Origin of the sequence: Halorubrum ejinorense, from assembly GCF_039522565.1 — an archaeon.
GTDB lineage: Archaea > Halobacteriota > Halobacteria > Halobacteriales > Haloferacaceae > Halorubrum > Halorubrum ejinorense.
Window position 1 is genome coordinate 55862 of record NZ_BAAADQ010000015.1, and the last position, 55328, is coordinate 111189.

54 protein-coding genes, 2 tRNA genes and 1 pseudogene (2 of these 57 running past the window's edge) are annotated in these 55328 nt (G+C 65.2%); 30 read left to right on the forward strand and 27 right to left on the reverse strand.

What is annotated here, in order from left to right; genetic code table 11:
• Positions 1–363: the 5' portion of a DUF5812 family protein gene (locus ABDZ89_RS13500; RefSeq protein WP_343779975.1), read on the reverse strand. It extends 108 nt beyond the left edge of the window; only the first 363 of its 471 coding nucleotides appear in the window; the start codon lies at positions 361–363; the stop codon falls past the left edge of the window.
• Positions 364–426: 63 nt separating this feature from the next.
• On the reverse strand, positions 427–951 hold the full coding sequence (locus tag ABDZ89_RS13505) for a DUF8056 family protein (protein ID WP_343779978.1): 525 nt from the start codon (positions 949–951) through the stop codon (positions 427–429).
• 79 nt (positions 952–1030) lie between these two features.
• Here ABDZ89_RS13505 and ABDZ89_RS13510 point away from each other — a divergent pair, with 79 nt between their 5' ends.
• Positions 1031–1687, forward strand: a complete 657-nt coding sequence (locus ABDZ89_RS13510) for an undecaprenyl diphosphate synthase family protein (RefSeq protein ID WP_343779980.1) — start codon at positions 1031–1033, stop codon at positions 1685–1687.
• Positions 1688–1713: 26 nt separating this feature from the next.
• On the opposite strand, the gene ABDZ89_RS13515 is transcribed toward ABDZ89_RS13510, so the two are convergent.
• From ABDZ89_RS13515 to ABDZ89_RS13525, 3 genes are all read right to left on the reverse strand, one after another.
• A complete protein-coding gene (locus tag ABDZ89_RS13515) occupies positions 1714–2877 on the reverse strand; it encodes an inorganic phosphate transporter (RefSeq protein ID WP_343779981.1) in 1164 nt (387 codons plus the stop codon).
• Between the two features lie 379 nt (positions 2878–3256).
• Positions 3257–3327: transfer RNA gene (locus tag ABDZ89_RS13520), tRNA-Gly, on the reverse strand.
• A gap of 92 nt (positions 3328–3419) precedes the next feature.
• Positions 3420–4157 (reverse strand): enoyl-CoA hydratase/isomerase family protein, encoded by a 738-nt coding sequence (locus ABDZ89_RS13525; RefSeq protein ID WP_343779983.1) that lies wholly within the window; start codon positions 4155–4157, stop codon positions 3420–3422.
• Positions 4158–4216: 59 nt separating this feature from the next.
• On the opposite strand from ABDZ89_RS13525, the gene ABDZ89_RS13530 reads away from it, so the two are divergent.
• From ABDZ89_RS13530 to ABDZ89_RS13540, 3 genes and pseudogenes are all read left to right on the forward strand, one after another.
• Positions 4217–4879, forward strand: coding sequence for a DUF7114 family protein (locus ABDZ89_RS13530; RefSeq protein WP_343779984.1), 663 nt, complete (start codon positions 4217–4219; stop codon positions 4877–4879).
• 95 nt (positions 4880–4974) lie between these two features.
• Positions 4975–5046 (forward strand) — tRNA-Thr (locus ABDZ89_RS13535).
• Between the two features lie 57 nt (positions 5047–5103).
• Positions 5104–5279: pseudogene (locus ABDZ89_RS13540) on the forward strand (type II toxin-antitoxin system RelE family toxin); the annotation flags it as partial.
• 22 nt (positions 5280–5301) lie between these two features.
• Here the strand turns inward: ABDZ89_RS13540 and ABDZ89_RS13545 are convergent.
• From ABDZ89_RS13545 to ABDZ89_RS13555, 3 genes are all read right to left on the reverse strand, one after another.
• Positions 5302–5739: a toxin-antitoxin system TumE family protein gene (locus ABDZ89_RS13545; protein ID WP_343779987.1), complete on the reverse strand. Its 438-nt coding sequence runs from the start codon at positions 5737–5739 to the stop codon at positions 5302–5304.
• Complete coding sequence (locus ABDZ89_RS13550; RefSeq protein WP_343779989.1) at positions 5732–6307, reverse strand: DUF7342 family protein; 576 nt, start codon at positions 6305–6307, stop codon at positions 5732–5734. Before ABDZ89_RS13550 ends, ABDZ89_RS13545 begins: the two co-directional genes overlap by 8 nt.
• A gap of 126 nt (positions 6308–6433) precedes the next feature.
• Positions 6434–6850, reverse strand: a complete 417-nt coding sequence (locus ABDZ89_RS13555; RefSeq protein ID WP_343779990.1) for a dual specificity protein phosphatase family protein — start codon at positions 6848–6850, stop codon at positions 6434–6436.
• Between the two features lie 133 nt (positions 6851–6983).
• Here ABDZ89_RS13555 and ABDZ89_RS13560 point away from each other — a divergent pair, with 133 nt between their 5' ends.
• The 6 genes from ABDZ89_RS13560 (at position 6984) to ABDZ89_RS13585 (ending at position 13432) form a co-directional block, all read left to right on the forward strand.
• A complete protein-coding gene (locus ABDZ89_RS13560) occupies positions 6984–7985 on the forward strand; it encodes a hypothetical protein (RefSeq protein ID WP_343779992.1) in 1002 nt (333 codons plus the stop codon).
• Positions 7986–8063: 78 nt separating this feature from the next.
• A complete protein-coding gene (lipA, locus tag ABDZ89_RS13565) occupies positions 8064–9002 on the forward strand; it encodes a lipoyl synthase (RefSeq protein WP_343779994.1) in 939 nt (312 codons plus the stop codon).
• A gap of 204 nt (positions 9003–9206) precedes the next feature.
• Positions 9207–10328 (forward strand): branched-chain amino acid ABC transporter permease, encoded by a 1122-nt coding sequence (locus ABDZ89_RS13570; protein ID WP_343779995.1) that lies wholly within the window; start codon positions 9207–9209, stop codon positions 10326–10328.
• Positions 10325–11641 (forward strand): branched-chain amino acid ABC transporter permease, encoded by a 1317-nt coding sequence (locus ABDZ89_RS13575; protein WP_343779997.1) that lies wholly within the window; start codon positions 10325–10327, stop codon positions 11639–11641. The genes ABDZ89_RS13570 and ABDZ89_RS13575 overlap by 4 nt, the downstream gene beginning before the upstream one ends.
• Complete coding sequence (locus tag ABDZ89_RS13580) at positions 11634–12536, forward strand: ABC transporter ATP-binding protein (RefSeq protein ID WP_343780000.1); 903 nt, start codon at positions 11634–11636, stop codon at positions 12534–12536. Before ABDZ89_RS13575 ends, ABDZ89_RS13580 begins: the two co-directional genes overlap by 8 nt.
• The gene (locus ABDZ89_RS13585; RefSeq protein WP_343780002.1) at positions 12533–13432 is read left to right on the forward strand and encodes an ABC transporter ATP-binding protein; all 900 of its coding nucleotides are present in this window, start codon (positions 12533–12535) and stop codon (positions 13430–13432) included. The genes ABDZ89_RS13580 and ABDZ89_RS13585 overlap by 4 nt, the downstream gene beginning before the upstream one ends.
• Before the next feature lie 596 nt (positions 13433–14028).
• On the opposite strand, the gene ABDZ89_RS13590 is transcribed toward ABDZ89_RS13585, so the two are convergent.
• The 4 genes from ABDZ89_RS13590 to ABDZ89_RS13605 all read right to left on the reverse strand — a co-directional run bounded on the left by ABDZ89_RS13590 (position 14029) and on the right by ABDZ89_RS13605 (position 18033).
• Positions 14029–15414, reverse strand: a complete 1386-nt coding sequence (locus tag ABDZ89_RS13590) for an ABC transporter substrate-binding protein (protein ID WP_343780005.1) — start codon at positions 15412–15414, stop codon at positions 14029–14031.
• Between the two features lie 223 nt (positions 15415–15637).
• Complete coding sequence (locus ABDZ89_RS13595; RefSeq protein WP_343780007.1) at positions 15638–17296, reverse strand: gamma-glutamyltransferase family protein; 1659 nt, start codon at positions 17294–17296, stop codon at positions 15638–15640.
• A 138-nt stretch (positions 17297–17434) separates the two neighbouring features.
• On the reverse strand, positions 17435–17740 hold the full coding sequence (locus ABDZ89_RS13600) for a putative quinol monooxygenase (RefSeq protein WP_343780009.1): 306 nt from the start codon (positions 17738–17740) through the stop codon (positions 17435–17437).
• 122 nt (positions 17741–17862) lie between these two features.
• Positions 17863–18033: a hypothetical protein gene (locus tag ABDZ89_RS13605; protein WP_343780011.1), complete on the reverse strand. Its 171-nt coding sequence runs from the start codon at positions 18031–18033 to the stop codon at positions 17863–17865.
• A 159-nt stretch (positions 18034–18192) separates the two neighbouring features.
• Here ABDZ89_RS13605 and ABDZ89_RS13610 point away from each other — a divergent pair, with 159 nt between their 5' ends.
• The 6 genes from ABDZ89_RS13610 to ABDZ89_RS13635 all read left to right on the forward strand — a co-directional run bounded on the left by ABDZ89_RS13610 (position 18193) and on the right by ABDZ89_RS13635 (position 25414).
• Positions 18193–18849: a DsbA family protein gene (locus tag ABDZ89_RS13610; RefSeq protein ID WP_343780013.1), complete on the forward strand. Its 657-nt coding sequence runs from the start codon at positions 18193–18195 to the stop codon at positions 18847–18849.
• Positions 18849–19451: a hypothetical protein gene (locus tag ABDZ89_RS13615; protein WP_343780015.1), complete on the forward strand. Its 603-nt coding sequence runs from the start codon at positions 18849–18851 to the stop codon at positions 19449–19451. The genes ABDZ89_RS13610 and ABDZ89_RS13615 overlap by 1 nt, the downstream gene beginning before the upstream one ends.
• Before the next feature lie 301 nt (positions 19452–19752).
• Positions 19753–20817: a metal ABC transporter substrate-binding protein gene (locus tag ABDZ89_RS13620; RefSeq protein ID WP_343780017.1), complete on the forward strand. Its 1065-nt coding sequence runs from the start codon at positions 19753–19755 to the stop codon at positions 20815–20817.
• A complete protein-coding gene (locus ABDZ89_RS13625) occupies positions 20799–21605 on the forward strand; it encodes a metal ABC transporter ATP-binding protein (protein WP_343780019.1) in 807 nt (268 codons plus the stop codon). The genes ABDZ89_RS13620 and ABDZ89_RS13625 overlap by 19 nt, the downstream gene beginning before the upstream one ends.
• Entirely contained in the window at positions 21602–22612 is a 1011-nt protein-coding gene (locus ABDZ89_RS13630; RefSeq protein WP_343780021.1) for a metal ABC transporter permease, read from the forward strand. Before ABDZ89_RS13625 ends, ABDZ89_RS13630 begins: the two co-directional genes overlap by 4 nt.
• A 333-nt stretch (positions 22613–22945) precedes the next feature.
• Positions 22946–25414 (forward strand): glycosyl hydrolase, encoded by a 2469-nt coding sequence (locus ABDZ89_RS13635; protein WP_343780023.1) that lies wholly within the window; start codon positions 22946–22948, stop codon positions 25412–25414.
• Between the two features lie 249 nt (positions 25415–25663).
• On the opposite strand, the gene ABDZ89_RS13640 is transcribed toward ABDZ89_RS13635, so the two are convergent.
• Positions 25664–26857 (reverse strand): hypothetical protein, encoded by a 1194-nt coding sequence (locus ABDZ89_RS13640; protein ID WP_343780026.1) that lies wholly within the window; start codon positions 26855–26857, stop codon positions 25664–25666.
• A 143-nt stretch (positions 26858–27000) separates the two neighbouring features.
• Between ABDZ89_RS13640 and ABDZ89_RS13645 the strand changes: the two genes are divergently transcribed.
• Together ABDZ89_RS13645 and ABDZ89_RS13650 are read left to right on the forward strand one after the other, a co-directional pair.
• Positions 27001–27534: a hypothetical protein gene (locus tag ABDZ89_RS13645; RefSeq protein WP_343780028.1), complete on the forward strand. Its 534-nt coding sequence runs from the start codon at positions 27001–27003 to the stop codon at positions 27532–27534.
• Complete coding sequence (locus ABDZ89_RS13650; protein ID WP_343780031.1) at positions 27531–28463, forward strand: tyrosine-type recombinase/integrase; 933 nt, start codon at positions 27531–27533, stop codon at positions 28461–28463. The genes ABDZ89_RS13645 and ABDZ89_RS13650 overlap by 4 nt, the downstream gene beginning before the upstream one ends.
• A 344-nt stretch (positions 28464–28807) precedes the next feature.
• Here ABDZ89_RS13650 and ABDZ89_RS13655 read toward each other — a convergent pair whose 3' ends face one another.
• A complete protein-coding gene (locus ABDZ89_RS13655; protein WP_343780033.1) occupies positions 28808–29182 on the reverse strand; it encodes a zinc ribbon domain-containing protein in 375 nt (124 codons plus the stop codon).
• A gap of 602 nt (positions 29183–29784) precedes the next feature.
• Here ABDZ89_RS13655 and ABDZ89_RS13660 point away from each other — a divergent pair.
• Together ABDZ89_RS13660 and ABDZ89_RS13665 are read left to right on the forward strand one after the other, a co-directional pair.
• Positions 29785–31371, forward strand: a complete 1587-nt coding sequence (locus tag ABDZ89_RS13660; RefSeq protein ID WP_343780035.1) for a winged helix-turn-helix domain-containing protein — start codon at positions 29785–29787, stop codon at positions 31369–31371.
• Between the two features lie 329 nt (positions 31372–31700).
• The gene (locus ABDZ89_RS13665) at positions 31701–32210 is read left to right on the forward strand and encodes a hypothetical protein (protein WP_343780037.1); all 510 of its coding nucleotides are present in this window, start codon (positions 31701–31703) and stop codon (positions 32208–32210) included.
• Between the two features lie 176 nt (positions 32211–32386).
• Here ABDZ89_RS13665 and ABDZ89_RS13670 read toward each other — a convergent pair whose 3' ends face one another.
• Positions 32387–32653 carry a MarR family transcriptional regulator gene (locus tag ABDZ89_RS13670; protein ID WP_343780039.1) on the reverse strand — a complete coding sequence of 89 codons (267 nt, stop codon included), beginning with the start codon at positions 32651–32653 and terminating at the stop codon, positions 32387–32389.
• 130 nt (positions 32654–32783) lie between these two features.
• On the opposite strand from ABDZ89_RS13670, the gene ABDZ89_RS13675 reads away from it, so the two are divergent.
• The 4 genes from ABDZ89_RS13675 (at position 32784) to ABDZ89_RS13690 (ending at position 36050) form a co-directional block, all read left to right on the forward strand.
• Positions 32784–33326 carry a hypothetical protein gene (locus tag ABDZ89_RS13675; RefSeq protein WP_343780041.1) on the forward strand — a complete coding sequence of 181 codons (543 nt, stop codon included), beginning with the start codon at positions 32784–32786 and terminating at the stop codon, positions 33324–33326.
• Between the two features lie 43 nt (positions 33327–33369).
• Positions 33370–33819 carry a hypothetical protein gene (locus ABDZ89_RS13680; RefSeq protein WP_343780043.1) on the forward strand — a complete coding sequence of 150 codons (450 nt, stop codon included), beginning with the start codon at positions 33370–33372 and terminating at the stop codon, positions 33817–33819.
• Between the two features lie 584 nt (positions 33820–34403).
• Positions 34404–34772 carry a helix-turn-helix domain-containing protein gene (locus tag ABDZ89_RS13685; RefSeq protein WP_343780519.1) on the forward strand — a complete coding sequence of 123 codons (369 nt, stop codon included), beginning with the start codon at positions 34404–34406 and terminating at the stop codon, positions 34770–34772.
• Positions 34773–34832: 60 nt separating this feature from the next.
• Positions 34833–36050, forward strand: coding sequence for a hypothetical protein (locus ABDZ89_RS13690; protein ID WP_343780045.1), 1218 nt, complete (start codon positions 34833–34835; stop codon positions 36048–36050).
• On the opposite strand, the gene ABDZ89_RS13695 is transcribed toward ABDZ89_RS13690, so the two are convergent.
• Positions 36047–36952, reverse strand: coding sequence for a DNA-methyltransferase (locus ABDZ89_RS13695; protein ID WP_343780047.1), 906 nt, complete (start codon positions 36950–36952; stop codon positions 36047–36049). The genes ABDZ89_RS13690 and ABDZ89_RS13695 overlap by 4 nt on opposite strands.
• Positions 36953–38015: 1063 nt before the next feature.
• Positions 38016–38672: an HVO_0476 family zinc finger protein gene (locus tag ABDZ89_RS13700; protein WP_343780049.1), complete on the reverse strand. Its 657-nt coding sequence runs from the start codon at positions 38670–38672 to the stop codon at positions 38016–38018.
• Between the two features lie 130 nt (positions 38673–38802).
• On the opposite strand from ABDZ89_RS13700, the gene prs reads away from it, so the two are divergent.
• Positions 38803–39663: a ribose-phosphate diphosphokinase gene (gene prs / locus ABDZ89_RS13705; protein WP_343780051.1), complete on the forward strand. Its 861-nt coding sequence runs from the start codon at positions 38803–38805 to the stop codon at positions 39661–39663.
• Between the two features lie 3 nt (positions 39664–39666).
• On the opposite strand, the gene ABDZ89_RS13710 is transcribed toward prs, so the two are convergent.
• The 6 genes from ABDZ89_RS13710 to ABDZ89_RS13735 all read right to left on the reverse strand — a co-directional run bounded on the left by ABDZ89_RS13710 (position 39667) and on the right by ABDZ89_RS13735 (position 44910).
• A complete protein-coding gene (locus tag ABDZ89_RS13710; RefSeq protein ID WP_343780053.1) occupies positions 39667–40233 on the reverse strand; it encodes a maltose acetyltransferase domain-containing protein in 567 nt (188 codons plus the stop codon).
• A 90-nt stretch (positions 40234–40323) separates the two neighbouring features.
• Positions 40324–41466: an ATP-NAD kinase family protein gene (locus tag ABDZ89_RS13715; RefSeq protein ID WP_343780056.1), complete on the reverse strand. Its 1143-nt coding sequence runs from the start codon at positions 41464–41466 to the stop codon at positions 40324–40326.
• Between the two features lie 653 nt (positions 41467–42119).
• Positions 42120–42803, reverse strand: a complete 684-nt coding sequence (locus ABDZ89_RS13720) for a competence/damage-inducible protein A (RefSeq protein WP_343780058.1) — start codon at positions 42801–42803, stop codon at positions 42120–42122.
• Positions 42804–42896: 93 nt separating this feature from the next.
• Positions 42897–43676 carry a DUF5803 family protein gene (locus ABDZ89_RS13725; RefSeq protein ID WP_343780060.1) on the reverse strand — a complete coding sequence of 260 codons (780 nt, stop codon included), beginning with the start codon at positions 43674–43676 and terminating at the stop codon, positions 42897–42899.
• Between the two features lie 14 nt (positions 43677–43690).
• On the reverse strand, positions 43691–44386 hold the full coding sequence (locus ABDZ89_RS13730) for a DUF2110 family protein (protein ID WP_343780062.1): 696 nt from the start codon (positions 44384–44386) through the stop codon (positions 43691–43693).
• Positions 44386–44910: a transcription factor gene (locus ABDZ89_RS13735; protein WP_343780065.1), complete on the reverse strand. Its 525-nt coding sequence runs from the start codon at positions 44908–44910 to the stop codon at positions 44386–44388. The genes ABDZ89_RS13730 and ABDZ89_RS13735 overlap by 1 nt, the downstream gene beginning before the upstream one ends.
• Before the next feature lie 144 nt (positions 44911–45054).
• Here ABDZ89_RS13735 and ABDZ89_RS13740 point away from each other — a divergent pair, with 144 nt between their 5' ends.
• Positions 45055–46020, forward strand: coding sequence for a M48 family metalloprotease (locus tag ABDZ89_RS13740; RefSeq protein WP_343780067.1), 966 nt, complete (start codon positions 45055–45057; stop codon positions 46018–46020).
• Between the two features lie 42 nt (positions 46021–46062).
• On the opposite strand, the gene ABDZ89_RS13745 is transcribed toward ABDZ89_RS13740, so the two are convergent.
• Complete coding sequence (locus tag ABDZ89_RS13745) at positions 46063–47523, reverse strand: PAS domain-containing protein (RefSeq protein ID WP_343780069.1); 1461 nt, start codon at positions 47521–47523, stop codon at positions 46063–46065.
• 186 nt (positions 47524–47709) lie between these two features.
• Between ABDZ89_RS13745 and ABDZ89_RS13750 the strand changes: the two genes are divergently transcribed.
• Both ABDZ89_RS13750 and ABDZ89_RS13755 read left to right on the forward strand, forming a co-directional pair.
• Positions 47710–49197 (forward strand): ATPase domain-containing protein, encoded by a 1488-nt coding sequence (locus ABDZ89_RS13750; protein WP_343780071.1) that lies wholly within the window; start codon positions 47710–47712, stop codon positions 49195–49197.
• A 143-nt stretch (positions 49198–49340) separates the two neighbouring features.
• Entirely contained in the window at positions 49341–49727 is a 387-nt protein-coding gene (locus ABDZ89_RS13755; protein WP_343780073.1) for a MaoC family dehydratase, read from the forward strand.
• A 42-nt stretch (positions 49728–49769) separates the two neighbouring features.
• Here the strand turns inward: ABDZ89_RS13755 and ABDZ89_RS13760 are convergent, their stop codons facing one another.
• The gene (locus tag ABDZ89_RS13760; protein WP_343780075.1) at positions 49770–50447 is read right to left on the reverse strand and encodes a tRNA (cytidine(56)-2'-O)-methyltransferase; all 678 of its coding nucleotides are present in this window, start codon (positions 50445–50447) and stop codon (positions 49770–49772) included.
• A 168-nt stretch (positions 50448–50615) separates the two neighbouring features.
• On the opposite strand from ABDZ89_RS13760, the gene ABDZ89_RS13765 reads away from it, so the two are divergent.
• Together ABDZ89_RS13765 and ABDZ89_RS13770 are read left to right on the forward strand one after the other, a co-directional pair.
• Positions 50616–51710, forward strand: a complete 1095-nt coding sequence (locus tag ABDZ89_RS13765; protein ID WP_343780077.1) for a phosphoribosylaminoimidazolesuccinocarboxamide synthase — start codon at positions 50616–50618, stop codon at positions 51708–51710.
• A 93-nt stretch (positions 51711–51803) separates the two neighbouring features.
• Positions 51804–52508, forward strand: a complete 705-nt coding sequence (locus ABDZ89_RS13770; protein ID WP_343780079.1) for a DUF47 domain-containing protein — start codon at positions 51804–51806, stop codon at positions 52506–52508.
• Between the two features lie 97 nt (positions 52509–52605).
• On the opposite strand, the gene ABDZ89_RS13775 is transcribed toward ABDZ89_RS13770, so the two are convergent.
• Positions 52606–53160 carry a hypothetical protein gene (locus tag ABDZ89_RS13775; RefSeq protein ID WP_343780082.1) on the reverse strand — a complete coding sequence of 185 codons (555 nt, stop codon included), beginning with the start codon at positions 53158–53160 and terminating at the stop codon, positions 52606–52608.
• Positions 53161–53229: 69 nt separating this feature from the next.
• A protein-coding gene (locus ABDZ89_RS13780; protein ID WP_343780083.1) for an AAA domain-containing protein crosses the window boundary here: on the reverse strand, positions 53230–55328 show its 3' portion. It continues 667 nt past the right edge of the window; only the last 2099 of its 2766 coding nucleotides appear in the window; its start codon lies off the right edge, out of view; its stop codon occupies positions 53230–53232.

The following is a 55328-nucleotide window of genomic DNA, read 5'->3' on the forward strand; positions in this document are numbered from 1 at the left end:
GTCGGCGACGGCGTCCTCGGTCTCCGACTCCGGCGGCGTCAGCACGTGGACCTCGCCGACGCCCGCGCGCGGCTCCCGCGCCAGCTCCCCGGTCGCCGTCTCCGCGGCGAGTTCGCGCTCGTGGACGGTCGGCGGCTCCGGGCTCTCCTCTATCGACAGCGAGCGACGGTCCTCGACCTCGATCACCTGATAGGTGACCTCCATCGGCGGGTCGGGGGCGACGGTCGCCTCGACGGCGTCGTCGACGTCGAGTCCGGGGTTCGAGCTGAGCGTGTGGACCTGGCCGTCGTGGACGTCTTTCAGCACGGCGGAGTCGGCCTCGACGTGCGTGACGAGGAACGTGCTCTCTTTCTCGTCGGTCATTACCACCGAGGACGCGCTCGGGCGACTTCGGGCTTTCGAGCCGCGGACGGTCCGACGGCCCCCTCAGGACGCGTCGCCGTCGGAGCCACCGCGGAGCCGGAAGTGCGTCGCGAAGACGGCCAACGCGGCCGCGACGGGCGGCACGAACCCCGCCAGCTGCGGCAGCATGTACAGCGCGTTGAGCACCGCGGAGCCGCTCGGGTCGCGGAGGTCCGCGGGCGCCGAGATGATCATCCCGAGGTACAGCGACACGAGGAACAGGAACCCGGCGACCCCCATCCACCGGTCGTACGTGCTCGCGACCGGGTCACCGCGGCGGTGCCGGCGCGCGACGAACAGGATCGGTGCGAGCAGCGGCCCGACCGCACCGAGGCCGGCGACCACGAACAGCGACCGCGAGAAGAGGAACGTGCCGCCCTGCGCCGACACGGTCTCGCCCATCCAGACGACCAAGGCGAGCGTGACGACGAGCGCGACGAATCCGGCGGCCAGCGCCCCGAGCGCGGCGTACGCTCGCATCGTCCACGACTCGGTGGCGCGGAAGGCGTAGGGGATCGCACCGAACACCCCGCGGTAGCTGTCTGCCATCGGCCGTCGTAGGGGCGTCGGCGAATTAAACCCCTCGTCGGCGGGAAGCCATTTATACGTCCGACCGGATCCACGTGACGTGGGTCTCTACGACGCGTACCTCGCGACTCGCCATCGGCTCCACGACGCGGAGCCGCCGGCACACGTCGCGCTCGTGGTCACGGAGCGCGACCTCCTCGCCGACGGAGCGTTCGACACGCTCGCGTCGGCGATCGGCTGGGCGTTCGAGTACGGGGCGGAACGCGTCACCGTCTCGGTCTCCGTGCTCGACAGGGCGGTCGCGCCGACGCTGATCCGGGAGCTGCGGCGTCTCGACGTTCCCGCAGAGACCGTCGTCCGCGGCCCGGACGCCGACGCGTCGACGGAGAGGAACGCCGACTCGAAACCAGGTCCGGACCCGGACCCGAACGCCGACGCCCCGGTTCGGATCCTCGTGGGTCTCGGCGGCAAAGCGGAGTTCGCGGCCGCGGTCCGGGAGCTAGCGACCGACGTCGACGCCGGCGAACTGCGCCCCGAAGCGATCGACGAGACCGACGTCGCGGACCGACTGCTGTTCCCCGAGGAACCCGACCTCGTCATCAAGACCGGGGCCGAGCGGCTCTCCGACTTCGCCATCTGGCAGTCGGTGTACGCCGAGCTTTATTTCACCGACGTGAACTGGCGGGACTTCCGCAGGCGCGAGTACCTCCGCGCCGTGTTGGACTTCCAGGACCGCCACCGCCGGTTCGGCCGGTAACCGACGCGGGCGCTCGGGGGACCGGTCTACCAGAAGAACGCGAAGAGCGCGCTGAACGTCACCAGCGCGCCGACCGTCGAGAGGATCGGCACGACGTTTTGCATCAGCACCACGCGCGCGCTCGTCCCCGGGTTGAACAGGTCCGACGCCGAGGGAATGTCGCTCGCGTCGCCCTCCCCGATCTCCGGCATCTCGTCGGCCGTCAGCGCGCCGACGGAGACCGTCGGTTCCTTCTCGCCTTTTATCCCCTGTCGCATCGTCACCGTGCGGGTCGCGCGCCCCCAGCCGAGGCCGACGATCGACATCGTCGCGATGATCACGAACGACGCCGGGATCCCGACCGCGGAGAGGCTGATGACGATCCCCGAGGAGACGATCGCGACGACGATCGCGGCCGTCAGCGGGAGGTCGGTGATGTCGTTTCCGAGCGTGTCGAGCGTCCGCCGGGCGATGGTGAACGCGCCCACGGCGACCGCACCACAGCCGAGGAGGATCATCGGCTGTATCTCCACGCCCGCGCCCACCAACGGCGCGATGGCGTTCGCGATGTTCGAGGTTCCGGAGGCGAACGCCATCAGACAGCCGATGGCGATCACGATGAAGCCGCCGAACAGCTCGCGGCGGGTCGTGTTCGGTCCGAGGACCGGCTTCGGGAGCGTCCCCGACAGGTCGAACTCGAACAGCGCGCCCTCGGTGCTGTCTATCGCGACCCAGTCGTCGATAGCCGAGTAGAAGTAGCGGCCGACGATGCCGGAGACCCAGAACCCGATGATCGGGGCGACGAGCCACCAGATCGCGATCTCGCCCATCTCGGCCCAGTTGAGCGTGTCCGTCGCCAGTCCCAGGCCGGCGATGGCGCCGACGGCGGTCATCGACGTCGACGCCGGGACGCCGGCGAAGTTACCGACGAACAGCGCGCCGCCGATGAAAAACAGCACGACGATACTCGTCTCGAGGGTGAACACGTTCGCGCCCGAGACGAGGTCCTCGCCCAGCGTCGTGACGACGCGCTGTCCCAGCGTCCCCGCGCCGACGAAAAAGAAGACCGCCATCAGCGCTGCCGCACCCGACTTCGACAACACGTCCGCGCCGACGGCCGGCCCGAACGCCGGTCCCGTCGTCGCGCCGCCGATGTTGTATCCGACGAACGCCGCTACCGCGACTCCCACGAGAAGAAGAATCTCGACCATATACGATATCAGAGTACGCACGCGCTGTTAAACGGAGGGGTTACGCCGCCGGACCGCCGGCCGCGAGACCCCTCCAAGCCGGAATGAACGCACTGGAGATTCACCGAAAGGGGTCGCCGGTGCTCGCTCGCTTCACTCGACCGTTCGCGACTCAGACGCCGCTCGGCGATTTCGCTCACTTCGTTCGAGAAGATGTACCGGCCTGACTGAAAGGAGTTTGTCGAACGAAGTGAGACAAACGTCGACTGACGGAGTCCGTCGGAAGTGCACCGGCCGAGATTTGAACTCAGAATCAGACGTGCTCGCTTCGCTCGCGGTTCGCTGCGCGCGGCTGATAGCGTTCAGATCTCTCTCGGCTTCGCTCACTTGGTTCGCAAAATGCACCGGCCGAGATTTGAACTCGGGTTGCAACCATGGCAAGGTTGCGTGATACCACTACACTACCGGTGCGTGCTTCGCATCTCGTGGTTGGTCGGAGAATCACTTAAACCTGTCACATCGGGACGGCGCGGCGATCGAACCGCCGCCGGCCCGCCGCCCGATCACTCCTCTCTTTCGCGTGCGATGGCGTCGGCGTGCGCCTCGTGGAGTTCGGCGAACGCGGTCGCTTCCGCGCGCTCTCGGACCTCGTCGTCGCGTCGGTCGCGGAGCCGACGCTTGATCGTCGCGAGCGCGTCCGGCGCGCCGGACGCGACCTCGTCGGCCACGGACCGCGGATCGTCTACGACCCGCGACACGAGTCCGGCGCGCAGCGCGGCCTCCGCGTCGAGCACCCGGCCCGAGAGCGCGAAGTCGAGCGCGTCGCCCTCGCGCATGACGCGAGGGAGCCTGACGGTCCCGCCCCAGGCGCCGAACAGGCCGAAGGAGACGCCCGGCTCGGCGAACGTCGCCCGCGGCGTCGCCACGCGAACGTCGGCCGCGAGGGCCAACTCGACGCCGCCGCCGCGGACCGAGCCGTCGACCCCGCAGACGACCGCCGTCGGCGACTCCTCGATGGCGGTCGCCACGCGTTGCCCCCGCCGCGCGAACGCCTCGGGGTCGTCGAGGTCGGTGACCGCGTCGAGGTCCGCCCCGGCACAGAAGGCGTCGCCCGCGCCCCGGAGGTAGGTCACCGACGGCTCCGGCGCTTCGGCGTCTCGCCCCTCCGCGCCGTCTTCGTCTTCCGGCCCCTCGAAGGCCTCGCGCAGGGCCGTCAGGTCCGCGGGCCGGAGCGCGTTGCGCGCCTCCGGGCGATCGATCGTGACGACGCGGACGCCGTCGTCGACTCGGGTTCGAATCACGGGACGGAATTCCGTTCGTTTCCAAAGGTCTTTGCCCTTCGCTTGCCTATCGGTTGGTAATGGACGATGCCGCGCGAGCGCGTGACGCCGCGCGTGAGGCGCTCGCGGACGTGGAACCCGAACAGCTCCGCGAGGCCCTCGACGCCCGACTCGCAGACGCGGCGGTGACCCCCGGCGTGCTGTCGCTGGTCACCGCTCGCGCGCTCGATCCCGAGGTCGACCTGAGCGGAGTGGTCGACCGCGCAGCGGGCGTACAGCTCATCTACGAGGGGCTGCGGCTCACCCGGACGGTCGCCCGCGAGGAGCCGTGGGTGACCGCGCCGTCCGCCGCCGACATCGACGCCGACATGGACATCCTCGCGGCCGACGTGCTCGTCTCCCGCGGCTTCTCGCTTTTAGCCTGTACCGACGCCGCCCGCCCGGCGGTCGACGTGGTGCGCGCGTTCGGCCGCGACCAGACGCTGCGCGACCGCGACGGAACGGACGCCGAGACGGCGGCCGCGCTCGACCGCAACCTGGAGGTGGACGCCCTCGAACTCGCCGTCGTCGCCGGCACCACCGCCGTCGGCGGCGACCCGCCCGAGGAACTGCTCGCGTACGCCCGCGACCTCGCCGCTGACTGCGACGGCGAGTTCCCGCCCGCCGGCCGCGCGCTGCCGGACGCGACCGCCGACCGCATCGCCGACATCTCGGACCGCGCCGTCAGCGCGACGGACCGGTGAGCGGCGCGGGGCGGATCGGGGCGGCTCCGCGATCCCCCGACGCCGCGCCGTCGAATCGAAACCCCTAAAGTCGATTCCGCGCAACGATGAATCGCGCCTGGGTAGCTTAGCGGTAAAGCGCGTCCTTGGTAAGGACGAGACCCCGAGTTCAAATCTCGGCCTAGGCTTTCTCGGCGTTCGCTTTCCTTGCGCCTCCCGTCGTTCAACTCATTTTACCGAGACACGTCTCCTCGCCGTGGCGCGACCCACCGGACTACGGCGAACCGCTCCGGAACAGCCCGTACAAAAAGATACGCGTCGGGGATTTCCGGCTCTCCGTGAGCTTCCGGCAGGACGACGAGCGGCTCGTCGTCTACGTGTCAAGCGTCGAGGCGGGCCGTACACCGCTGACGACGACTGAGTGAGTTCATCCTCTCAGATCGTCACTCGTTCCAGAAGGCATTGATCCTGTCATCGAGATCGGTTAGGACAGTTGTGAGTACGTTCCGCCAGTCATCAGCATAGTCGGCATCCGCTCCGGGAGTCGACGCATCTGGGGGCGAGTGGAAGTGCTCGCGGGTATTATGATCATTCGGGTGGCAGTCCCATCGGCACTCCCACTCGTTGCCGGTCTGGTACTGCTCCGAATAGTGGATGCTGAAGTCGTCGGTCTCGAACCATCGGACCCGTAGATACGCACGGGTGACGCCGCCTGGAAAGTATCCAAGATCGTAGTCAGCGACGACTGCGTTCGGCGCGTATTCCGGTCGTGTCTGGATGTCGTCGAACCGATCGCTACGAGCGAGGTGTGTAGCAATCCGGTCGAGGATTTCCGTATCGATGGGACCGCGACTGGGTGGGTCAGCCGTATCCTCAGGCATCGACTGGACCGGGCTTGCTACCAGCGACTGGATTGTTTCGGCGTGCTGCGTCGAGGAGTGCGGCTCGTTGTTCGAGCGTCTCCCACTCAGAGAGCGCTTCCCAGGCTACTTCGGTGGACAAATTCTGCTCCTGAGTCGCGTCGACGAGGGACACCTCGTCCGGGTGCGTTGCATCGAACTGCGCTCTGTAATCCTCGATCTGGTTGAGCGTATCGTCGAGTGCGTCAACGATCTCTTGCTCAGAGTATTCTTCTCGGATCTGGTCGATGCGCCGCCACTGGAAGTACGCGTCGTTGCGCTCATAGCGGACCGGGCGACCGTTGTGCCGGTGAACCATCCCCATCTCGTCGAACCACGCTAAGTAGTCGCGTGCCGTTTCAGTGCCGCAATCGGCACGCTTGGCGATCGTCGAGACCTTCGTCGGCGTGCGAACTCCGACGACAACGTCGAGAAGCCGTTCTCGGATTGGTCCGTCCCTGAGCAGTGTGTCAAGGGAGTCCAGATCGTCGAGATTAGGTGGGGACTCCTCACCGTCGTATGCATCGTCGGGGATGTCTGTGGGGTCCATGCGTGAGAGTCTCCGTACAGCAGCCTACTGGGTCTAACGATTTATATCTGTGGCACACTGAATTATTTCTGCTTAGACGGTGTTCACGCGCAATCCCGGCCTAAGCTCTTCCTGCGACGTCGCGCTTCACTCCCGATCCTGCGTCGCGAACGTCGCCGCCCGCCGGATCAGCGCGTCGTGTGGGTCGATTTCCGACCGCCGCGCGGACACCTGCTCGAACGCCCCGTCGAGGTCCCGGTCCGTCAGGCGCGTCATCGCCGCCGCGGCGACCGCCGGGCTGCGCGAGGAGCCGGCCGAACAGTGGACGAGGACGCGCTGACCGGCTTCGCGCCGCTCCACGACCGCCTTCGCGGCGTCGGCGAACGCCGAATACGCGTTCCGCGGTCCGTCCAACATCGGGACATCGACGCGGTCGACGGCCCCGGTGTTCGGATCGTCGTGGGTGAGCGAGACGACGACGTCGACGCCGCGGTCCCGAAGGAGCGACCCGCTTTCGGCGTGCGATTGGGTCCCAACGAACATCCCGTCGGCGACCTCATCCATTTCGAGACACCCTGTCGAACGGTCGTACGGTGTCGCCCGGCGTAAATTCCCTTGGTCGTCGCGTCTCTCGGCGAAGGGGGCGTTCCCAGCGGTAGGCGCCTTTTTATCCCCGACTCTCCGACCGACACACCACATGGGCAAACACGAGCGCGGCTGGGTCGAGGCCACGGAGAAGCTGACGGCGCGGCTCGCGAACGGCGAGGAACCGGACGAGGACCTCGAAGAACGGGGCCGCCCCGATCTCGCCGAGGCCCTCGCCGAGCGGATCGAGGCCGACTTCCCGGATCGGACCGCGGTACGCCACGCCGGCAACTCCTACGACTCGCTGGGCGACCTCATCGTGGAGTCGAACGGCGGGGAGACGTTCCTCGAAGCCAAGTTCGTCGCCAGCGGGGGCACGCGGGCGAACCTCGGCCAGGACACGCTGACGGAGTTCGGGCTCTTCAGGGACGCGACGGCGTGGAGCGACTTCCGCGAGGAGATCGGATTCCCCGAGGACCGGCAGGCGCTGCTCCAGCGGTTCGACGACTACCCGGACGACGTCCGCGACTGGTCGTACAAGTCGGCGGTGTACGACCGCGCGAAACACCTGAAGAACGTCCTCGACGTGTCGCGGGGGCAGAACACCGGGTCGCGGGCCGACGAGGTCCTCGCCGATCCGGAGTCGACCGAGGCGGAGCGGGAGGCGGCGCGGATCGTCAACGAGATACTCGAACTCGACAGGGACGAGAAGCTGGCGTACTTCGATCACCTCCGAGCGGCGGAGCAGGACCCGCGCGCCGTCGAGACGTTCGCCCACCTGATCGTCTGCGGCTACCACACCGCCGACGCGCTTCGCGAGCACTTCGACGCGGACCTCAACGAGATCAAGCGCCTGCTCGAAACCGACTCCTACCGGCTCTACGAGGTGAACAGGAACAGCGGGACGGTGTCGGTCGAGAACCCCTCGGAGCTGCTCGCGGGCTTCGAGTGGCAGGACACGCGGGTCGAAATCCCGGAGGACGGCACCTCGGTCAGCGTGGTGACGGGACCGCCGGGGAACCGCCGGCGCGTCCTGAACATCGCGTACAACTGGAAGAACAAGTTCCAAGGGATCCAGACGCCGTCGATGAACGTCTTCGTCCCGGAGGCGTAGGGTCGTCGGGAGGAGTGGCGTCCGCGGCGCGACCTCCACGACCCGCATCCTTTTGCGCTCGGACGCTAACGGTCGTGTATGCAACGCGGCCGCCGGAAGCCGGACTGGCTGAAGTCGCGCCCGCCGTCCGGGAGTCGGTTCACCGAGATCAAGTCCACCCTCCGCGACCACGACCTCCACACGGTCTGTGAGGAGGCGAACTGCCCGAACATGGGCGAGTGCTGGTCGGGGAACGACGGCCCGGGCACGGCGACGTTCATGCTCATGGGCGACCGCTGCTCGCGCGGGTGTAACTTCTGTGACGTCGAGACGGGCGGCATGGAGGCGCTCGACCCCGACGAGCCGGCGAACGTCGCGGACGCGGTCGCGGAGATCGGGCTGGACTACGTCGTCCTCACGTCCGTCGACCGCGACGACCTCGCGGACGGCGGGTCGGCCCACTTCGCCGAGACGATCCGCGCGATCAAGCGCCGGGACCCCGAGATCCTCGTCGAGACGCTCATCCCGGACTTCGGGGGCGACCCCGAGGCGGTCCGCCGGATAATCGACGCCGAGCCGGACGTGATCGCGCACAACGTCGAGACCGTCGAGCGGCTCCAGTGGCCGGTGCGCGACCGCCGCGCGAACTACGAGCAGTCGCTGGCGGTGCTCGATCAGGTCGACCGCGAGTCCGACATCCACACCAAGACGAGCCTCATGCTCGGCGTCGGCGAGTACGACCACGAGGTGTACCAGACCCTCGGCGACCTCCGCGAGGTCGGCGTCGACGTGGTCACCTTCGGCCAGTACCTCCAGCCGTCCCGGTCGCACCTCGACGTGTTCGAGTACGTCCACCCCGACGTCTTCGAGACGTGGCGGCGGGTCGCCGAGGAGGAGTTCGAGTTCCTCTACTGCGCGTCGGGCGCCATGGTCCGCTCGTCGTACAAGGCCGGCGAACTGTTCGTGGAGGCGCTGTTGCGCGACGACCGCTCGCCCGAGGACGCGAGACGACGCGCCAGAGCCGCCGGCGGCGACTGAGGGTCCGGTCCTCGCGGACCCCGGTCGCCGGTCTCTCACCGCTCCCTCGCGGAGCCTGACCCGCCGACGAACCGAGAGCCCGCGGCGGCCGCCTCGAAACCCGCGCCCCTTAGCCAGTTGTCAGGCCATTTCGCCGCCGACGTTTGTCCGAACAGCGAGTTATTTACCTCTCGGTGACTCACCCTGCGTCAGTGAGACGTACACATGGGTACAACTGACTCGTCGTTCGTCGACTCGGCGCGGGCCCGGCCGGGGCTTCTCTTCGTCGCTCTCCTCGGCGGCCTGTTGCTCGTCGACCTCGCGGCGAAACTCGCGGGTGTCGGCCTCGGGCCGATCGGGGGGTCGATCTCGGTCGCTCGGTTCGGCTCGAACCTCTGGAACGGAATCGTGATCGGCCTCGTGATCGGGCTCGCCGGCATCGGGCTCTCGATGACGTACAGCATCCTCTCGTTCGCCAACTTCTCGCACGGTGACCTCGTCAGCGTGGGCGCGTTCACCGGGTGGGGCGTCGCCTTCCTGATCGCCGGGTTCGGCGAGGCGTCGGTCCGGGCGCTGGTGACCGTCCGCGACGCGGGCAGCGCCTCCCCGGGCGACATCGGAGCGCACATCCTCACCACGCCCGGCGCGATCCTCGTCGGTCTGGTGACGGCGTTCGTCATCACCGCGTTGCTCGCGGTGGGGCTCGACCGCGCCTTCTACAAGCCGATGCGGGACCGCGACGGCATCTCGCTGCTCATCGCCTCCATCGGCGCGGCGCTCATCGTGCGGTACCTGCTCCAGTTCGGCTACGGCTCCGGCCGTCGCGGCGTGACCGCGAGCGTCGAGCAGTCGAACCTCGCGTTCGGACCGCTCGGCCTCTCGGTGAACGCGCACGAACTCACCATCCTCGTGGCCGCGGTGGGGCTGATGCTCGCGATGCACGCCATGCTCCAGCACACGAAGCTCGGGACCGCGATGCGGGCGATGGCCGACAACAAGGACCTGGCGCTCATCACCGGAATCCCGGCCGAGCGCGTCGTCACCGCCACGTGGATCATCGGCGGCGGGCTCGCCGGCGCCTCCGGCTACCTCTACGTCCTGCTCCGCGGGACGATCCAGTTCGACTTCGGGTGGCTGCTGCTCCTGCTCATCTTCGCGGCCGTAATCTTAGGCGGGATCGGTTCCGTCTACGGGGCCATCGTCGGCGGCCTCGTCATCGGGGTCGTGTTCACCACCTCGACGATCTGGATCCCGTCCGACTTCAACCAGGCCGCGGCGTTCGCGGTGATGATCACGATGCTCCTGTTACGCCCGGAGGGGCTGTTCGGAGGTGTTTCGACCGCATGAGCGGCGCGGACACCGCCGACGACGCGCCCGAGAGCGCCACGGCGGCGCTCGTCGACGCCGCTCGCGAGAGCGACTTCGGACTCGTCGTCGGGACGCTGCTCGTGGTCTACGCGGCCGCGACCGTCCTCACGTTCACCGACGGGCTCAACAGCGTCGTCGGCCTGCTGGAGACGCTGACGTTCCTCGGGTTCGTCTACGCGCTCACCGCACTCGCCCTGAACCTCCAGTGGGGGTACACGGGGCTGTTCAACATCGGCGTCGCGGGCTTCATGGCCGTCGGCGTCTACACGATGGGGATGGTCGTCCGGTCGCCCGACCCCGCCTTCGGTCCCCCCGGACTGGGGCTCCCCCTCCCGGTGGGAATCGTCGCCGGCATGGGGATGGCGGCGCTCCTCGGCGCCGTCGCCGCGCTCCCGGCGCTGCGGCTCAAGGCCGACTACCTCGCCATCGTGACGCTCGGGCTCTCGGAGATCATCCGCCTGTCGCTCCAGTCGAGCGCCTTCGACAACTTCCTGCGCGACACGATCGGCGCCGGGACCGGCGGCGGCCGCGGGATGGGGATGCCGGACAACCCGGTCCGGGACCTGTTCTTAGTCGACGGCCAGGCGGGGACGCCGACCGCGTTCGGCGAGCTCGTCTTCGGCGTCTTCGGCACCGAGGGCCTCGGCATCGCGCACCCGATCCTCATCGGCTGGGGGTACATCGCCGTCCTCGCCGCCTTTCTGGTCGGCTTTTACTTCCTGCTCGAACGCCTCGGTCGCTCGCCGTTCGGTCGCGTAATGAAGGCGATCCGCGAGGACGAACTCGTCGCCGACTCGCTCGGGAAGAACGTGAACCTCGTGAAGATCAAGGTGTTCGTCATCGGCTGTGCGCTGATGGGACTCGCCGGCATCCTCTGGTTCGGCAGTCAGGGCAACATCTCCCCGACCCCGCAGTTCCGACCCCTCTTGACCTTCTACGTCTTCATCGCGGTGATCATCGGCGGCTCCGGGTCGAACACGGGATCCGTCCTCGGCGGCATCGTCTTCGCCGCGGCGCTGTTCGAGGGACCGCGCCGCATCGGCGGGACGGTCCGGGGACTCATCGACGCGCAGACCCCGCCCTCGTTCGCCGACGCGGTGATCTCGCTCGATCCGGTGGCGTTCCTCGCGTACGCGACTGACAACGTCGCGCCGCTCCAGTTCGTCTTCCTCGGGATCGTCTTGGTGTTCATCATCCACCGGCGGCCGGAGGGCATCCTCGGCGACCGGATCGAGACGGCCGCGGCCGTCGACCTCTCCGAGCGGCCCGCCGGAGGTGACGCCGATGAGTAGCGACATCCCCGACGCGGCCGACGCGGCCGACGTGGCCGACACGGTGGACGCGGGCGACGCGGCCGTCGACGAGCCGGAAGCGAACGACAGCGAGGTCGAGGAGGCGGCGAAACACACCCCGTCCGGGGCGCCGCCGCTCCGCGTCGAGGGCCTCGTCAAGCGGTTCGGCGGCGTCACCGCGGTCGACGGCGCCTCCTTCGAAGTCGAGGCCGGGTCGTTGACCGGGCTCATCGGCCCCAACGGCGCGGGCAAGTCGACGACGTTCAACTGTATCACCGGCGTCAACGAGCCGACCGCCGGACGCGTGTACTTCGACGGCGAGGACATCACCGGGCTCAAACCGCACCAGATCGCCCGAAGGGGGCTGGTTCGAACGTTCCAGATCGCCCGGGAACTCTCCGAGATGACCGTCTTAGAGAACCTCATGCTCGCGCCCCAAGGGCAGATCGGCGAGTCCGCGGTCCGCGCGGTCACGCCCGGGCTTCGCGGGTCGGTCGTCGAGGAGGAGACGGAGATCCGCGAGCGCGCCTGGGAGACGCTGGAGTTCTTCGAGATCGACCACCTCGCGCACGAACACGCGGGGAACCTCTCCGGCGGCCAGCGGAAGCTGCTGGAGATGGCTCGCGTGCTGATGACCGACCCGGAAATGGTGCTGCTCGACGAGCCGCTCGCCGGGGTCAACCCGACCTTGGAGGAGAAACTCCTCGACCGCATCCACGACCTGCGCGCGGACGGCTACACCTTCCTGCTCGTCGAACACGACATGGACATCATCATGGAGAACTGCGAACACGTCATCGTCATGCATCAGGGCAGCGTTCTCGCCGAGGGCACCGGCGACGAGATACGGAACGACGAGCGGGTCATCGAGGCGTACTTGGGTGAGGACCTATGACCGCTGACGGCGCGGTCGACGCCGACGCCGAGTCCGCCGCCGACGGAGACGACGGCCCGGTCGATCCCGCTACGGACGCCGCCACGGCCGCGGACGACACGTCCGAGGGGGACGGTGTAACCGCCACGGAGGCCGAGCCCGCCGACACCGCCGCGGACGCCACCGCCGGCACCGCCCACGCGATCGACGGCGACGCGATCTTGCGGATCCGCGACCTCGACGCCGGCTACGGCGACCTCCAGATCCTCTCGGAGGTGACCCTCGACGTCGCCGACGAGGAGTACGTGACCATCGTCGGGCCCAACGGGGCCGGCAAGTCGACCGTGATGAAGACCGTCTTCGGACTCACGACCCACATGGGCGGCACCGTCGAGTTCGAGGGCGCGCCGATCCACGGGCTCGCCCCAGAGCAGATCATCCGCGAGGGGATCGGGTTCGTCCCGCAGAACGACAACGTGTTCCCCGGTCTCAGCGTCCGCGAGAACCTCGAAATGGGCGCGTACATCCTCGACGAGGTTCCCGAAGACCAGATCGAGACGATCTACGACCGGTTCCCGATCCTCCGCGAGCGCAGCGAGCAGAAGGCGGGGACGCTCTCGGGCGGCCAGCGCCAGATGGTCGCGATGGGCCGTGCGCTCATGCTCGACCCCGACCTCCTGTTGCTCGACGAGCCCTCGGCCGGGCTCGCCCCCGACCTCGTCTCCGACATGTTCGACCGGATCGACCGGATCAACGAGGGCGGGACGGCGGTCCTGATGGTCGAACAGAACGCGAAGGAGGCCCTGCGCCGCTGTGACCGCGGCTACGTGCTGGTAAACGGCGGGAACCGGTACACGGACCGCGGCGAGGTGCTGCTCGGCGACGAGGACGTCCGGCGCGACTTCCTCGGCGGATAATCGAACTACCGTCGGGGACCGGTCATCTACGAATCGGTCCCGGGCATCGCTGTCGGTCATTCGTCCGACAGTAGGGATGGACCGACGACGAACGGCACCAAAGCCCCAGTCGCTCGGCCGTACGTCGACAACTTCTGACTGACAACGAACGGCACCAAAGCCCCAGTCGCGAGGCGACCGCACGCTCGCTGTGCGCCTCGCTCGTTCGCTCCGCTCACTCGCCTCGGTGCTTACTTCGCCTGCGGTCGCCTCGCGACTGCCCCGTTGAGTCCCGCCCAACGCCGCACCACCGGAAGACGGTCCTGCTCGCTCACTGCGTTCGCTGCGCGGGCTGCGACTTCCGTACTCCCGCTCGCTCCTTCCGGTCGCTCGCGGGACCGCACCTCACCCCTCCCCAGCCTCGTCGCTCACGCCCTCCGGGCGTTCGCGACTCCCTCGCGCGTGCTCCTCGCGGCCGCCGGTGGCGGCCGCTCGCAGGCACGCGCCACCGCATCGTCTGATAGACCGCTCCGCAGGTGTCTCTCGTCGCGGCGAACCGCATCGGACGGACCCGCGGCTCACGCGGGTCGAAAAATCGGAGAAGGTCGGTCGAACCCCTACTCGTTCAGGACGCTCGACCACTGACTGGTGTACGTCGCCTGGTTCGGCTCGAAGGAGACGCGCTGGTCGATGGTGCCGTCGCGCTCTTCGAAGGCGTTCACGTACGACTCTTCGAGCGACTGCCCGTAGGCGTCGTTGAGATACAGCGTGCCGGACGTCGACGCGCCGACCGTGTCGCTGACCGCGAGGTCGGCCATCGCCGGACCCTGAAGCAGGTCCGAGGGCGCGGTCCGGAAGATGTAGCCGTTGTCTTCGAGGTCCGTGACGTTCGGGTCGGTCGACGACGGCGAGATGCCGACGACGCCGTTGGGGATGAACACCTGGTCGGAGACCTGAAGGTTGACGTTCGAGGACGCCGGGCCGACGACGGCCCCGAAGCCGGCGTTGACGAGGGCGTTCGCGCCCGAGATACCTGCCTGGGGGTCCGTCTGCGTGTCCTCGACACGAGTCTCTACGTCGACGTTGATGCCGGCGTCGTTCACCTGCGTCGCCGCGAGGAGCGCGCCGTCGCGGATCGGTCCGCCGAGCGGACCGAGGTCACCGGTCTCCGGCATCAACACGCCGATGCGAGCCGTGAACGAGTCGACGCCGACGGGGTCAGCCGCGGTGGCGTTTTGATCCTCCTCGCTGAGCTCGTTGCCGAACTCGACGGTGTCGAGGGTGACCAGTTCGCCGTCCTGGAAGTCGACGATGTCGTAGGCGGCGGTCGACATGTCGCCGTTGACGTCGAAGTTGACGCTCGACGACGCCCCCACGTAGTGGACCGGGTCGCCCGCGGCGACCGTCTCGACAGCCTCCGGCAGGTCGGCGGGCCCGAACTCGTCGCCGCCGGGGTTCGCGACGGTGCGGACGCGGTCCCGGATCGCCTCGCCGCTGTTCTCGCCCGCGGCCGTCGCCGCGAGGATCTCGACCGCCATCGCGTCGTACGCCTGCGAGGTGAACACGCCCGGCTCCTCGCCGTACTCCTCTTGGTACGACTCCGCGAAGAAATCGGCGCCCGGGCCGCCCGCGGAGGGCGCGGTCCCGATGACGTTGTTCATGTCGTTGTCGACCTCGGCCGGGAGGTCGGCGTCGATCAGTCCGTCGGGGACGATGATGTCGAGATCGGGGGCACTGTCGGCGAAGTCCGAGTAGAAGTCGCGGAACAGCTGAATGCCCGACTGCGGGAAGCCGACGACCATCACGGCGTCGGGGATGGCGTTCTGACCGTCGCCACCGTCGCCGCCGTCGGAGCCGTCGGACCCGTCGGACCCGTCGCTGCCGTCCATCCCGTCGCCGCCGTCCGAACCGTCGCCGCTCTCGGTCGAACAGCCGGCGATTCCGGCGATTCCGACCGCACCGGCGCCTTTGAGTACGTCGCGTCGCTGGATTCTTCTCGTCATCCTGTGATCGGATACCACAGGAACGTTTATAAGTGTATCCACGCCCACAAATACGACGGCACTGCCGCCGTCGACGGCGAGACGGAGACTGATCGGGATAGATGCGCTCTACGGGTCGTTCGCGGTTCTCCGATCGCGGTCGCCAGGAAAATCGTCGCGGACTTCTGACAGAACGACCCTCGGGTCGAGTGTGGTCCTGTGAGTCGACGCCGCCGACGCGGCGTCAGTACCCCTGCGCGTTCCCGTCCTTCCGGGGCTCCGTGGCGGCGGAGAGGACGCCGTCGCGGCTGCGGGCGATCTGTGCGCCGCCGAACATCACCGGCGAGAGCGTCCTGACGTCGTGGTCCTTCCGGACCAGCTTGGCGGCCGCGTCGTCGTCGAAGTGGGGTTCGAGCGCCAACTCGCCGCTCTCGCGGTACCGCCACCGCGGCTCGTCGAGCGCGCGCTGGAGCGGCATCCCGTAGTCGACGATGTTCGAGATCATCTGGACGTGGCCCTGCGGCTGCATGTACCCGCCCATCACGCCGAACGCCGCCCAGTCGTCCTCGTCGAACCGGACGACGCCCGGGATGAGCGTGTGGAAGGGCCGCTTGCCGGGCTCGAGCGCGTTGGGATGCTCCGGGTCGAGCGAGAAGGACGCGCCGCGGTTCTGGAGGGCGATGCCGGTCTCGCCCGCGACGAGTCCGGAGCCGAAGCCGGCGAACCGCGAGTTGATGTACGAGACGACGTTGCCCTCGTCGTCGGCGACGGTGAGGAGGACGGTGTCGGCGTCCTCGGCGTTCGCGTCCGGCACGCCGAAGGACACGTCGTGCGAGGCGGTCTCACCGATACCCGCGGCGCGCTTCGCGGCCCACTCGTTCGACGCGAGCGGCGGGATATCCTCGTACTCCGGATCGGTGATGTAGCGGTGGCCGTCGTGGAAGGCCCGCTTCAACGCCTCGGCGAAGTAGTGGACGCGCTCCGGCGAGTCGTAGTCGTACTCGCCCGCGCCGAGCTCGGACGCGACGTTGAGCGCCTCCAGCGCGATGAGTCCCTGGTTGTTCGGCGGGAGCTCGTACACCTCGGCGCCGTTGTAGGTGGTCGACACCGGCTCCGGCCACTCGACCTCGAAGTCGGCGAGGTCGTCGACGGTCATGAACCCGCCCTGCGACTGGACCTCGTCGGCGATGGCCTCGGCTATCTCGCCCTCGTAGACCACGTCGGCGCCCTCCTCGGCGATCTTTCGCATCGACTCGCCCAGGCGCGGCATCGTCACCGTCTGCCCGACGCTCGGCGGCTCGTCGTCGAACAGGAACGCCTCGCGGGCGTGGTCGTCGCTGAACAGCGCGTCGGCGCTCGCCCAGTAGGAGGCGATGACCTCCGACACCGGGTAGCCCTCGGTCGCGTAGCGGATGGCCGGCGCGAGCGCGTCGCCGAGCGTCAGCCGTCCCAGCTCCTCAACGGTCGCCTCCCAGCCGCGCGCCGTCCCGGGAACCGTGACCGCGTGCGGGCCGTAAAAGGGCATCCCCGCCTCGCCCGCGTCGTCGACCGCGTAGCCGCCGTCGTCGGGGTAGTAGGATTCGGCGTCGTCGTCCTCGGCCAGCGCGTCCCGTACGTTCGCTATCGTCGCGTCGGCCGGCGCGCCGCCGCACGAGCGCATCGCGCCGACCTCCCCGTCCGCGGTCCGGTAGAGCGCGAACACGTCGCCACCGAGCCCCGTCGAGGTGGGCTCGACGACGTTGAGCGCGGCCGCGGTCGCGACCGCGGCGTCGAACGCGTTGCCGCCCTCGCGTAGCGCTTCGATCCCCGCCTCGCTCGCGAGGGGTTGACTGGTCGCCACCACGCCGCGCTGGCCGTACACCGTCGACCGGCGCGACGTGAATCGGTCTAAGTCCGGGTCCATACACACTCGTCCGGGAGCCGGGAGAATAAAGCCACGACCGGATGAGTCCGGTGTCGGCCTCGTCGGTCCGGCGGGCCGGCCGCGACTCCGGACCGCGTGGCGTCGAGGACCGAGGGCCGATCCCGGACGGTCGGCCGTTCAGGAGTGTTTTGCCGCGAGGACCTCGATCTCGTCGATCTGCGGGTCTTCCGCGAACAGCTCGTCGGCCCGCTCCATCAGCTCCGCCGCGATCTCGCCGTCGAGGTGCGCCTGCCGGCCCTCCTCGTCGGGGAACGTATCGAAGATGCCGAACGTGGTCTCGTCGAGCCGGAGCGCGAACCACGTCGTCGTCTCCGGTTCGGCCTCGGCCGCCGGGAGGGCCGACTCGAGGAACTCGGCCACCTCGTCGGCCTTCTCCGGCTTCGCTTCGAGCCGCGCCTGGAGCGCGTATTCAGAGTCGGACATTCCAGTAGATCGGAGGGCTCTGACGCGTAAAACACCCGTGACACCGGGTATCCGGACGACCGGACCGGTGGCCGCGACGGCCCGGAACCGGGGCAGTAGCGACGAGGCTCACCGGCGCGTCGTCACTCCTCGAACTCGGCGTAGTGGCGAACGAGTCCGCACTCGGGACACGTCACCGTCGTCAGGCCCTTCCGCTCGTTCATTCCGAGTCTACCGAGCAGCCCCGACCGCTTCTCGCCGGTCGTGATGTGCGCGTTCCACGCGTCGCCCATGTTGAACTCGACTTCCTCCATCGTGACGCCGCAGTCCGGACAGCGGTGGTCCGTGGGCGCGGACTCGCGGGGCGACCTGAAAACAGTTGGTTCGCTCGCCCCTTCGGACGAGGAGACGGGGGACACTCTCCGATCGAAGTTTGAACAAGCGCTATAGGTCCCTGTACCGTGTTTGTGACTATGCAACGAAGACGGTTCCTGGCGCTCGCCGGCACCGGCGCGGCCGGTTCGCTCGCGGGGTGTGGCGGCAGCGGTGGCGAGGCCGGCCGGTCGCTCCGAGAGCACCCGGCCGCCGCGGGATTGGACGGGCTCCCGCGACAGGGCCCGCTGGACGGACACGCTGTCCTCACCTTCGAGGATCCCTCTTGTCCGCGGTGTCGCGCCTTCCACGAGGACGTCGTGCCCGCGATCCGGTCGAACGTCGTCGACCCCGGCGAAGGGGCGTACGTCCTCCGGACATACCCGGTCGTCTACCCGTGGGGCGAGCCGGCGACGCAGGCGCTCGCGTCGACGCACGCTCGGAGCGACGCCGCCTTCTGGTCGCTGCTCGACCACTACTTCTCGAACCAAGACCAGTTCGACGCGGACAACGTCCTCGACCGGACCGAGACGTTCCTCGACTCCCGGACCGACCTCGACGGCGCCGCGGTCGTCGCCGACGCCGAGAACGAGGCGCACGACGAGGCGGTTCAGGGCAACCTCGACGCGGCGGAGGCCGCCGACCTCGGCAGGACCACGCCCACGGTCCTGCTGTTCCGCGACGGACAGTACGTCACCTCGGCCAACGGGAGCGTGAGCTACGACCTCATCGCGGAGACGCTGGGGGTCGACGGCTGATGGAGGTCCTCGGCCGCGGCGTCCGGCTACCGACGGGGCGTGACGACCTGCGGCTGATGGGTCGGACCGCGCGGCTGGTCCTGACGCTGCCGGTCTACGCCGCCGTCTCGGTCCTCGCGGCCGTCCTCTCGCTGACGGCGTTCGTGGTGTCCCTGAACGTTCAGTTCGTGCTGGACGTGGTCGTCGGCGGCTCGCTCCCGCCGGCGAGTCGGCTGACGATCCTCGCCGAACTCTACCCCTTCGTGGGCACCTCCTTCGGCCCCGCACAGGGGGTCTTGCTCGTCGTCGTGGCGCTTTTGACCGGCCTCGACGTCGCGATGGCGACGTACCACTTCCGCGAGCACGGCCTGGACCTCCAGCAGGGCGGTGCCGGTGCCGCGGGCCTGATCCTCGGCACGCTGGGGGCGGGCTGTGCGGCCTGCGGCTCGGCGGTGTTGCTCGGACTGCTCTCGCTCCTCGGCATCTCGACCTCGCTCCTCTTCCTCCCGCTGGACGGCTTGGAGTTCGCGCTGGGCGCGCTCGTCGTGTTGACGCTCTCGATTTACTGGCTCGCCGACGGGATGCGCGGCGGAGAGATCAACGGTTGCCCGGTCGACGTGTAGCCGACTTCGGTACCCGCGGCAGTTCGCGAGACGCGGGCTCGCTTCGGTGAGGACTCGACTTCTCCCGTCCGAACCCGCGATACGCCGCTGGCCGCGACCCGTATCTGGTCGGTCTCTCGCGTCGGAGTCTCGCTCGTTTGCCTCCGAGAGCCGGCTTCCGGGCCTTCGTGAACCGGCCTCTCGGCCCTTCGTGAGGCCGTCCCGCCCGACGGCTCCTCGAAACAGAGTGGAATTAGACTAGTCTAAAAATCTAGTTAGACCAAAACAATCATATGCGCCGACGTCTCTAATCTTCACTAAGATGGAAGAAGTACGGGATCAGACCGAGATGACACGCAGACGGGCACTTCTCGCGGGATCGGGCGTTCTGACCGCAGGAGTGGCCGGCTGTACGGGGAGCGCCGATCCGGGTGCGGGTTCGAACGGGTCCGGTAACGGCGACGGTCCCGTCGTCGTCGCGTCTTTCTTCAGTTTCTTCGACTTCGCTCGGGAGGTCGCCGCGGACACGCCGGTGACGGTCAAGAACCTGGTCCCGACGGGTCTGCACGGTCACGGCTGGGAACCGAACGCGAGCGTCACCAAAGAGATCATCCAGGCGGACGCGTTCATCCACGTCGGGCAGGACTTCCAGCCGTGGGCCGACCGCGCGATCCAGACCCTCGAAGACGACGACATCGACACCGACCTCATCAACGCTCGCGAGGGCGTCGAACTGGAGTCTCTGGCGGCGACGCTGGACAGAGAGGAGGAAGGCGTCGGCGAGGGGCGCGGGATGGATCCCCACTTCTGGCTGGATCCGCTGCGAGCGAAGCAGTCCGTCGACAACATCACCGAGGGCCTCGTCGAACTCGCCCCGGACTACGAAGCGACCTTTCGCGATAACGCCGAGGCGTACAACGCCGAGGTGCTCCAACGCATCGACGAGGACTACGCGGACATCTTCGACCGCGCCGATCGGAAGGTCGTTCAGTTGGCCGCCCACAACGCGTTTCAGTACATCGGCGTCCGCTACGGGGTCGAGATGCGCCCGCTGGTCGTCAACCTCGCCGCCAGCGGCGACGTGAAACCCTCCGACATCACGGAGGCGAAGCGGGTCATCGAGGAGAACGACATCAACTACATCGCCAGCGGGGTCTTCGAGTCCCGCAAGCCCGCGAAACAGCTCCTCGCCGAAACGCAGGTCCAGGCGTACTTTCCCGTCACCCCCTACGCCGGCGTTCGTGAGAAGTGGGTCCAGAACGACTGGGGGTACGAGGAGATCGCCTACAACATCAACATGCCCACCTTCGAAGTCGTCCTCGGCAACAAGGACCCGGAGGAGGCCGGCCCGGAGGGCTGGCACGAAGAGTGGAGGAACTTCGAATGACGCGTTCCATCTGGGGAAACGACGCCGCGAACGCGGCCGACGTGAGCGCCGGAGACACCCTCATCGACCTGTCCGACGTCGCCTTCGGGTACACCGCTGCGAACGTCGTCGAGGACGTCTCGCTTTCCGTCGACGCCGGCGAGTACGTCGCCGTCGTCGGCCCGAACGGGTCGGGGAAGTCGACGTTGATGAAGCTCATGTTGGGCCTCCTCCGCCCCGACACCGGTGAGGCACGACTGTTCGGCGAGCCGTCGCACGCCTTCGACGACGGCTCGCGAATCGGCTACGTCGCCCAGCACGCCAGCGCCTCCAAGGAGATGCCCATCACCGTCCGCGAGGTCGTCAAAATGGGCCGATTCCCCCACGTCGGCTTCGGTTTCCTCTCCGGCGCGGACTGGGATATCGTCGACCGCTCGCTCGACACCGTCGGAATGTCGGCCTTCGCCGACCGCCGAGTGACCAAGCTCTCGGGCGGCCAGCGCCAGCGAGCGTTCATCGCCCGCGCCCTCGCCGGCGAGGCCGATCTGCTCGTCCTCGACGAGCCGACGGTCGGCGTCGACGCCGAGTCGGTCGACGCCTTCTATGACCTGCTCGAAACGCTCAACGACGCCGGCATCACGATCGTCCTCATCGAGCACGACCTCGGTGCCGTAATCGACCACGCGGAACGCGTCGTCTGTCTCAACAAAGCGGTCTACTTCGACGGCCCGACGGCGGAGTTCGCCGAGAGCGACGCTCTTAGCAGAGCCTTCGGAGCCGCCACGGGCGTCTTGCGTGAGAGCCAATGATCCTCTCGATGGCGCCGCTACTCCAGACGGGTCCGATTGATCTCCTCTTGGCCCCGCTGTACGTGTTCCTCGAACGCTGGTCGGATCTCATGTTCCTCTTGGCAGAGATCACCGGACTGGAACTGCTGGCGTTCCAGTTCATGCACCGTGCCATCCTCGTCGGTATGTGCATCGGCGTGATGGCTCCGCTCATCGGAACGTTCCTCGTTCACCGGCAGCTCGCCCTCATCGGTGACGCACTCGCGCACACGGCGTTCGCCGGCGTCGCAGTCGGCTTGTTCCTCAACGCCGTCCTCGAGTTCAGCGTCTCGCCGTACCTGACCGCGGTCGTCGTCGCGATGCTCGCGGCGCTGCTCATCGAGGTCATCTCCGAGGCGACCGACGCGTACAACGACGTCTCGATGGCGATCGTCCTCTCGACGGGCTTCGCACTCGGGACGGTGCTCATCAGTCTCAACGCCGGCGGGCTCTCGGTCAGCGTCAATCAGTACCTCTTCGGAAACCTGTCGACGGTGTCGGAGGAAAACGCCGCCATCCTGCTCGTGCTGTTCGCGATCATCGTCGCGGTCATCGGACTCACTCGAAACCAGCTGCTCTACGTCACCTTCGATGAGACTGCCGCCCGGGTCTCCGGACTCTCGGTCACCTGGTACAACCGGGTCACGGTCATGCTCACCGCGTTGGTCGTCGTCGGGGCGATGCAGATCATGGGCGTCATCCTCGTGGCGGCCATGCTGGTCGTCCCCGTCGCGGGAGCGACCCAGGTGTCGAAGAGTTTCACCCAGTCCATCCTCGTCTCGATCGTCATCGCGGAACTCGCAGTCCTCCTCGGCATCGGGGCGGCCTACTACGGCGAGGCGACGGCCGGCGGCGTCATCGTCCTGTTCGCGGTCGGCATCTACGTCGCCGCCGTTCTGATCGGGAAGGTGCGGACGAACGCCGGCGAGACGGCGTCTCCCGAACTCGGTGCGATCGACACGAGCGACAGCGACCCCGATTCGAACTGAGGGCGGCTCCGACGACGGGTGCGGCCCAACAGTTTCCCGTCGGTACGGCCTCGACGCCCTCACGCCCTCGTTCCCGTCGCCTGATCCTCGTCGGACTGCGTGTTCGGCGACCTCTGTTCGGTCGATTTCGGCCGTGAACGGCCACTTGCTAGCCAATTTCGAATATGTAGGATATATGTCTTATAACCCCCTACAAGACAGATGTTAATTATTTCTAACAACATTTTTAATGAAAGAAGGTGGCGACGAACCCGCGCGGCGGCGCCGGCCGTCGCCTCCCCACAGACAATGACGGACGACAATCGCCCTTCGATCGACGTACCGAGTTCGGACATGACCAGGCGGAGTTGGCTCAAGGGACTGATCGCGAGCGGCGTCCTCGCGGGCGGCGGAACCGTCACCGCCGGCGCGGCCGCCACCGACATCGAGCGGGTCGGGGCGGGCAGCATCGCGCGGGTCCAGCCGACGGCGGCGGGCGCACCGCCCCGAACGATCTACGCCACGGACGACCTCTCGGCGCCGTACCCCTCGAACGACTGGTGGACGACGCTGCTGTGGCGCCCGCTCTCGGAGAACCTCTGGGTCCACCCCTTGGCCGCGCGCGTCACCGAGACGGGCCTCGCCGTCACCTACCCGGACGAGTGGCGGGTCGGCGACGCGCCGTTCACGTGGGGCGGCCGGACGAACGACTTCGCGGAGCTGACGGCGTCGCCGGACGCCAGCACCGAGCCGATCGATCCGGACCTGACCGTCTCCCACCCGGACGTCGACGGCGACGCCCCGGCCGAGGTCGCCGACTACGGCGACTGGTCGGTCACCTACCGGCGGACGGACGGCGAGGCGAGCCTCGAGGCGACGCTCGCGCAGGGCTCGCCGTTCGTCTACTTCGAGACGACGGCGGGCGGCGTCGACGTATCGTTCGACGGCGAGGTCTCCGTCTGGCACGAGCGCAATCACGTGCTGGGCGTGACGGTCGGAGACAGCCACTACGGGCTGTTCGCCCCGCCGGGCGCCTCGTGGGACGGCGTCGAGAGCGACGCCGTCTCGTCGGCCCTCGACGGCGCGGGGTACGCCTCCGTCGCTCTCCTGCCGGAGGCGACGCCGGACGTCCTGAACGCCTTCCGCCGGCGCGCGTACGCCTTCGTCACCGACACGACGGTCACGTGGGAGTACGACGCGGAGCGTTCGGCGGTCGTCACCGACTACGAGTTCGACCTCGACGCGAAACGCGGCGGGGCCGACGAGACGCTGACGGCGCTGTATCCGCATCAGGCGAAGCGAACGGGAGCCGACCTGCGCGACTGGTCGTACGTCTCTCCGCGCGGCGAGATGCCCGTCCACGCCGGGTCGTCGTTCGCGACCGAACTCCCGTACCGCGGTGTCCTCCCGTTCCTCCCGGACGCGACGGACGTGCCCGACCTCTCGGAGCACGTCGACAGCGCCGCGGCGGCCGACCCGCTGATCCGGGACGACCTCGGCGACGGCACCTACTGGACGGGCAAGAACTTCGAGCGGCTCCTCCAGTTGGCGCCGCTCGCCGAGCAGGTCGACGACGAGGCCGCCGCGGGGCGGTTCCAAGATGCGATCCGCGAGGAGTTGGAGACGTGGTTCACCGCGGACGCCGACGGCGACGTGGCCGAGGAGTTCCTCTTCTGGTACGACGACGCCTGGGGAACGCTGAACGGCGCCCCGATGGGCTTCGGCGCCGACGCGGACCTGAACGACCACCACTTCCACTACGGCTACTGGGTGAAGGCGGCGGCGGAGATGGCGCGGAGCGACCCGGAGTGGGCGCGCGAGGACGCGTACGGCGGCGTCGTCGACCTCCTCGTCCGCGACTACGCGAGTCCCGACCGCGACGACCCTCGCTTCCCGTTCCTTCGGAACTTCAGCCCGTACGCCGGGCACTCGTGGGCGTCCGGCAGCGGCGAACTCCCGGCCGGGTGTAACCAGGAGTCGTCGTCGGAGGCGATCAACGCCTACGCCGCGATGGTGCTGTGGGGCGAACTGACCGGCGACGAGGCGATCCGCGACGCGGGGATCTACCTCTACACCCACGAGGTCCACGCCGCCCTGGAGTACTGGTTCGACGTCGCCGACGAGAACCTGCCCGACGAGTGGCCGTACGACTACGCCGGGATGGTCTGGGGCCGCGGGTACAAGTACGCCACGTGGTTCAACCAGGACCCGGAATCGATCCACGCGATCAACTACCTGCCGGTCGGCGGGCACTCGCTGTACCTCGGCTGGAACCGCGACGCCGCGGCAGCGAACTGGGCGACGCTCCTCGAGAACGACGGGGGCGGCGAGACGTTCGACCTCGGGTGGTACACGGACATCCTCTGGGAGTTCCGGGCGCTCTCGGCTCCGGCCGCGGCGCGGTCCTGGTACGAGAGCGACTACGCCCCCGGCGACTTCGCGGAGTCGCGCGCCCACACTGCCCACTGGGTACACACCCTCGACGCCGTCGGCGTGCCCGACGCGACGGTGACGGCCGACACGGCGTTCTACTCGGTCTTCAGGGACGGCACCACGCGGACGTACGTCGCCTACAACGCCGACGACGAGGCGTCGACGGTGTCCTTTTCCGACGGCACGGAACTCGCCGTCGAACCGCGGGCGACGGCGACGACGACCCGCGCGTTCGAGTCGCTGCCCGAACTCTCCGGGTCGTTCCCGCGCGTCGAGGGTGCGGGCGCCGACGAGGAACCGGACGGAAACGGCGGGAACCGCGGTCGGGGAGCGGCTGGCCGGGGGAGCCGCGACCGTGGAGAGTCCGGGTCGGGACAGCACGGGAAGTAGCCCTCACTCCGTCAGCGGACCGCTCCGAGGCGACCGCGCCGGCGGTCCGCGACGGCGACGCCGCTTCAAGCGGTCGTTACGAGCGAAAATCGGTGGCCTCGGCACTCACGACTCACAATCTATCCATAGTGAATCTGTTTAGAGCAGTTATAGACGCTGTTCAATCCATAATCCGTTCACTCTATTATACTACTCTTTGAGTAGTGTGCCCAACAAAGAAACGTAGACTCGTACGAGTAGGAGCCTTGACTACTGAAGACCCATTATGTCCGGATCGGCTCCGAACAGGGCATCTCCGATTGTAGTTGCTTCACCATCATCTACAGAACTGAAATGTGCTAGAAATTCACCGTCAGCAAGCATGTAATACGCACCTGAACTGTAGCGACTGCTTCCAGGTGATGCGCGTCGGAATCCTAGCACTCGGTAATCAGCCCCATTTGGCTGTGCGACCTGTAACCGCTTTCTTCCCGTCTCTTGATCTCCGATTTCAGCAATAGTCTTCGTGTCCCCTTCAGTCATATCGTGCTCGTTCGCAAGCTCATTTAGTGGCTCAAAGACTCCGCTCTGTAGCGCCTTCCGAATTTTTGGATGACGACTCTCCAAATCCTCAAGAAGTGCTTCTAGCTCGCCCTGCGAAATATAGAAATCACTAATCCCATCATTTTCCGGCAAGCTATGGAAATGAGCAGCGTATTCTGGACTTGCTGACTCAGATTCCGATGTTACTACATTCATTTCGGGCTGGAAGCGCAATGATATAAATTTCTCACCGCTGCTGTATTGTGATTCTGATTCGCTCAGCTTCAGACCATGCATTTCGAGATACTGCTTGAACTGAGAAGCGAGAAAATCAGATCGGTCCGATGGGCCTTCCTCATCGGTGTTCTGGAATTCAAGCATCTCGTCAATGTTACTGTGGATATTCTCCCAAGAAACAGTCCCGTAATGCTCCTCTTCCACTTGAAGCAGTGATTTGTAGTCCCCCATCTCATCTACTGTAAGCTCTTGAACCTGGAATTTACTCTCCTGAACAATTACATACTCATCGCCAACGTGGATGACCCCATCTACTCTTTTTTCACTCTCTCCCGGGTTTTCATCGGTTGGATGATATTCTTCGTCTTCTAATGGGTTGTGACCTGTTCCGGACACACCCACCAGTAAAACAGTTCGTCCTGTGGTGTCGATATCACGAATTTGGACCTGTGTACTAGTAGAGACGTTCTCAGAAGTCGCTACATCCAGTAAATCAGAACCAATGGCTAGATCTTTTGTTATAGCGCTGAGGACTGCTTCGACTAGTTCCTCATCACCGAAATCAATCAGATGGAGTTGTGCTTTGGTCGTGTTATCTTCAAGTTGTTTTCCGGGGTCTGCGGCGTCATCTCGTTCACTCGGTCCTCGAAACGAGACGAATATGTTCCTGTATCGTCCTTCCATATCAATCCTGACTCTGAATTTATATAAAAACCCAATCCTCACAGTTTCACTTCTGGTAATGGTCGCGATTCAGTCGTCACATCCATCGTTACTATCCATACGCCTAGGTTCATCCGGTCGTAATTGTCTATTGTGAGACACGAATGAGCAACGACGAGCCACAGCAGACGGAATGGGAGAGTGAAGTCGGACTATCCGAAGAGACGACCTACGTCGCGCTGTATCCGAATCGTAAGCACGCTGAAGAGTGGATGACGGAGGCCGAAGAGCAAGGCTACGGGAGTCGATCGAAGTACCTCTATGAACTGATACAAGAAGCTCGTGCTGCGCGTCAAGAGGGGTTCCTCGCGTACAGTCAGAACGAATCGAAGGTGGAAGAACTACAACTACAAGTCGAGCAGTTACAGGACGAGCTCGAAAACGCGCAGAACTCGGAACCCGGCGAGATCGAAATCGCTCACGAGGAGTTCGTGACGACGTTCCTCACTGAGAACTACCAACCCCTGAATAAGGTACTCCACCAAGTCACAGATAGCGGTGTTCTGACAGGCATCGTGAAAGACGCGGTTGAGGATCAGCTGTTCGACCTCGCGGAAGAGAACAAGGTCGAATACAAGCAGGGGTACGGTTGGCGACTCGCCCACAACAATGCTGACGAGGAGGTGGTCGAGGCATGACGGGCGAGACTCGCGAGAAGATTTACGAGAACGAGCACGACGCGGTCAACGACTTCATCGAGCGTAAGGAGGCAATGGGTCGCAGTCGTCGGACGCTCAACGCCTACTCTCGAACGCTGAAGTCGTTCTTCCACGAGGAATTTCCCGATCTCGCCCCTCAAGATGTCGAGGTGCGCCATATCGAGGACTACGTCGGCGCACTCGCTGCCCGCGATCTCTCGCAAAACACGAAGCGGAGATACCTCGAATCGCTGTCCTCGTTCTTCGGGTGGGCGATGAAGCGCCCTCGGTTCGAGAATATCACCGGTAACCCCGCAGCAGTCGTCCTCGAAGAGATCCCACAGAAGTACCGCGAGCGTCCCGACTGTGCGACGTGGGAGAGCGCAAAGAAAATCATCCATAATATCGCTGAACCACGAAACAAGGCGATCGCCGTCATTCTCGCAAAAACTGGATGCCGGATTCGGGAGGCGCTCGAAATCGAACACGACGACCTGATGCTCGACGAGGGATTCATTCGCCTCCGTGAGCGGAAAGGTGGCAGTCAGACCGTCGTTCCTGTTGATAACGAGGTCGAGCACGCCATCAAGCGGTATCAACTCATCCGACCAGACGACGACTCAAACTATCTGTTTCTGAGTGTCCGTGGCAATCGAGTGAACACGACGCAGGTCCAGCGGGCTGTCCGAGACGCTGCGGTCAAAGCAGGCGTGATGGACGAGGGCGAGACGCGCTTTCACCGCAAGTTCACGCCTCACACGTTTCGGACGGTGTTCACGACGCTGATGCGGAATCAGGGGATGAAGGACCACATCCTCCAGCACATCCGCGGTGACGCCAATAACCGAACAATGGACGTTTACACCCGGGTCGATCGGAACGACGCTCGACAAGAATATCTCGAGTGTATCAAGTCACTCGACTTGTAGACCTCTTCTCGTAGAGCATTTTGCGGAGACGACAGAGACAGGGTCGTGAAGACAGTCGATGGGCAAGGTGCCTGTGTTCTATCGGAAGTACATTGAACCACGGAGACAACCAAGCGTCTTCGATCTCAGGGGAACGGTGTAGTGACGAATCTCCTACAAAATTCTGTGTGAAGTCCTGCTCAACGAGATTTAGATCGTGACTCCACTGTCGCCGGCACGTCTGCTTTCGCGTCTCGTCAAAGAGACCGCACGCTGTCCCTGTTCGTGATACCGGTGCCTACGATGTGACAGATATCTCCTGTAATGCGAGAGCGACGAGTCTGCTGTCGTCTCTGCGATCGGGATTATTCGGTCTTGTGGAACCCAAGAACGTTGTCAACGATATGTAGGAGTCCCCATAACGGTAGACCAACGACAAGTATCCCGAACCAGAAGACGAACATGGCGATGGGTAGTGGGTGAGGGAGCACGGTGATCGGCAGACCAACCGCGTTGAGACCGATGGCGACGAGCATCGAGACGAACCCGATCATGTTCAGTGTGCCGAGCGCCCGTCGTGGTGACTGGAACGGTCCTCTGGGACTTGACCACTCCCACGAGTCGTTGTCTGTCGAAGTTTCCTTGTCGATCGTCTCGTAGTCGGTTGCGGTTCCACACTCGGGACAGTACGAAGCGTCGTCAGCAAGCTCTGAACCACACCGTTGGCAGTAGTTAGGCATGCCGTGGCGCTCGGAAAAGATGCTAATGACTTTTTTGATAGCGTTTCTATTCCGGAAATTGTGAAAATACAGAGATAGACATTCTCCTTTGTTCTGTCGAAGCGGTCTTAGCAAAATCGCGTTTTTGTCGTCTCTCTGTTATTGGTGACCTTAGCAGAATAGTCCGTCTGACGATCGAGCATATCGGGCTTTATGATCTATTAGTGGAGATGATCCGTTGTTTAGGAGTTAGTTGTTTTCGTTAGAACAGATTTGAGCTATTTAATAATGAGTGTGAAGATAGGTGTTTGAGAGATATCGAGTAAGAGAATTTGATCTAAACATTGCTGAACTCTTCTAGTTGATTCAGCTGATCTTACTCTACTAGTACAGCATACAGCTAAAAAGCTAGCTAAAGCTAGTAAAAAACTCAGTTTGTTCGGTGTTGATGTATCCGAAGAGAGTCATGCTAAAAGCTACCATGTTAACTCTTCTTCCTAAATATGGGCCTATTTTAGCTCGTGTAATTGATAATAGGTAGTCTCTGACCCTCGGGGGTGGAGCCACGAAATTCAGTTGGACTGTGGTCAGTTCGCCGGAAGGCTTCACCGAGGACATAACATATGTCTAAAACGCAATCAGAAGACGAACGAAACGCACAACGAACAGACTCCAACTCGGGGTCTCCGTCCGAGGCTGATCATCGAGAGCAGCCCGATAATCTCTCATCGAATTTCTCAGAGTACTCCGACGAGAAACTCGCGGAGATGTCCGAGTCGGCACTGAAGACGGGCTCTATCGAAGAACTTGAGCAGGCTCGAAAACGGTCACTACAACGAGCAAAAGTTGCTAGACTCGCCAGGCAGTATGAGTCGATACAGTCAACAGGTTCGGTTAAGCAACTCAAGCAGGCCCGCCAGCGGTCACTCCGAGGTTATACTGACGAGGAGTTCGCTCGCCGGTGCAGACGAGCGAGGGGTGAGTCAGTAAACTCGGAGAGGGTGAGTCCGGTCACAGCAACCGATGAGCAGCCGGCACCTCCGGCCCTCGCAGACTACGAGTTGAAGCAGGTCATCTGCGAGGAGTTCGGCAAGGAGGGCTGGTCGGTAATGAAGCCGCTCCTGGCGACCCACGCAACGCTCCTACTCGACGACATCGAATCGTCCCGAGCGATGATGGTCGAGGGCCAGTCGGGCGTCGGCAAGACGATGCTGCTCAAGACGTTCGGAGATCTCAACGAACAGTTCTGTCGTCGTTCAGATGTCACTCCCGCCTCCTTCGTGAGCGCGGGGGGTTCAAATTCCGACAACGACTCGACGAACAATGACCTGCTTCCGCTGCTTGAAGGCCGCACGCTCGCGGTAGGAGATGCGCAAACTTTGTTCGCCGGCAGCGAGCGGACTGTCGAGAGCACATGGCGAAAGTTGGCGCGGATAATGGACGGTGACGGTTACTACCGTCAGACCGCAACCGGTGGCAAAGTCGGGTACGATGACATACGGTTCAATTTCATCGGTGCGACAACGCCCCTGAGCCCGCGGGCGTGGAAGATGATGGGTAACGTCGGGCAGCGTCTTCTGCTCGTCCAGTGGCCTGACGAGGACTACGACGGCGACTGGTTGTGCTCGGTTGTTGAGGGGGGTGAACACCAGCCCATCGAGCGTGGACGTGACGCCGTTCAGGAGTTCCTACAAGACCTATGGAACTACCACGGCGGCACTGAGAGTGTTACGTGGACTGACGACTCAATAAGAAAAAACGTTAGAGTACCCATCCAGCGCCTCGCAAGAGTTGTTGCCCACGCCCGTGGTTCGGTTCATGACGGTGCAGTACAAATCGAGGCCCCGAAACGAATCGGAAAGTTGCTCCACGACCTCGCCCGTGGTCACGCGCTAATCCACGGTCGCACCCACCTCGAACTCGAAGACGTCGAGGCGTGTGGCAGGGTCGCCCTGAGTACGATGCCGGCGAAACGTCGGGGCATTGTCCGGGCGCTCCTTGACCCGAACAGGGACGACCCTCTTACCGCCGGCGACGTAGAGATGATACTGGACGTGAGTCGGCCGACTGCCCGCAACCGTATCGACGAGATGGTGGCTCTCGGTATCGGGGATGTCGTTGAGGAGACCGGACGGGGAGGGACTACGAAGGCGGTCGTGGTGAACGCGGAGTTCCGCTGGCCCGATGGGATAGCGTTCCCCGACTTCTAGCGTCTCACGGCGTCGCTTCTTTTTCGATGTCCGCTTCGTGAAGCTGTAAATATCTTCGAGGTACCCCCGTACGTCGTTCGTAGCCCATCAATAGGCCCCGTTGCGACGTTAGACACGGGGTTTCAATAACACGAGCGAGTGTTTTTCGAGATCTCTTTCAGCTTCGACCGAATCGCTGGTGGCGACTAATCATAACAGAATTTATAATATATCGACTACGTTAAAATACGCTAATAAGCCGTTTATAATCAACTAAGAGAAAATGTACTACAAAAGTATCAAATATATGAGTTAATTATTTCCGTGCTGGTCACGTGTTCCGATACGCAATGAGTCTGGAACTGTACGAGCGGTTTGAGCGGCAGACATCGATCGACTCTAGTAGAGAAGAGGGTAATGCCATAGGGACATTCCGCCCCATGATTATCGACTGCCTCCTTAGGCACCTGGAGCGGGTTGCTGACCAAGGTAATATCGACGGGTGGATGGATTACGTCGACCCAAAACTCACGTACTGGGAAAACAGAGCACATCTGAAAGAGAAAGCGGGTGCGACGGGGTTTGATTCGCCGTTCAAGCCGGAGAGGGAGAGATGGGTTTCAGATATGCTAGACAAACAGGAAGAGTATGAAGAACAACACGAGAACGAAGAACCCAATGTGCCGAAGCGTTCCGCCGGTAGTACAGGGGGCCGCACGGAACCGGAAAGTGAGCTGGGGAAATGGGCGAGAGAGCATGCCGAGGATCGGCCACGACCGGGTGATGGCGGAGAAGAAATCCTACTCAAAAGAGAGCGCGAACGAACGTGGCAAGAACAGCAAAGAGATTGGCAACACTGACGACATCAATCTCAAAACTGTCGTCGTCGTCGATTCTAAATCGTATGATTTCGCGCTTTGAGTAGAACATCACCGTCTCTACGGCTTTCACTTGATCTAATGTATCCCTCATGGTATCCTGCTGCTCCCGCTTCTCGTGCGAGTCTCTACGGTTCACGACGAGAGACAATCGTGTATCAATCCGATTCGTCGGATTCGAGTTCTTCGGCATCGACCTCGCCCGCGAGGAATCGTTCCCCGAGGTCAGTAACGCGGTAGTTCGAGGCGTCGACGCGTTGTAACAGTCCTGCGTCAGTCAGCTTTCGGCAACGACGAGAGAGGTATTCCTGTGTGTAGTCGATATTCGCTGCAATGACGCTTGGAGAAGCGACGATCTCCTTGTCATGTAGAAACTCGAGCACCCGTTCATCAGCCTGTGTCATCCAGTCAACCCGTGGTCGCATCTAACGACGAGATACAGGTTTTAGCTGTTTCAGAAGGCGTTAAAACGTGCCTAGAGACAGTAAAAAGCAGTTCTACAAACACAGAATTTTGTGGTTAATGCTAAGTTGATAGAGATGTATCGTCGACCCAATGGAATTAGGCCGGCGTGTACTCAAACAGCAGGAAGCCGCCTACGAGAAAGAAGAGGATCAGTATGCCGAAGAGATGGAGCGACTCGAAACGCTACCGAAGGCGTTCGAGGAAGATACGTGGACGTGGGAAGATCTAGAGTGGATTGTGCGCTGGAAGATGACCGGCTCACCATTTGTCGGAAAGGTTCTCGATGATTTCAATTCAAACGACGAGACGTTTGTCACCTCCCAAATTGAGAAATCGGTCGCTGCCTCTTCACCAGGTGAAAAACTCTCATATCTGATCGAGATCTCCGGTGTCGCTGAACGGATGGGTTCTGCATTTCTCTTGTTTATGAACCCCGATCGCTTCACCGTGCTCGACTGGAAGGCATGGAGTGTCCTACACGAGAGCGGATACTTGCCCGACGAGATGCCTGATGACCCCTCTGTCGACGATTACTTAGTGTATCTTGGATCGTGTTGGGCGATAGCGAACGAGTACGATGTTAGTCTCCGAACGCTCGATATGGCACTGTGGGCGCTCGGAGGCGATGAGTGAACTGCCACCCGCAACTAAATCCGTTCAGGAACGATACACTATCATGGACGACTCAAACCAACCAGAACGCCCGCCCCCTGATGCTGACGCTGCCGAGATCGCGCAATGGATGGAAGAGGACTTTGGGCGGGCGATCGCCGAGGCGGCAGAAGAGCACGCGAGCAACAAAGCGCACGAGGTCGTAGAGGTCAAGATAATCAATCACGAACAGGATGAGGTCGTCGGGACGATAGATACAGACGGGAACCTAAACACGGAGAGCGAGGCACTCAGACGTGTCTCACAGGAATATCTGGATGAGGGGGTTCCTGTGCTCGTCCCCACCACATATGAGAACGAGGACGGTGAGACGGTTCACGCAGATTGTGAGGTTATTGTCGAGCCGGGAAGCAGGGGATTCGTGCGGGCCTTCGTTGACGAACTGCCGAGTCCTTTCGACTGTGGTCCTGATGTACTGATCAACCTCCCCGCTCACGACTTAGAGCAGGATTGAGAATACGCCGAACGTCTCACCCTACTATTCCGGAATTTTGGATTAGAGCATTCCGGAGTTTTGCGTTTTCAGAGCGACACCTATTCTGTGACTAGTTTTTCGTCTCGTCAAGAGACGGGGGGCTCTGCGAGTCGAGGTGTAATCCGATGTATCACTCAGCCCCTCGCCAAAGGACCACGTCTCGTCGAAGTCTCTCGGTCTGTCCCTTAGCTGACGACAAGTAAATCCGTCACTTCATCCTGTAACGCGGCAAACGTCTGCTCTGATACATCGAGGTTCGGATGGCCCGAGGAGGGTAATTTCGCCTCAGCCATGCGACTGCTCGTTTCGAGATATGTCACAGGCGTCACGAGAGATATCAGGATTTCACACGCAGAGGACACACCCAATCCGAAGTACTGGTGTTTCACAATTCGTTATTTCGTCGTGACGCCTTTGACGGAGCAACGTATCGAGTACATTGGCATCAACGAAGCCAAAGTAAAGGCACTGTTGACGAGAATGAGAGAATGATGGGGTCGAATAATCAGGTAACCGCATACCATTTTTATCTCGGCATCTAACTATCTATCAGAGCGCCTGTGATGTCTTCCATCAATGAGATGCTGAACGAGTCCGCTAACTGTGATGATTTACTCTTGTGTCTCTACGACCTCAAAGAATTAGACGTAGATATTTTTGAAATACTTGTAGAAGAGAAGACTCCTATGACTGTTGACGAAATCGCAGAACGAATCGACCGAGACCGCGGTCACACTTTTCGTTCTTTACAGCGTCTTGTTCACTGTGAATTTGTTCAAAAAGAACAAGTGAATCATGAGTCGGGAGGATACCACCATGTCTATTTTATCATCAATCCAAACGAGAAAGCGTCTCAAATGCAGAAGAAATTGAATTCCATGTATAGAAATGTGGACAAAAAGATCGAAGAATTCCGTAATAAGTATAGTTGAGGCGAGATGCCTTACAGGCCCTTAGGAAACCTTTTCAGATTGTAATTACCTCCTTTGGGTATGGGACTCATTTACCAGTCAAATGAAGAGGAATATTGGCGCCATGTGTCACCGCAAGATAAACTACCACTTGCCGGAGAAGTGAGTACGTCCGGTATTGCGAAACTCAACGAACTTCTTGCTGATTTAAATTCCACGATGGGGTCAGAGTCAAAGGAAAAATTAACTGACTATGCCGAGGACTCGGATAATAAGGACGAGACAGATAAAATGCGCGAGTGGGTGGAACGGCGTCTCATCGAGGAACCATCGACTGTTGATCACCTACGTAAACTCGTGGGAATAAAAGACAAGCGTCTTTATCTTGATCTCAGTTACGATTTCAGAGCGACACCCCATCCGAACAAGGATACGGGACTGTGTGGTTGCCCAAAGGATGACTTCATTGCTCATCAGACTAGTGTACTAAAGAACAAACTAGGTAGTAGCGACCCCGAAGTAAGACAACGGTCATCAGAAGTGTTCGCCGATTATTTCGTTGAAAGAGGCGTATTAGACGTATTAGAGATCTTCAGAGAATTAGATGACCCGCAAGTCGAGACCGTAATCGAGAATGTGATAATGCCTCACGACCTTCAGATGGAGGAAGCAAAACGGCGCGGACATGGGGCAGAAGGAGTTATCGCATCACTGTTGGATAACTTTGGTGAGGTGGAAGTTCTCCCCGGAGACAAGGCCGCAAACCCAATGTCCTCGGATGTTCGTCTTTCTGAAGACGATTACAGTATATCAGATAAAAAAGCAAGCGAGACAGATAGTTACGACCTCTTAATCCGAGATGAGGACGAAAACAAACACGTTCTGGGGGTTTTGGGCCTCGTTCATTCGTCTGACCCGGGAGAGTACGGTGTCGGGAAAACTGGACGAACAGAAGAGTACCAATCACGGATTGAAGAGTATAACGAGAATCACGACGCAGATATGGAACTGTGGGCCCTAGTTGATGGTTGTGGCTTCGGCGATAACAAGGGAACGCTTCGGGCAGTGCTCAATCACGTTGATGAGTTCGTTCAAATGAATACCGCCTACAAATTTCTTGTCCACCTCCATGACAAGGATATCATCGATATACATGGGATCGAGTTCGATAGGAAGTTCTATGACAGTGATGAGATAGATGAATTAACCGATTGGGCGGAAGCCCGCGGAGTAAAAACAGGAGTCAATACCGACTCGTTTGACGAAGTCGAAGCCGGAAAGGCGAAGATATACGTTTAGTTGAAATCAGACAGAGAGCTGTCCTGTCCTTCGCGTCGCTCTTCTCGTGTATCGACCGGGTCAATCTTATCGGGGTCGTGTAGGAGGTCGAACTCCTCCCAGGCAGGAAACTTGAAATCTTCTTTGATTCTTTCCTCAATGAGGTCAATATAATCCGGATTGAGTTCGATTCCGAAACCATTCCTGTCTGTGTGACGCGCAATTTTCAGCGTTGTACCAGAACCAAGGAACGGGTCGAGAATTTTGTCCCCCGGATTTGAGTAGGTATATGTCAGCGCGTATGCCAATCGGTCAGGGAAAGCGGCGATATGATAGTTGCCTTCACTGATTTTCGGGGGCTTGTAGGAAGGACATCGGATAATGTTCGGGATACCACGCCCTTTTTTGTCCTTATTATCGCGAGGGTCGACATCCTTGTACTTCTGCTCGACTCGAATTTTATTGAACGTATACTCGTAATTGTGGTTTTTAGCGAATATGAGAATTTCTTCTTTCTTATCATCGTAGAGAGAATCCTTATACCAGTGAGAGATTGGCATAGCGTTTGGTTTGAACCACGTCATCTTCTCAATCAAATTCCAATTGCCAGCATTTCTCGATATATCCGCGGGAATATCGTAGAACTTCTTGTTTCGTCGCCTTGAATTAACAATGATGATTAGAAGAGCATCTTCAGAGGTGTTCTCATAACAATTCTCCCAAATAGTTTCCATCCGATCGAGATACTCTTCATATGATTCTTGTCCAATTTGGTTCTCGTTATTGTAGTCCTTAAGATCCCAGTACGGAGGGCTCGTCAGTACCAAGTCAATATCTGACGGAAGGGTCTTAGGAAATTGTTCAGCAGACTGATTGTAAACGGTTTGTCCGTCAATTTCGATTTCGTCTGTTTCTAAGGACATAGTTAGTGAGTTGCGTGGTAGGGCTGTTGTGTAGACGATTCAGTGGCATCCATTTCATTATGCCGCATCGTAGTTGGCAGTGAGGTTATCACGTGTTGTCTAACACCCTGTTATTGATCCCGCAGTGGAAAGCAGTAAGTCTGGGTGAGTGATTTCATCGGACTAGACATTCTCCAAATATGCCACAATCATCTGAACACTCACGACCTTATCGGACGTTTGGTGCGTGAGTACCCTCTATTCCGGAAATTAGAGCATGAGAGAATAGAGATAATCGTTTCTCTCGGTGAGACCCATATCTCAACTAGTGGAACCGACACCTCATGAGATGTGAAAGAATCTATGTAACCTCTCAGAGTGTACTCTATTCTCCTCTCGATGCCAACTGTCCTCTCTCAGAGGGTAGCAGACGCGATTCTATGACGTTCGTACACTTCTTCTCGCAAATGTGTGGATAGAAAGCTGGCCTCGGCACTCATAGGGCTCGTCGTCGCCGGGTGCCGAGTCCGGCTCGGAGCGGTGGTTCGTCATCGGCCGCTCGTCGGTAGCCGCTCCGGCGAATAAAGTGATCCGGCCGCGCCGTCAGTGCGACGAGCCGGCGTACGCGTTCCAGCGGTCGGTCCCGTTCGGGATCCGACTCGTGCCCGACGGGTCGAACATCGCGGCCGATCGCGCGACCGCCTCGGCGGCGGTCGGCAAGTCGTCTGGACCCTCTTTCGCGTCGTCCCCGTCCGGGGTCGCGGACGGAGTCGACCGATCGATGCCTCGCTCGCTCCGCGTCGCCTCGCGCGTGCCCGGACCGCCGGGGCCGGTCGTCGTCCCCGACGTCGAGCGTGCGTCAGTCGTGTACTACGGGCGGCACGTCTCACGTAACGGGCGTATTCTTAATAATTGTTTATGTTGGTATGAGGATCGCCGGGCAGTCGGACGCGTCCGGTGAACCGGCGATAGAACGGGGTTTCCGGTAGATCGACCGGGGAGAGCGGCCGCGTTGGCTACTAGCCGACCAAGCGGTGACTACCAGGCCGACCAAGCGGTGACTACCAGGCCGACCAAGCGGTGACTACCAGGCCGACCAAGCGGTGAGCGTCTCGTCGCGGGCGTACACCCGCTTGAGGTCCTTCGCGTAGGCGAGGTCGCCGGGGTGATCGAGCTTCTCGTGGCGGTACTCCGGCGCGTCCTCGCGGATCTGGAGCCCCTCCACGGTGAACTGCTCCTCGCCGAACTCCACCGTCTCGTCGACGGTGAACTCGTAGTCGCCGGGGACGTTCACGCGCAGCGAGCGCGTCTGGTCCGCGTCGCCGTCCTTCGGGTGGAGCGTGACGGGGACCGCGACGTTGTCGACCGCGCGCGTCCAGAGCGTCTCCACGTCGGTGATGTCGGCCTCCTCGACGCGCTCTTCGGGACCGAGTTCGATGTCCGTGATCCGCACCTGCATCAGGGCGTCGTCGGTGTCGACGACGAACTCCTCGCCGGTGCCGACGTCGCCGTCCGCGGGAACGTCCATCCGCGTCGTGAAGGAGTCGCCGTCCTGTGAGACGACGATGGTCACGGAGACGGTCTCTTCCTCGGGAATCTCGCTTTTGTGCGTGTGGTCGCACTCGGTACAGCGCACGGTGGCCTGCCCGCCGGGGCTGAGGACCTCGTGGACGGTCGGCTCGGAGGGCGAACACGACGGGCAGGGGAGCCCGACGCGCGCGCCGGCTTCGGTATCGCTCATTGGGCGCTCGTACCCGCCGCGCCCGTAAATATCCGCCCCTGTGGGGCCGGTGTGGGTCGCGCTCGCGTGGCGCGCGGTCGGACCGCGCGGTAAGGAAACTGGTTTACCGGAGTCCGCGGAACGGACGCCCATGATCGTACCCGGGTCCAGCTCGCAGCAGCTCGCGGCCGCGCTCGCCGAGGAGACGGGCCGGTCGCTCGCGACGCCGACCTACGACCGGTTCCCGGACGGGGAGGGGCTCGCCGCGGTGCCCGACTTCGACGCGGACGAGGCCGTGATCGTCGCCGCGACCGACTCCGACGAGGCGTGGGTCGAACTGCTCCAGCTACAGGACGCCGTCCGCGAGGCCGGCGCGACCGACGTGACCACCGTGATCCCGTACATGGGCTACGCGCGCCAGGACGCCTCCTTCGGCGACGGCGAGCCGGTCTCCGCCCGCGCGATGGCGACGGCGGTATCGACGAGCACCGACCGCGTGCTCCTCGTCAACCCCCACGAGGCGGCCGTCGCCGACTTCTTCGACGTCCCCGTCGAGACGGCCGACGCCGCGGGCGCCCTCGCGGAGCCGCTGACGGCCGACCTCGACGACCCCCTCTTCCTCGCGCCGGACGAGGGGGCGACCGACGTGGCCGCCACCGTCCGCGACGCCTACGGCGACGGCGAGACCGATTACTTCGAGAAGCACCGCGACCGCGAGACGGGCGCCGTCACGGTGTCGCCCTCCGACGCGACCGTTACCGACCGGGACGTGGTCGTCGTCGACGACATCATCGCGACGGGGTCGACGATGAGCGAGTCGGTCGCCGTCCTCACCGACCGCGGCGCCGCGCGGGTGCTGACGGCCTGCGTCCACCCGGTACTGGTCGCCAACGCCGTGACGAAGCTCAGCGCCGCCGGCGTCGACCGGATAGTCGCCACCGACACCGTCGAGCGCGGCTGTAGCGTCGTCAGCGCCGCGCCCGCGGTGGCCGACGCGCTCGACTCCCCGTAAGGGTCACTCGTCGTCGTCGATTTCTCGGATCACCTCGGCGGGGTTCCCCCCGACGACCGCCCGCGCCGGCACGTCGTCGACCACCACCGCGCCCGCGGCGACGACCGCGCCGTCGCCGATCTCGACGCCGGGCGTGATCACCGCCCGGCCGCCGATCCAGACGTCGTCGCCGACCGTGACGGGGTCGCCGAACTCCAGCCCGGCCGCGCGCTCCTCGGGGTCGAGCGGATGCGTCGCGGCGTACACGTGGACGCCCGGCCCGAGCAGACAGTTCTCGCCGAAGCCGATCGGCGCCACGTCTAAGAAGACGCAGCCGTAGTTCGCGAAGAAGCCGTCGCCGACGCCGACGTTGTAGCCGTAATCACACCGGAACGGCGGGACGACGGTCGCGTCGCCGCGGACCTCGCCGAACAGCTCGCGGAGCAGTCGCTCGCGGCGGTCGGTCTGCGTCTGCGCGGTCGCGTTGTACCGGCGACAGCGGTCCTGCGCGCGCCGCCGGTCGGCGACCAGTTCGGGGACCGACGGGTCGTACGCCTCGCCGGCGAGCATCCGCTCCTTCTCGCGTCCCATACGCTGCCCGACACGGCGAGGGACAAAGGTGTGTCCGTGTCGGGGCCGTCGACCGTGGCGGACCGGAGGCGGGCGCGCGAGGGGCGCGCCTCAAACGATCTTCATCATCCGCGTCTCGAACTTCCCGACGCGGACCCGGACCCACCCCGAGAGGTCGTCGTCGAGGTCGGGGTCGTCGGTGTCGACGCGGAGCGCCCGCACGTCGTCGAGTTTCGCCCGCGAGGCGACGATCCGGAGGTCACACCGCCGGATCACGGCCGGCGATACCTGGGGGTTGCCGCGGCCGAAGACGAACCCCTGCCCGCCGATGGGCGAGACGACGATCACGTTCTCCTCGCCGAGCGCGTCGAGTATCTCCGCCTCGGCGGCGTCGCGGACGACCACCTCGCCGTCGCGCCAGACGTCGACGCCGATCGGCGACGGCTCGAAGCCGAGTTCGTCCTTGATCGCGCCGACGGTCGACCCCGGCCCGAGCACGAAGGTGACTCCCTCGCCGTCGCGCTCGCGGATGTCGGCCGCGACGCCCTCGGCGAGCGACTCGACGGTCCCGCTCGCGGTCTGTTTCGACGACTGGAGGTCGTCGGCGACGGGGACGTGCGCGACCCCCCGAAGCTCCGGGTGGACCTCCCCCTCGCGGTAGGCGTCCTCGTCGATGTCCATCACCTCGCGGCGCTCGGTCCGCGAGAACGACGCGGCGACCTCGGCGGCGTCCTCCGGTGACACCGCGAACACCGACGAGTACACCTTCACGCCGGCCGGGACGCCGAGCATCGGCACCTCGGTCCCCTCCAGCGCGCCCGCCACGTCCGCCGCCGTCCCGTCGCCGCCGACGAACAACACGAGGTCGACGGCGTCGGCGGGCCTCTCATCGTCCGGACCGTCCCCCTCTAGACCCGCGAACGCCCGCACGACCGCGGCGGTGTGCGCGGCGGTCGTCTCCGTCGGGTCCGGGGCGCCGCCCGACGCAGACGCTTCACCTTCGAACGGGTCGACGACGCGGGCCGGGTCGAACCCGGCCTCGCGGACGGTCGACTCGCCCATCGGGTCCGCGGCCGCGACGACGCTCGTCTCGGGGGCCACGGCGGCCAGTCGGTCGAGCATCCGTCGCGCTCGGGCCGGCGCCCGCGGCTCCGCGCCGCGTTCGATCGCCTCGGCGACTTTGCCGTCGGTCCCCTTCAGGCCGACGCGGCCGCCCATGCCGGCGACCGGATTCACCACGATCCCCACGTCCATACGCGACGTTCCCGCGCCGGCCCCTTAAGGAAGACGCGTCCGACCGCGACTCGTCGGCGGCTCGCCGCGGCGGCTGATAAAAGGCCTCAACACCGAGCCACGACCACCAACTATCGTCCACCCATAGTAACAGTCGCCGGTGGACGAGCCCGCCATCGGTGTCAGAGAACCCCTCTCTCGTCGGGACTGGATCCCTCGTGGGAGCTGCCACACGCCCATGCCGCCCAGTTCCGTTTTCCTCGCCGCGACGACGGAGGGCGCCGCGACCCGCTCCGTCCGAGTCGGTTCCGCCGGGCGTCCGTACTACGGTACCTCCTAATCCGTCCGAAGCGGCGGTCGTGCGGCCGTCAGTCCGGCGTCGGCGGTCGCTTCCACCGAGAATGAATACTTAAGACGCCCCCAAAACAACGCCGAGTTATGATCCTCGAAGCCGCCGTGACCGAGCCGCTGCCGATCAGCGCGACCGCGGGCGCCGTCCTGCTCGCGAGCCTCGCACTCGTCTTCGTGTGGGTGGCCTACCTGTACCGCTAGGTCGATCCGTCGCCGCACCGCGCGGCTCACGGCGCCTCGTCTCCGATCGACCTCCGTCCGTTCTCGCCGATCGACCTCCGTCCGTTCTCACCGATCGACTCGTTCGGTCCGCCCCTCGTGGCTCAGACCGCGTCGGCGTGTTCGCGGACCCACGCCGCCGCCCGCTCGGCCTCGTCCGAGCTCTCGGCGGTGATCTTCACCGTCACGACCTCGCCCGGGTACGAGCCGACCCGCACATCGAACCGCTCGCGCAGCGACGCGAACCGGTCGAGGAGTGCGCTCTCCGGCTCGTCCACGTCGACCGTGAGGACGTGGGTCACCGTCCCGGCGAACTCGTCCGCGATCAGGTCGAACATCGCCTCCATCTCTCCCGGGACGCCCGGAAGGACGTAGGTCGACTCGACGACGGCGCCGGGCGCGACCCCGGCCTCGTTCGGGAGCGGTCGACAGTCCGCGGGGAGGTGGGTCGTCTCCGCCGCGAGGTCGTCGCCGCTGTACCCCCGCTCGGCGAGCCACGCGGCCGCCTCCGCGTTCTCGACGAGCGCGCGGCCGAACGCGGCCGCGACCGCCTCCATCGTCACGTCGTCGTGCGTCGGTCCGAGGCCGCCGGTGACGATCACCGCGTCGTACTCGGCGTGATACTCGTTGACGACGCGCGCGATTTCGGGGACCTCGTCCGGGACGACCGTCACCCGGCGCACGGTGACGCCGCGGGCGTCGAGGCGGTCGCAGAGCCAGGTGGCGTTCGTGTTCTCGGTGTCGCCGACGAGGAGCTCGTCCCCGACGGTGACGACGGCGGCGTTCATACGCGAAGCAAGCGGCGCACGGTAGAAAAGGACCGCGACGCGGGCGTCCGGACGGATCCGTACGCGCCACGGAGCGCGGTCAGCGTCGGCCGCTCACAGCCAGCCGTCGTCGTCGTCGTCCTCGTTGACGCTCAAGCCGAGGTCGCGCCGCTGTTCGCGGAGCGCCTCCAACTGGCGCCGGAAGTAGAGCGTCCCGGCGACCGCGGCGACCGCGGCGATGACGAGGATGACGCCGAACACCACCAAGTCGCCCTCGCGGTACGACTGGACGACGATCGAGCCGCCGGTCACCTCGTCCCACACGATCCGGTCGCGGTCGCCGACGGTCTCGACCTCGTGGTCGCGCGGCGACACGTGGCCGACGATCGGCACCTCCGTGCTGAAGTCCGGCGGGAGCGTCACGGCGTACGACCCCTCGACGTACGCGCGCATGGTGAACCGGCGCGGCGATCCGGCGCCGGAGAACCCGAGCTTTCCGCCCGCCATGTCGTCGGCGAAGCGTATCCACGTCTCGTCGGTCGTCTGCTCCACCTCACCGCCGCGAGCGCGGAACTCGCTGCCGTTTATCACCTCGCCGTCCGGGTACCGGTACCGCAGCGCCTCGAACTCCATCGGGCGGTCGCCGGCGTACGGGGTCTGCTCGAACAGCCGCAGCTCCTCGCGGTCGCCGATCGAGTACACGACGGTGTATCTGGCGTCCGTCGAGAGCTCGAAGGCGGCGTCGCGGTCCGTGTCGAAGTCGTACTCGCGGGGCGGCTCCGCGTCGAGCGTCTCGTTCGCCACCTCGCCGCCGCCGGTCGCGTAGCCGAGGCAGCCGGCGCTGACCGCGAGGAGCGCGATCGCCGCCACCGCGAGCGCGAATCGTCGGTTCACGTGTTCAACTCACCTCAGACGACACAGCGCATCTCCGCCGGGAGGTACGAGCCGATGGCGGCCAGCAGCCCCGGCGGGTCGGTTCCCTCGGCACAGACGATGCTCTGCTCTAAGAGCCCCAGCCGCTCGACGGTGACGATGTCCTGCGCGTGGCCCGCGCGGTTCACCGTCGCCCGCGTCTCGCCGCGGGTCGCGGAGTTGACGTTCACCCGCCCGTCCCCGCGCTGCCAGTCGTACAGGCGGTCCCGCTCGGCGCCGGCGAGCCGCGACGGATCGGCGTCCGGGTCGCCGACGTCGCCGCCGTAGACGAACCGCATCGGGAGGTGCTGGACGAGGCCGAACCGCTCGACCACCTGCTGCGGCGAGCCGACGCCGAGGCCGAGCTCGTCCGCGGGGACGAAGACCTCCGCGCCGGCGTCGAGAACGAAGCCGTCGTCGTCCCACGATTCCAGGGTGCCGACGTACGTCTCGCCGGCTTCGAGCCCGCCGTCGTGAGCGACGATCTCGCCCCACGTCTCCGCGAGGACGTTCCGCGCGACCGGCGCGTCCTCGCCCGTCACGTCGACCTGGACGAAGTCGTCGCCGCGGACGCCGACCTGCCAGTCCACGTCGAGTTCGCCCACGTCGTTCGCGACGAGCGAGTTCATCCCGTCGAGTGCGCGGTCGCGGGCGTCGCCCTCGACGTAGCACTTGGTTGCGAGGACGACCATCAGCCGGTCACGTCCACGTTGAGCTCGTCGCGGAGCTTCCCGATGCGCTCGTCCATCGCCTCGCGGAGCCGGTCGTTGTCCATCGCCTCCAGCGGCGACCCGCACTCGGGGCACTCGAAGCCGAAGTCCATCGCCTCGCCGAACTCGAAGCGGATGGAACACACCTCACAGAGGTAGAACTCGTGGGTGCGCTCGTACTCCTCGCGCTCCTCTAACGCGTCGAGGAGCCGGTACATCTCCTCCTGGAGGTTCTCCGGGATGTTGTCGTAGTGGAACGTCCACAGGTACGTGAGCCACCCGGAGTCCTCGTCGCGGACGCGACGGTACGTCGCCAGGTCGTTCTCGTACAGGATGAACAGCGCGCGTCGCACGTCGTTGAGCTCCAAGCCGAGTTCCTCGGCCAGCTCCTCGTCGGTGACCTCGCCGTCGGGCGGCGCGGCCGCGACCGGCATCCCCGTCGGCCCCACCAGCTCGTGGAGGTATTTCTGGATGACGGGGTCGTTCAGTAGATCCTCAAAAGCCATTACGGGAATCTGGTGGTGGAATCGGGTTAAAACCTCCGAAAGGCGCGGTCGTGACCGCTCCGCCGCTCCGAGGCGAACGTCCCCGAGCCGCCGGCGACCGGCGGGTCCGGCAGAGCTTTACGCCGCGTGGCTCACACTCGTCGCATGGCAGACTCGGTCGACGGAGGCGGGCGACGCGCGCTCGGCGCGCTCGCGCTCCTCGCGGTCCCGTTCGTGCTGGCGGCGGTCCCGCTGATTCCCCTCGCCGCACTTCTCGGTCCCGGCGGCCTCGGGCTGCTCCCGGTCGGCGCGCTCGGCGGGCTGCTCGCGGCCGCCGTCGTCGGCCCCGTCGTCGCCGCCCTCCTCGGCCCAGTCCTCGTGGACCGGCGGATCGCGCGGCTCCCCGACGCCGACCTCGACGACCGGCGCGCCGAGTTCGTCGCCGACCGCGTCGAGCGGCTGGCGGCCGACGTGGGCGTCGACGTCCCGACCGTGACGACCGTCCGCGCCGACGCCGCGAACGTCGCCGTCACCGACGGCTACCGCGGCGCGCGACTGGTGGTCTCGACGCGGCTCCTCGCCTTGCCCGAGGCCGACCGCGACGCCGCACTGCGCCACGCGCTCGTCAGGATCCGGACTCGGCAGGCGCTTATCACGACCGCGGCCCTCCCGGCGCTCGCGCTCGTCGAGACCGCCGCGCTGCTCGCGACGCTGCTCGTGGGACGCCGGGGCGACCGCACCGCAGCGGACCGACGCGTCAACCGGATCCACGGCTACGAGCCGGACCGCGAGCGGGTCCCGTCGTGGGCGTACGCGGCCGCCGGCGTCCTGCTCTGGGCGGTGTTGCTTCCGGCGTGGGTCCCGGCGACGGTCGGCGACCGGCTCGCCGTCGCCGGGGGGCGCCGAGCCGCGGACGCGCTCGTCGCGCGGACCGGGTCCGAGGGCCGGCAGGGACTCGGCAACGCCGTGGCCTTCGCGAGCGACGCCGCGGGCGCGGCAGACTGGCCCCCGCTCTTGGACCGCCTCTCGCTCGTCTCCATGGCCGACGCCGAGACGGGTCGCGTGCGGGGGACGAGCCGACAGGAGGCGCGGACGCGACTCGCGCGACTCCGGTCGAAGCGCACGCTGTAGGTCGCCGTCGGTTCGAAGCCCACCGGGCCGATCCGCCCCGGGTCAGGGGTGCGCCGGGACTTCCAATCGAATGGTCGTCCCGTCCTCGCCGGTGTCGATGTCGAACTCGCCGCCCGCCTTCCCGACGACCCAGTACATGAGCCAGATCCCGAGCCGGTCGGCGTGGGTCAGCGACGTCTCGCCGACCTCCAGCACCTGCATCTCGTGGTCCGGAATGCCCGGCCCGTCGTCCGTGACCTCGGCGACGACCCACCCGTCGGGATGCCGCTCGACGCGGACGTGGACGGACGGGTTCGTCGCGTCGTTGTGTTTCACCGCGTTCTCGACCGCTTCCTCGACCGCGACCGTCAGCCCGACGACCGTCACGTGGATCGGGTCGCCGTCGGGTAGCGACAGCGTCACCGTCGCGTCGGGGTAGCGGCGCTGGATCCGGTTCCGTAGCTCGACCAGTTCTTCGGCGAAATCGACCGTCGTGTTCGACTCGGTCTCGTCGAGCGTCTCGTTGACCGTCCGAACGGTCGACGCGATACCCATCAGGTCCTCGGCCGTCTCAGAGATCACCGCGAGCGACTCCAGCCGCGAGTCGTCGTCTATCTCCTCGCCCAAGAGGTCGGCGTACCCCTCGACCAGGTTCATCTTGTTCCGGAGGTTGTGTTTGAGCACCCGCGTCATCACCTCCAGCCGACGCTCCCGGATCTTCCGGTCGGTGATGTCGTTCTGGAACCCGACATAGTGGGTGACGGTCCCGTCGGCGTCGCGGATCGGCGATATCGTCACGTGGTTCCAGAACTTCTGCCCGTTCGCCCGGTAGTTACGGATGTCGACGGAGACGGGTCGCTCCTCGGCCAACGCCTCGCGGATCGCCGCCCGGGGCTCCTCGGCCGTGTCCTCGCCCTGGAGGAACCGGCAGTCCTCGCCGAGCCGCTCTTCGCCGTAGCCGGTCATCTCCTCGAACCCGCCGTTGAGGTACACGAGCGGCGTGTCGTCGCCCTCAGTCGCCTCCGCGAGGGTAATTCCGACCGGTGACTCGTCCATCGCCTGCTCTTTGAGCCGCAGTTCGTCGACGGTCTCCGAGAGCCGGAGGGAGGTCGACCGGCGCTCGATCAGGTTCTCGATCCGCGAGACGAGCCCCCGGCGGCTCGTCGGCAGTTCGATCACGTCGTCGACGCGGTCCCACGCGCCCTCCTTCGCCGCCGACCCCGCGTCCCCGCTCGCAAGCAGCACGAACGGAAGGAACGCCGGATCGGCGCGGTCCCGCCGCGGCTCGATGCGGTCACGGACGCGTTCGAACGCCGACTCGTCGAGGACACAGCAGTCGAACTCCTCGTCGAGCGCCGCCGCCTCGCTGGCGGTGTCGACCGCGTAGCGGTCGCTCAGAGCGTCGACGAGGAGTTCGCGGTCGCGGCGCCGTTCCACGAACAGCAGCACGCGGGCACCGTCGTCGGGCTCGGGCGGCGCTCCGGCCCGCGTCGCTCCGAAGGAGTCCTCGGAATTCGAGCCCATCTCTGTTCGAACGACGACCCACATCCACTAAGAGGTACGGAAAATTCGAGTCGGCGACCGCGACCGCCGGCGCGTGACGGTCGCCCCCACCCGTCGTGTCCGGCCGCCCCCGTCGCGTCCGGCCGCCACCACTCCTCGCGTCCGGCCGCCACCCACGCTTATGTCCGTCGCCGAGTAGGAAGGGACATGACTCAGTCGCCATCCGCTCGGCTCTCGACCGGCGTCACCGGGCTCGACGAGATCCTGTCGGGGGGACTCATTCGAGAGCGCAGTTACATGATTCGCGGGCAGGCGGGCAGCGGGAAGACGATCCTCAGCCTCCACTTCCTCGCCGCCGGGGTCGAACGCGGCGAGACGGCCCTGTTCATCAACCTCGAAGAGGACGTGAGCGACCTGAAGGCGAACGCCGAGGCGCTCGGGTTCGACACCGACGCGATCGAGTTCCTCGACCTGAGCCCGGGCGCGGACGTGTTCACCGAAGACCAGTCGTACGAGGTCTTCGCGCCCGAGGAGGTCGAACAGGAGCCGATCACGGAGCGGATCGTCGAGAGCGTGAGGGAGGTCGACCCGGACAGGGTCGTCGTCGACCCCCTGACGCAGCTCCGCTTTCTCACCTCCGACGACTACCAGTTCCGCAAGCAGGTCGTCGGCTTCATGCGGTTCCTGAAAGACCGGGACGCGACGGTGCTGTTCACGGTTCAAGACACCGACGCGCTGCCGACGGACGGGCTGGAGTTCATCACTGACGGGACGATACGCATGGCCACCGAGGAGTACGGCAAGACGATCGAAGTGCCGAAGTTCCGCGGCTCGGGCACGCTGAGCGGCGACCACGCCTACCGCGTCACCGACACGGGGATCGAGGTGTACCCGGCGCTCCAGCCCGGCACCCACGGCGGCGAGTTCGACTTCGAACAGGTGTCCTCCGGGATCCCCGAGGTCGACGAACTGCTCAACGGCGGCATCGAGCGCGGGACGGTCAGCATCGTGAGCGGCCCGACCGGCGTCGGCAAGACGACGCTGAGCACGCAGTTCATGAAGGAGGCCGCCGGCCGCGGCGAGCGCTCGGTCATCTACCTGTTCGAGGAGAGCCGGGGGACGTTCCTGAAGCGGTCGCGCGCGGTGAACATCCCCGTCGACGAGATGATCGAGAAGGGGACGCTACAGGTCACCGAGGTGGAGGCGTTAGAGCGGTCGCCACAGGAGTTCTCGCGGATGGTCCGCGACGAGGTTGAAGAGCGGGGCGCGGACATCGTGATGATCGACGGCATCGCCGGGTACCGACTGACCCTGCGGGGCGAGGAGGGGATGCTGCTCCAACAGCTGCACGCGCTCGGCCGGTACCTCAAGAACACGGGCGTCACGACCATCTTCATCGACGAGACGCGGAACATCACCGGCGAGTTTCAGGCGACCGTCGAGAACATCAGCTACCTCGCGGACAACATCGTCTTCCTCCGCCACCTTGAGACCCGCGGCGAGATGCGGAAGGCGATCGGCGTGTTGAAAAAGCGGACGAGCGACTTCGAGCGGACGATCCGCGAGTTCAAGATCACGCGACACGGGATCACGGTCGGCGAGCCGATGTCGGGGTTGCGGGGCATTTTGAGCGGGACGCCGGAAGCGATCGACGACGGCGGCGACTCACGACGCGACGCGGGCGACGAGCCCTGAGCGACCGGCCGAGTCCGGCGGGCGCCTCGCCCGGAGCCCGACTCCGACCCGGTCGCGGTCGAGACCGGTCACGCGTTCCTCGGGGGCGACGAGGTACCCCACCCCACCGATCGTTCATGTGTCGCGGCACCGAGCCGGTCCACATGGAGCGACCACGGGAAGGGGAGACCGTCACGACCGATCGGACGTTCACCGTCGACGAGGTCCGACGGTACGCCGAACTGTCCGGGGACGACCAACCGCGACACACCGAGCCCGACGACGACGGTCGGGTGATGGTCCAGGGACTGTTGACCGCGACGCTCCCCACGGAGCTGGGCGGCGACCTCGAAGTGCTGGCTCGACGGATGGAGTTCGAGTTCCTCGAACCCGTGTACACGGGCGAGCACGTCACCTGCTACGCGACCTACGACGAGGTCACCGAACGAGACGACCGCTACGCGTTCGCGTGGGACGTCGTCTGCGAGACCGACGACGGAGCCGCGGTCCTCGAGGCGACGGTAGAGGGGATCGTCTGGAAAAATGACTGAACGGCGGCGACCTCGCCCGCTTCGGCGACGGGTCGTCTCACGTCACTCCGCGCCCTCGTCGCCCTCTGCGTCCCCGTCGCCCTCGTCGCCCTCTGCGTCCCCGTCGCCCTCGTCGCCCTCTGCGTCCCCGTCGCCCTCAACGCCCTCTCCGTCGGCGTCGATCACGGTCTTGCCGGTCGCCTCGGGGACGACCCGGCGGTCGGCGTCCGCCCACTCGCGGTCCAGTTCGGCCCCCGCGAACAGCCGGTCGAGGAACACCGCGAGTCCGGCGACCTCGGAGTGCGGCTGGTTCGTCACGCCCACGTTGAAGTCGGCGCGCTCGTACAGCGCCCACGGCACCTTCTCGCCGCCGACGACGACGAGGAGGTCCCGGGGCGACGGCGGCGACCCGCCGACCGTCGCGTCCTCGAGCCCGACGGCCTCGCGCACGTCCGCCTCCACGTCTTGGACGCGCTCGCCGTACATCGTGAGGTGGACGACGACCCCGTCGAAGTTCCGAACCAGCGCCTTCTGGTCGTCGCGGAGTTCGACCTCGAACGGGCCGCCGAACCGGTCGGTGATGTCGCGGACGGTCTCCGCCGACTGCCCCGCGTTGTCGGGGAAGATCACCCGGTCGGCGCCCAGCGCCCGGGCCGTGAGCCCCACGTGCGTCGTCATGCGGTCGTCGCGTCCCGGCCGGTGGCCGTACCGGAGGACGACGACCTCTCGTGCGTCGTTCATGCCACGGGCTGGGCGTGCGAGCCGGGTGTCGCTTTCGATGCGGTCGCGGAGTCGACGCCTCGCCAGCCTCGAATTCTGATCCGTGTTAGTGGATCGAATGAAGAGAAAACACCGAGAGGTGACCACGTAACTGAAAGATTCATGTGGGAGGCGGTCGCGGTGTGAGCCATGACGAGCGTCAAGGAGTTCCGCGTCGACGAGCCGGCGACCGCCGACGCGCTCGGTCGCGGGCGGTTCGTCTTCACCGACGCCTACTCCGTGTTCGACTGGGGGCAGATGCCCGACGCGATCCCGGAGAAGGGCGCGAGCCTCTGTACGATGGGGGCGTTCAACTTCGAGCTGCTGGAGACGGCCGGAGTCCCGACCCACTACCGCGGCGTCACCGATCCGGCCGCGCGGGAGCCGGCCGACGACGCCGACGGCCCCGCCGACGGCGGGGGCGACGCGCCCGCGTCCGTCCCGCTCGACGACGCGACCGCCGCGCCGACCGAGATGGCCATCGACCTGACGCAGGTCCCCGACCTCCCGTACGAGGGGCCCGAGGCCGGCTACGACTACGACGCCTTCCACGCCGCGGGCGGGACCAACTACCTCGTGCCGCTGGAGGTCGTCTTCCGGAACCGCGTGCCGGTCGGCTCCAGCCTGCGGCGACGCGCCGATCCCGCGGACTTCGGACTCGACGACGACCTCGGCCTCGACGAGTGGCCGGACGCGCCGGTCGACCTCCCCGAGCCGGTCGTGGAGTTCTCGACGAAGTACGAACAGCAGGACCGATACCTCGCTCGCGCCGAGGCCGACCGGATCGCGGGCGTCGCCGACGTCGACGCGCTCGAATCGCTGGCCCGCGAGGTGAACCGCGTCGTCACCGAGCGCGCCGACGCGGCCGGGTTCGTCCACGAGGACGGGAAGATCGAGTGCCTGTACGCCGACGGGGAACTCCGCGTCGCGGACGTGGTGGGGACCTTCGACGAGAACCGCTTCTCCTACGGCGGCCGGGGCATCTCGAAGGAGGTCGTCCGCCAGTGGTACAAGGCGAACGACCCCGACTGGGTCGCGGCGGTCAAAGCCGCGAAGGAGGCCGTCGCAGACCGGGATATCGACGACTGGCGCGAGCTCTGCGAGCCGTCCCCCGACCCGCTCCCGCCCGCCGTCGTCGACGCGGTGGCCGACCTGTACGCGGCCGGGGCGAACGCCTACACCGGCCGCCAGTGGTTCGACGCCCCCGACGTCGAGGCCGCGCTCGACGCGGCCGACGGCCTGTAGCGCCGGCCGGATCCCCGGGAACCGAGAGCCGGATCCTCACCATCGATCGGACGCGAGGGAACCTCTTTACCCCCGACGCGCGTGGATCGAGGCATGTCCACCGAGGCCGACTTCGGGGAGCGGTTGGAGACGCAGACCGCGACGTATCTCGACCGGATCGACGACTGCGTCGCCCTCCTTCCCCGGGCGCTCGACGAGTACGCCGACGAGGGGCCGTACCGCGACACGGTCGACGAGATAGCCGCCGTCGAAAGCGAATGCGACGACCTCGTCCGCGGCGTTAGGGCGCTCATCACCGACGCGGGGCCGGACGACATCGGCCTGTTGAACACGCGGATCAACTTCAACGAGTCCGCGCTGCTCGACTTCTACAACGAGCTCGACGTGGTCGCGAACCACACCGAGCGGATCGTTCAGGAGGTGGCGATGATGCGCCCCGACGCGGGCGTCGAACCGTTCGACGACATGCGCGAGATGGCCGAGCGGATCGCCGAGATGGTCGCGGTCCTCGGCGACGTGGTCGAGGGGTTCGTTCGGGGGCTCGCGCGCGCCGACGCCACGGAGACGCTCGCCGAGGGGATCGAGGCGATCCGCGCGCTCGAAAGCGAGTGCGACGACCTCCGTAACGACGCGATCGAGACCGCGTTCGCCGACGAGACGATCGACCAGCCGCTCGTCTACCGCGAACTCGCGATCCTGCTGGACGAACTCGCCAACGCGGTCGAGGACCTCACCGACCGGATCGTCGTGATCGCGAGCAAGGAGCCGGGGATCGTCACGGAGGCGGACGGCGAGTAGCGCGCGCACCGCACCGCTCCGGCGGACTCGACGCGCCCGAGGCGCGGCGCGCCGATCGCGACGTGCCGACCTCGGCGTGCCGGCCGCGGCGTCGCCGCTACTCGGGCCGCCATCGACCGCCGATCTCTTCGCGGGGGTAGTCCTGATACGTGCCGTCGAGATACGTGGTGACGCGGCCGTCCTCCTCGCTGAGCGTGATCGCCCACAGGACGTTCTTCCGGAGCGACGTCTCCAGGGCACTCATGTGTTTGGTCCCCATCCAGTCGGGGTATTCGAGCTCCGCGACCCCCGGCACCTCGGCGTGGTGGGGGCTTCGGACTCGGACCATCTGTCGCTGGATCGTCCCGTCTCCCGTCACGACGATCGCGCCGTCTCGGCTGAACCCGACGTCCTCGGCGACCCGTCGAAACGCCTCGGGCGAGTCGAGCACGATCTTACACCGGTCGGTCGGCCAGACGTTCTCTCCCAGCGGGTCGGTGTACGCCTCGAAGTCCGTCTCGGCGACGACGAGGAAGTACAGGCTCGGACCGCTCACGTACTCGTCGTCCCACTTGTCGAACTCCATGCTCAACGCCTCGGCCACGTATCGGATCCGGTCCATGAGATCCTGGCTGGTGGCGTACTTCTTCAACACCCGATCGAGTTCTTCCATTCGGTTCTACCGTCAGTAGCGTCGCAAGCGTGTTAAACGCTCTCCAGGCCGGATTCGCCGCGTGACCGGCTACCGCCGCGCCCAGTCGAGCATCCGCGCGTAGAACGGGTCCGAGCCGAGCGCGTCGGCGTCGCCGACGATCGTCAGCTGCTTTTTCGCCCGCGTGAGCGCCACGTTCACCCGGCGGTGGTCCTCGAAGATCGGCCCGTCGAGGTCGCCGGTCGCGACGAGGGAGACGACGATCACCGCCTTCGAGGAGCCCTGGAAGCGGTCGACCGTGTCGACGGTCACGTCGGTCCGGCGACCGATCTCCGCGACCTGCGCGCGGAAGGGCGCGATGACGCCGACGTCGTCGGGGTCGACGCCGGCGGCGACGTACGCCTCGACGATCGCGGCGACGCGCTCGGCCTCACGGACGTTCCGGTTGCCGTCGCGCTCGCCGTCCGGGTCGACGAACCCGACGCCGCCGGTCAGTTCGGGGGCGAGACCGTCGGGGTCGACGCCGAGGTCCGCGAGGGTCTGCCCGGCCACCTCCGGGGTCGCGGGGCGGAGCGCGCCGTCGTAGAACTCGGCGGAGGCGAACGCCTGGATCCGCTGGCTCATCCGGTACTGGCGGTCGAGCATGACGCTCGCGTCCGGGTACGTCTCGATGAGCCGCTGGAACAGTGAGGTGCGGAGGTCGTTTTCCGCCCGCACGACCGGCGGGAGCTGCTCGTGGTCGCCGACGAGCACGAACCGGTCGGCGAGGTTGACGGCGGCGTGCGTGCCCGGCTCCGTGAGCTGCGAGGCCTCGTCGACCAGGGCCACGTCGAAGTCGCACTCGCGCATGACCCGGGAGCCGCAGGTCGCCGTCGTGGCGGCGACGACGGGCGCGTCGCGAAGTTCCGCGGCCTTCGCGTTCGGGTCGCCGCGCTGGACGAGCCGCACGTCCTGCATGTCCTCGCGGACGCCGGTCTCGGTCCCGACTCGCAGGATTCCGCCGGTTTCACCGGCTCCATCCGGTCGCGCGGACGCGACCCACTCCTCGAACCCCTGATCGCGCAGCGCTTCGAGCGCGTTGTCGACCGCGCGGTTCGTGAACGCCGACAGCAGCACCCGGTTCCCCTCCGCGACGAGCGCGCGGATCGTCCGGGCGATGGTGTACGTCTTCCCGGTGCCGGGCGGCCCGTGGATCAGCGCGCAGTCCTCGGCGTCGACCGCGAGTTCGACCGCCTCGTTCTGGGCCTCGTTGTTGTCGATGTAGGCGTCCGGCGCGTCCGGGCCGTCGCTTCCGGGACTCCCCGCCGGTCGGTCCGCCGGCTCTCTGAACTCCGGCTCGCGCCGGCCGAACAGCACGTCCTTCCGCGACTCGCTCCCCTTCAACACCGCGTCGTGGAGCGCGGTGAGCGAGCGGTCGACGGATATCTCCGAGGGATAGACGTCGAGCCGGCGCAGCTCCACCGGCTCGTCGGTCTCGACGACGACCACGTCGCTCCCGAGTTCGGTGATGCGCCCGAGTTCCCCGTGGCCCGAGACGGGGTCGCCGTCGCTCGCGAGCGCCACGTCGCCCTCGCGGAGCTTCGAGACGGCGTCGTCCGGTTTCCGGGCGCGAAGCTCCCACCGCCTGTCCGCGATCTCCGTCTGCGCGACGGGTTCGAGGTCGATCAAAGCGCGGTCGTCGGCCGCCCGTTCCTCGGGCGTCTGCTCCCACAGCTTGCGGTACTCGGCGTGGGTCTCGCGGCGCTCCTCCTCTAAGGCGACGTAGAAGCGGTCGAAGTAGTCGCGCTCCGCGTCGGGGACCGCGGTCCCGATCTGTCCGGCTTTCGACTCCTGATCGAGACGCCCCGAGACGACCATACACGCGTCCTGCTCGAAACAGTAGCTACAGGTCGCGTCCGCCTCGTAGCCCGTCGGGACGGTCGGGCGCTCGCCGGGGTCGTTGAGCGCGCGCCACTCCATCGCGGCGAGGGCGTTTCGCTCGCGGACGACGAACTCCAGGAAGCCGCGGCCGACGGTGAACTCCTTGGCGGGCGCCAGATCGCCCGACTCCTCGTTGCGGTCCAAGGCGGTGTTCTTCGTGTACAGCAGCGTGCCGATGTCTGGGTCGACGCCGCGCTCGTCGAGCATGAGGGCGTAGCAGGCCGCCTGGACCTTGTCGTGGAACCGCGGCTCCCGCTTGGTGTTCTTGC

Bases quoted from the DNA above. Each gene is read 5' to 3' on its own strand.
- ABDZ89_RS13505 (WP_343779978.1), bottom strand. From the start codon at position 951: ATGGCAGACAGCTACCGCGGGGTGTTCGGTGCGATCCCCTACGCCTTC.
- ABDZ89_RS13515 (WP_343779981.1), bottom strand. From the start codon at position 2,877: ATGGTCGAGATTCTTCTTCTCGTGGGAGTCGCGGTAGCGGCGTTCGTC.
- ABDZ89_RS13530 (WP_343779984.1), top strand. From the start codon at position 4,217: ATGGACGATGCCGCGCGAGCGCGTGACGCCGCGCGTGAGGCGCTCGCG.
- ABDZ89_RS13545 (WP_343779987.1), bottom strand. From the start codon at position 5,739: ATGCCTGAGGATACGGCTGACCCACCCAGTCGCGGTCCCATCGATACG.
- ABDZ89_RS13550 (WP_343779989.1), bottom strand. From the start codon at position 6,307: ATGGACCCCACAGACATCCCCGACGATGCATACGACGGTGAGGAGTCC.
- ABDZ89_RS13555 (WP_343779990.1), bottom strand. From the start codon at position 6,850: ATGGATGAGGTCGCCGACGGGATGTTCGTTGGGACCCAATCGCACGCC.
- ABDZ89_RS13560 (WP_343779992.1), top strand. From the start codon at position 6,984: ATGGGCAAACACGAGCGCGGCTGGGTCGAGGCCACGGAGAAGCTGACG.
- lipA (WP_343779994.1), top strand. From the start codon at position 8,064: ATGCAACGCGGCCGCCGGAAGCCGGACTGGCTGAAGTCGCGCCCGCCG.
- ABDZ89_RS13570 (WP_343779995.1), top strand. From the start codon at position 9,207: ATGGGTACAACTGACTCGTCGTTCGTCGACTCGGCGCGGGCCCGGCCG.
- ABDZ89_RS13575 (WP_343779997.1), top strand. From the start codon at position 10,325: ATGAGCGGCGCGGACACCGCCGACGACGCGCCCGAGAGCGCCACGGCG.
- ABDZ89_RS13580 (WP_343780000.1), top strand. From the start codon at position 11,634: ATGAGTAGCGACATCCCCGACGCGGCCGACGCGGCCGACGTGGCCGAC.
- ABDZ89_RS13585 (WP_343780002.1), top strand. From the start codon at position 12,533: ATGACCGCTGACGGCGCGGTCGACGCCGACGCCGAGTCCGCCGCCGAC.
- ABDZ89_RS13590 (WP_343780005.1), bottom strand. From the start codon at position 15,414: ATGACGAGAAGAATCCAGCGACGCGACGTACTCAAAGGCGCCGGTGCG.
- ABDZ89_RS13595 (WP_343780007.1), bottom strand. From the start codon at position 17,296: ATGGACCCGGACTTAGACCGATTCACGTCGCGCCGGTCGACGGTGTAC.
- ABDZ89_RS13600 (WP_343780009.1), bottom strand. From the start codon at position 17,740: ATGTCCGACTCTGAATACGCGCTCCAGGCGCGGCTCGAAGCGAAGCCG.
- ABDZ89_RS13605 (WP_343780011.1), bottom strand. From the start codon at position 18,033: ATGGAGGAAGTCGAGTTCAACATGGGCGACGCGTGGAACGCGCACATC.
- ABDZ89_RS13610 (WP_343780013.1), top strand. From the start codon at position 18,193: ATGCAACGAAGACGGTTCCTGGCGCTCGCCGGCACCGGCGCGGCCGGT.
- ABDZ89_RS13615 (WP_343780015.1), top strand. From the start codon at position 18,849: ATGGAGGTCCTCGGCCGCGGCGTCCGGCTACCGACGGGGCGTGACGAC.
- ABDZ89_RS13620 (WP_343780017.1), top strand. From the start codon at position 19,753: ATGGAAGAAGTACGGGATCAGACCGAGATGACACGCAGACGGGCACTT.
- ABDZ89_RS13630 (WP_343780021.1), top strand. From the start codon at position 21,602: ATGATCCTCTCGATGGCGCCGCTACTCCAGACGGGTCCGATTGATCTC.
- ABDZ89_RS13635 (WP_343780023.1), top strand. From the start codon at position 22,946: ATGACCAGGCGGAGTTGGCTCAAGGGACTGATCGCGAGCGGCGTCCTC.
- ABDZ89_RS13640 (WP_343780026.1), bottom strand. From the start codon at position 26,857: ATGGAAGGACGATACAGGAACATATTCGTCTCGTTTCGAGGACCGAGT.
- ABDZ89_RS13645 (WP_343780028.1), top strand. From the start codon at position 27,001: ATGAGCAACGACGAGCCACAGCAGACGGAATGGGAGAGTGAAGTCGGA.
- ABDZ89_RS13650 (WP_343780031.1), top strand. From the start codon at position 27,531: ATGACGGGCGAGACTCGCGAGAAGATTTACGAGAACGAGCACGACGCG.
- ABDZ89_RS13655 (WP_343780033.1), bottom strand. From the start codon at position 29,182: ATGCCTAACTACTGCCAACGGTGTGGTTCAGAGCTTGCTGACGACGCT.
- ABDZ89_RS13660 (WP_343780035.1), top strand. From the start codon at position 29,785: ATGTCTAAAACGCAATCAGAAGACGAACGAAACGCACAACGAACAGAC.
- ABDZ89_RS13665 (WP_343780037.1), top strand. From the start codon at position 31,701: ATGAGTCTGGAACTGTACGAGCGGTTTGAGCGGCAGACATCGATCGAC.
- ABDZ89_RS13670 (WP_343780039.1), bottom strand. From the start codon at position 32,653: ATGCGACCACGGGTTGACTGGATGACACAGGCTGATGAACGGGTGCTC.
- ABDZ89_RS13675 (WP_343780041.1), top strand. From the start codon at position 32,784: ATGGAATTAGGCCGGCGTGTACTCAAACAGCAGGAAGCCGCCTACGAG.
- ABDZ89_RS13680 (WP_343780043.1), top strand. From the start codon at position 33,370: ATGGACGACTCAAACCAACCAGAACGCCCGCCCCCTGATGCTGACGCT.
- ABDZ89_RS13685 (WP_343780519.1), top strand. From the start codon at position 34,404: ATGTCTTCCATCAATGAGATGCTGAACGAGTCCGCTAACTGTGATGAT.
- ABDZ89_RS13690 (WP_343780045.1), top strand. From the start codon at position 34,833: ATGGGACTCATTTACCAGTCAAATGAAGAGGAATATTGGCGCCATGTG.
- ABDZ89_RS13695 (WP_343780047.1), bottom strand. From the start codon at position 36,952: ATGTCCTTAGAAACAGACGAAATCGAAATTGACGGACAAACCGTTTAC.
- ABDZ89_RS13700 (WP_343780049.1), bottom strand. From the start codon at position 38,672: ATGAGCGATACCGAAGCCGGCGCGCGCGTCGGGCTCCCCTGCCCGTCG.
- prs (WP_343780051.1), top strand. From the start codon at position 38,803: ATGATCGTACCCGGGTCCAGCTCGCAGCAGCTCGCGGCCGCGCTCGCC.
- ABDZ89_RS13710 (WP_343780053.1), bottom strand. From the start codon at position 40,233: ATGGGACGCGAGAAGGAGCGGATGCTCGCCGGCGAGGCGTACGACCCG.
- ABDZ89_RS13715 (WP_343780056.1), bottom strand. From the start codon at position 41,466: ATGGACGTGGGGATCGTGGTGAATCCGGTCGCCGGCATGGGCGGCCGC.
- ABDZ89_RS13720 (WP_343780058.1), bottom strand. From the start codon at position 42,803: ATGAACGCCGCCGTCGTCACCGTCGGGGACGAGCTCCTCGTCGGCGAC.
- ABDZ89_RS13730 (WP_343780062.1), bottom strand. From the start codon at position 44,386: ATGGTCGTCCTCGCAACCAAGTGCTACGTCGAGGGCGACGCCCGCGAC.
- ABDZ89_RS13735 (WP_343780065.1), bottom strand. From the start codon at position 44,910: ATGGCTTTTGAGGATCTACTGAACGACCCCGTCATCCAGAAATACCTC.
- ABDZ89_RS13740 (WP_343780067.1), top strand. From the start codon at position 45,055: ATGGCAGACTCGGTCGACGGAGGCGGGCGACGCGCGCTCGGCGCGCTC.
- ABDZ89_RS13745 (WP_343780069.1), bottom strand. From the start codon at position 47,523: ATGGGCTCGAATTCCGAGGACTCCTTCGGAGCGACGCGGGCCGGAGCG.
- ABDZ89_RS13750 (WP_343780071.1), top strand. From the start codon at position 47,710: ATGACTCAGTCGCCATCCGCTCGGCTCTCGACCGGCGTCACCGGGCTC.
- ABDZ89_RS13755 (WP_343780073.1), top strand. From the start codon at position 49,341: ATGGAGCGACCACGGGAAGGGGAGACCGTCACGACCGATCGGACGTTC.
- ABDZ89_RS13760 (WP_343780075.1), bottom strand. From the start codon at position 50,447: ATGAACGACGCACGAGAGGTCGTCGTCCTCCGGTACGGCCACCGGCCG.
- ABDZ89_RS13765 (WP_343780077.1), top strand. From the start codon at position 50,616: ATGACGAGCGTCAAGGAGTTCCGCGTCGACGAGCCGGCGACCGCCGAC.
- ABDZ89_RS13770 (WP_343780079.1), top strand. From the start codon at position 51,804: ATGTCCACCGAGGCCGACTTCGGGGAGCGGTTGGAGACGCAGACCGCG.
- ABDZ89_RS13775 (WP_343780082.1), bottom strand. From the start codon at position 53,160: ATGGAAGAACTCGATCGGGTGTTGAAGAAGTACGCCACCAGCCAGGAT.